This window comes from Aeoliella sp., assembly GCF_965227375.1.
Taxonomy (GTDB): domain Bacteria; phylum Planctomycetota; class Planctomycetia; order Pirellulales; family Lacipirellulaceae; genus Aeoliella.
In genome coordinates this window covers 173,015-230,685 of the sequence record NZ_CBDDFX010000001.1, presented here as the reverse complement: position 1 = coordinate 230,685, position 57,671 = coordinate 173,015, and the positions used below count along the sequence as shown (strand labels likewise).

At 60.1% G+C, this 57,671-nt stretch carries 43 protein-coding genes, 1 tRNA gene and 1 CRISPR repeat array (2 of these 45 running past the window's edge); of the genes, 21 read left to right on the top strand and 23 right to left on the bottom strand.

All coding sequences use genetic code 11. From position 1 onward, the window contains the following. The 6 genes from ACQK2L_RS01075 to ACQK2L_RS01050 all read right to left on the bottom strand — a co-directional run. Positions 1 to 724 carry the 5' portion of a metallophosphoesterase family protein gene (locus ACQK2L_RS01075; RefSeq protein WP_425395084.1) on the bottom strand. 512 nt of this gene lie to the left of the window's left edge, so only the first 724 of its 1,236 coding nucleotides appear in the window; the start codon lies at positions 722 to 724; its stop codon lies off the left edge, out of view. 25 nt (positions 725 to 749) lie between these two features. After that, complete coding sequence (locus ACQK2L_RS01070) at positions 750 to 1,070, bottom strand: winged helix-turn-helix domain-containing protein (RefSeq protein ID WP_425395083.1); 321 nt, start codon at positions 1,068 to 1,070, stop codon at positions 750 to 752. Positions 1,071 to 1,190: 120 nt separating this feature from the next. Continuing rightward, on the bottom strand, positions 1,191 to 2,642 hold the full coding sequence (locus tag ACQK2L_RS01065) for an SDR family oxidoreductase (RefSeq protein ID WP_425395082.1): 1,452 nt from the start codon (positions 2,640 to 2,642) through the stop codon (positions 1,191 to 1,193). A gap of 122 nt (positions 2,643 to 2,764) precedes the next feature. Next, complete coding sequence (locus tag ACQK2L_RS01060; RefSeq protein WP_425395081.1) at positions 2,765 to 3,070, bottom strand: hypothetical protein; 306 nt, start codon at positions 3,068 to 3,070, stop codon at positions 2,765 to 2,767. A 130-nt stretch (positions 3,071 to 3,200) separates the two neighbouring features. Beyond that, positions 3,201 to 3,548, bottom strand: coding sequence for a hypothetical protein (locus tag ACQK2L_RS01055; protein WP_425395080.1), 348 nt, complete (start codon positions 3,546 to 3,548; stop codon positions 3,201 to 3,203). A 604-nt stretch (positions 3,549 to 4,152) separates the two neighbouring features. Next, positions 4,153 to 4,818: a metal-dependent transcriptional regulator gene (locus ACQK2L_RS01050; protein WP_425395079.1), complete on the bottom strand. Its 666-nt coding sequence runs from the start codon at positions 4,816 to 4,818 to the stop codon at positions 4,153 to 4,155. Between the two features lie 115 nt (positions 4,819 to 4,933). Between ACQK2L_RS01050 and ACQK2L_RS01045 the strand changes: the two genes are divergently transcribed. The 4 genes from ACQK2L_RS01045 (at position 4,934) to fliG (ending at position 8,341) form a co-directional block, all read left to right on the top strand. Then, entirely contained in the window at positions 4,934 to 5,833 is a 900-nt protein-coding gene (locus ACQK2L_RS01045) for an alpha/beta fold hydrolase (protein ID WP_425395078.1), read from the top strand. Next, on the top strand, positions 5,830 to 6,708 hold the full coding sequence (locus ACQK2L_RS01040; RefSeq protein ID WP_425395077.1) for a triphosphoribosyl-dephospho-CoA synthase: 879 nt from the start codon (positions 5,830 to 5,832) through the stop codon (positions 6,706 to 6,708). Before ACQK2L_RS01045 ends, ACQK2L_RS01040 begins: the two co-directional genes overlap by 4 nt. 21 nt (positions 6,709 to 6,729) lie before the next feature. Further along, positions 6,730 to 7,215: a 6-pyruvoyl trahydropterin synthase family protein gene (locus ACQK2L_RS01035; RefSeq protein WP_425395076.1), complete on the top strand. Its 486-nt coding sequence runs from the start codon at positions 6,730 to 6,732 to the stop codon at positions 7,213 to 7,215. A gap of 136 nt (positions 7,216 to 7,351) precedes the next feature. Beyond that, positions 7,352 to 8,341 (top strand): flagellar motor switch protein FliG, encoded by a 990-nt coding sequence (gene fliG, locus ACQK2L_RS01030; RefSeq protein ID WP_425395075.1) that lies wholly within the window; start codon positions 7,352 to 7,354, stop codon positions 8,339 to 8,341. 23 nt (positions 8,342 to 8,364) lie between these two features. Here the strand turns inward: fliG and ACQK2L_RS01025 are convergent, their stop codons facing one another. The 3 genes from ACQK2L_RS01025 to bshB1 all read right to left on the bottom strand — a co-directional run bounded on the left by ACQK2L_RS01025 (position 8,365) and on the right by bshB1 (position 10,413). Then, positions 8,365 to 9,024: a hypothetical protein gene (locus ACQK2L_RS01025; RefSeq protein ID WP_425395074.1), complete on the bottom strand. Its 660-nt coding sequence runs from the start codon at positions 9,022 to 9,024 to the stop codon at positions 8,365 to 8,367. A gap of 50 nt (positions 9,025 to 9,074) precedes the next feature. Next, positions 9,075 to 9,530, bottom strand: coding sequence for a hypothetical protein (locus tag ACQK2L_RS01020; protein ID WP_425395073.1), 456 nt, complete (start codon positions 9,528 to 9,530; stop codon positions 9,075 to 9,077). 202 nt (positions 9,531 to 9,732) lie between these two features. After that, positions 9,733 to 10,413 (bottom strand): bacillithiol biosynthesis deacetylase BshB1, encoded by a 681-nt coding sequence (gene bshB1 / locus ACQK2L_RS01015; RefSeq protein ID WP_425395072.1) that lies wholly within the window; start codon positions 10,411 to 10,413, stop codon positions 9,733 to 9,735. Between the two features lie 175 nt (positions 10,414 to 10,588). On the opposite strand from bshB1, the gene ACQK2L_RS01010 reads away from it, so the two are divergent. The 3 genes from ACQK2L_RS01010 to ACQK2L_RS01000 all read left to right on the top strand — a co-directional run bounded on the left by ACQK2L_RS01010 (position 10,589) and on the right by ACQK2L_RS01000 (position 14,448). Continuing rightward, a complete protein-coding gene (locus tag ACQK2L_RS01010; protein ID WP_425395071.1) occupies positions 10,589 to 10,762 on the top strand; it encodes a hypothetical protein in 174 nt (57 codons plus the stop codon). Positions 10,763 to 10,905: 143 nt separating this feature from the next. Further along, entirely contained in the window at positions 10,906 to 12,417 is a 1,512-nt protein-coding gene (locus tag ACQK2L_RS01005; protein WP_425395070.1) for a carboxypeptidase M32, read from the top strand. Positions 12,418 to 12,534: 117 nt separating this feature from the next. Further along, entirely contained in the window at positions 12,535 to 14,448 is a 1,914-nt protein-coding gene (locus ACQK2L_RS01000; RefSeq protein WP_425395069.1) for a hypothetical protein, read from the top strand. On the opposite strand, the gene ACQK2L_RS00995 is transcribed toward ACQK2L_RS01000, so the two are convergent. Continuing rightward, entirely contained in the window at positions 14,431 to 15,282 is an 852-nt protein-coding gene (locus tag ACQK2L_RS00995) for a PEP-CTERM sorting domain-containing protein (RefSeq protein ID WP_425395068.1), read from the bottom strand. The genes ACQK2L_RS01000 and ACQK2L_RS00995 overlap by 18 nt on opposite strands. A 419-nt stretch (positions 15,283 to 15,701) precedes the next feature. On the opposite strand from ACQK2L_RS00995, the gene ACQK2L_RS00990 reads away from it, so the two are divergent. Next, positions 15,702 to 16,583, top strand: a complete 882-nt coding sequence (locus ACQK2L_RS00990) for a transporter (protein WP_425395067.1) — start codon at positions 15,702 to 15,704, stop codon at positions 16,581 to 16,583. A gap of 36 nt (positions 16,584 to 16,619) precedes the next feature. On the opposite strand, the gene ACQK2L_RS00985 is transcribed toward ACQK2L_RS00990, so the two are convergent. Then, complete coding sequence (locus ACQK2L_RS00985; protein ID WP_425395066.1) at positions 16,620 to 17,633, bottom strand: DUF1214 domain-containing protein; 1,014 nt, start codon at positions 17,631 to 17,633, stop codon at positions 16,620 to 16,622. 195 nt (positions 17,634 to 17,828) lie between these two features. On the opposite strand from ACQK2L_RS00985, the gene ACQK2L_RS00980 reads away from it, so the two are divergent. Continuing rightward, on the top strand, positions 17,829 to 19,124 hold the full coding sequence (locus ACQK2L_RS00980; RefSeq protein WP_425395065.1) for a hypothetical protein: 1,296 nt from the start codon (positions 17,829 to 17,831) through the stop codon (positions 19,122 to 19,124). Here ACQK2L_RS00980 and eutB read toward each other — a convergent pair. Both eutB and ACQK2L_RS00970 read right to left on the bottom strand, forming a co-directional pair. Then, entirely contained in the window at positions 19,099 to 21,426 is a 2,328-nt protein-coding gene (gene eutB, locus ACQK2L_RS00975; protein WP_425395064.1) for an ethanolamine ammonia-lyase subunit EutB, read from the bottom strand. The two genes, ACQK2L_RS00980 and eutB, sit on opposite strands and share 26 nt — an antisense overlap. Before the next feature lie 93 nt (positions 21,427 to 21,519). Continuing rightward, entirely contained in the window at positions 21,520 to 23,733 is a 2,214-nt protein-coding gene (locus tag ACQK2L_RS00970; protein WP_425395063.1) for a carboxypeptidase regulatory-like domain-containing protein, read from the bottom strand. A 608-nt stretch (positions 23,734 to 24,341) separates the two neighbouring features. Between ACQK2L_RS00970 and ACQK2L_RS00965 the strand changes: the two genes are divergently transcribed. Next, positions 24,342 to 25,517: a DUF819 domain-containing protein gene (locus tag ACQK2L_RS00965; RefSeq protein ID WP_425395062.1), complete on the top strand. Its 1,176-nt coding sequence runs from the start codon at positions 24,342 to 24,344 to the stop codon at positions 25,515 to 25,517. A gap of 2 nt (positions 25,518 to 25,519) precedes the next feature. Here ACQK2L_RS00965 and ACQK2L_RS00960 read toward each other — a convergent pair whose 3' ends face one another. The 5 genes from ACQK2L_RS00960 to ACQK2L_RS00940 all read right to left on the bottom strand — a co-directional run bounded on the left by ACQK2L_RS00960 (position 25,520) and on the right by ACQK2L_RS00940 (position 32,206). Then, positions 25,520 to 26,680 (bottom strand): NlpC/P60 family protein, encoded by a 1,161-nt coding sequence (locus tag ACQK2L_RS00960; RefSeq protein WP_425395061.1) that lies wholly within the window; start codon positions 26,678 to 26,680, stop codon positions 25,520 to 25,522. A gap of 95 nt (positions 26,681 to 26,775) precedes the next feature. Beyond that, entirely contained in the window at positions 26,776 to 28,347 is a 1,572-nt protein-coding gene (locus tag ACQK2L_RS00955; RefSeq protein WP_425395060.1) for a glycoside hydrolase family 3 protein, read from the bottom strand. Beyond that, positions 28,344 to 29,252, bottom strand: a complete 909-nt coding sequence (locus ACQK2L_RS00950) for a GNAT family N-acetyltransferase (RefSeq protein ID WP_425395059.1) — start codon at positions 29,250 to 29,252, stop codon at positions 28,344 to 28,346. The genes ACQK2L_RS00955 and ACQK2L_RS00950 overlap by 4 nt, the downstream gene beginning before the upstream one ends. Positions 29,253 to 29,259: 7 nt before the next feature. After that, positions 29,260 to 30,678: an MFS transporter gene (locus ACQK2L_RS00945; RefSeq protein WP_425395058.1), complete on the bottom strand. Its 1,419-nt coding sequence runs from the start codon at positions 30,676 to 30,678 to the stop codon at positions 29,260 to 29,262. Positions 30,679 to 30,685: 7 nt separating this feature from the next. Beyond that, a complete protein-coding gene (locus tag ACQK2L_RS00940; protein ID WP_425395057.1) occupies positions 30,686 to 32,206 on the bottom strand; it encodes a glycoside hydrolase family 10 protein in 1,521 nt (506 codons plus the stop codon). Positions 32,207 to 32,647: 441 nt separating this feature from the next. Here ACQK2L_RS00940 and ACQK2L_RS00935 point away from each other — a divergent pair, with 441 nt between their 5' ends. The 4 genes from ACQK2L_RS00935 to ACQK2L_RS00920 all read left to right on the top strand — a co-directional run bounded on the left by ACQK2L_RS00935 (position 32,648) and on the right by ACQK2L_RS00920 (position 41,535). Then, entirely contained in the window at positions 32,648 to 34,132 is a 1,485-nt protein-coding gene (locus ACQK2L_RS00935; RefSeq protein WP_425395056.1) for an HlyD family efflux transporter periplasmic adaptor subunit, read from the top strand. 55 nt (positions 34,133 to 34,187) lie between these two features. Beyond that, a complete protein-coding gene (locus ACQK2L_RS00930) occupies positions 34,188 to 35,405 on the top strand; it encodes a hypothetical protein (protein ID WP_425395055.1) in 1,218 nt (405 codons plus the stop codon). Positions 35,406 to 35,872: 467 nt separating this feature from the next. Further along, positions 35,873 to 37,594 (top strand): tetratricopeptide repeat protein, encoded by a 1,722-nt coding sequence (locus ACQK2L_RS00925; RefSeq protein ID WP_425395054.1) that lies wholly within the window; start codon positions 35,873 to 35,875, stop codon positions 37,592 to 37,594. 791 nt (positions 37,595 to 38,385) lie between these two features. Further along, the gene (locus tag ACQK2L_RS00920) at positions 38,386 to 41,535 is read left to right on the top strand and encodes a DUF7453 family protein (RefSeq protein WP_425395053.1); all 3,150 of its coding nucleotides are present in this window, start codon (positions 38,386 to 38,388) and stop codon (positions 41,533 to 41,535) included. A gap of 510 nt (positions 41,536 to 42,045) precedes the next feature. Here the strand turns inward: ACQK2L_RS00920 and glmS are convergent. Then, positions 42,046 to 43,920 (bottom strand): glutamine--fructose-6-phosphate transaminase (isomerizing), encoded by a 1,875-nt coding sequence (gene glmS / locus ACQK2L_RS00915; RefSeq protein ID WP_425395052.1) that lies wholly within the window; start codon positions 43,918 to 43,920, stop codon positions 42,046 to 42,048. Positions 43,921 to 44,091: 171 nt separating this feature from the next. Between glmS and kdsB the strand changes: the two genes are divergently transcribed. The 6 genes from kdsB (at position 44,092) to ACQK2L_RS00885 (ending at position 48,565) form a co-directional block, all read left to right on the top strand. Then, positions 44,092 to 44,868: a 3-deoxy-manno-octulosonate cytidylyltransferase gene (gene kdsB, locus ACQK2L_RS00910; RefSeq protein ID WP_425395051.1), complete on the top strand. Its 777-nt coding sequence runs from the start codon at positions 44,092 to 44,094 to the stop codon at positions 44,866 to 44,868. A 90-nt stretch (positions 44,869 to 44,958) separates the two neighbouring features. After that, positions 44,959 to 45,966 (top strand): SDR family oxidoreductase, encoded by a 1,008-nt coding sequence (locus tag ACQK2L_RS00905; RefSeq protein WP_425395050.1) that lies wholly within the window; start codon positions 44,959 to 44,961, stop codon positions 45,964 to 45,966. A gap of 71 nt (positions 45,967 to 46,037) precedes the next feature. Continuing rightward, the gene (locus ACQK2L_RS00900) at positions 46,038 to 46,550 is read left to right on the top strand and encodes a hypothetical protein (protein WP_425395049.1); all 513 of its coding nucleotides are present in this window, start codon (positions 46,038 to 46,040) and stop codon (positions 46,548 to 46,550) included. Between the two features lie 59 nt (positions 46,551 to 46,609). Beyond that, positions 46,610 to 47,314, top strand: a complete 705-nt coding sequence (locus ACQK2L_RS00895; protein ID WP_425395048.1) for a GDSL-type esterase/lipase family protein — start codon at positions 46,610 to 46,612, stop codon at positions 47,312 to 47,314. An 81-nt stretch (positions 47,315 to 47,395) separates the two neighbouring features. Then, positions 47,396 to 47,467 (top strand) — tRNA-Gly (locus ACQK2L_RS00890). A 96-nt stretch (positions 47,468 to 47,563) separates the two neighbouring features. After that, on the top strand, positions 47,564 to 48,565 hold the full coding sequence (locus ACQK2L_RS00885) for a tyrosine-type recombinase/integrase (protein ID WP_425395047.1): 1,002 nt from the start codon (positions 47,564 to 47,566) through the stop codon (positions 48,563 to 48,565). Between the two features lie 18 nt (positions 48,566 to 48,583). Here the strand turns inward: ACQK2L_RS00885 and ACQK2L_RS00880 are convergent, their stop codons facing one another. After that, on the bottom strand, positions 48,584 to 48,739 hold the full coding sequence (locus ACQK2L_RS00880) for a hypothetical protein (RefSeq protein ID WP_425395046.1): 156 nt from the start codon (positions 48,737 to 48,739) through the stop codon (positions 48,584 to 48,586). A gap of 992 nt (positions 48,740 to 49,731) precedes the next feature. Then, positions 49,732 to 50,892, bottom strand: coding sequence for a hypothetical protein (locus ACQK2L_RS00875; protein ID WP_425395045.1), 1,161 nt, complete (start codon positions 50,890 to 50,892; stop codon positions 49,732 to 49,734). 531 nt (positions 50,893 to 51,423) lie between these two features. Here ACQK2L_RS00875 and ACQK2L_RS00870 point away from each other — a divergent pair. Further along, positions 51,424 to 51,600, top strand: a complete 177-nt coding sequence (locus ACQK2L_RS00870; RefSeq protein WP_425395044.1) for a hypothetical protein — start codon at positions 51,424 to 51,426, stop codon at positions 51,598 to 51,600. A 455-nt stretch (positions 51,601 to 52,055) separates the two neighbouring features. Continuing rightward, positions 52,056 to 56,389: a CRISPR direct-repeat array (repeat unit 31 nt; unit sequence GTTTCAATCCGCGCCCCCGTGAGGGGGCGAT). A gap of 211 nt (positions 56,390 to 56,600) precedes the next feature. Here the strand turns inward: ACQK2L_RS00870 and cas2 are convergent. Together cas2 and cas1c are read right to left on the bottom strand one after the other, a co-directional pair. Beyond that, positions 56,601 to 56,891: a CRISPR-associated endonuclease Cas2 gene (gene cas2, locus ACQK2L_RS00865; RefSeq protein WP_425395043.1), complete on the bottom strand. Its 291-nt coding sequence runs from the start codon at positions 56,889 to 56,891 to the stop codon at positions 56,601 to 56,603. A gap of 11 nt (positions 56,892 to 56,902) precedes the next feature. Next, a protein-coding gene (cas1c, locus tag ACQK2L_RS00860; RefSeq protein ID WP_425395042.1) for a type I-C CRISPR-associated endonuclease Cas1c crosses the window boundary here: on the bottom strand, positions 56,903 to 57,671 show its 3' portion. Its footprint extends 263 nt past the window's final position; the window shows 769 of its 1,032 coding nt (coding positions 264-1,032); its start codon lies beyond the right edge, outside the window; its stop codon occupies positions 56,903 to 56,905.

Genomic DNA, 57,671 nt, shown 5'->3' with positions numbered 1-57,671 from the left:
GCAATTCCGTTTGGTTGGGCCAGCCGGGCAGACAGTCGCGCAGCTCGCGGGCGCGCTGGCCCCTCACATCGTGATTGCCCGGCGCAAACAGCAACGGCCAGCGACTTGCCCAACCGCTGTCCTGCGGACCGACGGGCGCCAGAGTCACTAACTCGGGGCGATCGCCCGCGTCGAAGTCGTTGCAAGTATCGCCGCACCACAGCAGGGCGTCTGGCTCGAGTTGGTCGAGCCGCTGGTGCAACTTCGACAAGGTCTCGGCGTTTTCATGCGTGTCGTTCACCATCGCCAGCACGAACGACTCGGCGGCCGGATCGGGCAGCCTCAATCGCTGCACCGCGCCGAATTCGGGCTCGCTTCGCGTCAACTCGTAGGCATTGCGATACGCTAAACGCTGCGCGGCAACGCGGTAGTAGATCTGCTGGTCGGGGGAATTCGGCTCGTCGAATTCCACGCGGACCACCAGGCTGCGATCGCTGGCGTCGATCAAACCGCAGCGACTGGGCAACGCAGTGTGGTCGAGTTCGTCGGGCGCAAGCCCCCACTCGACCCAGCCAGTCGCCAGACCACTGACGGCAAACGACACGGAAAACCCGCGGGCATCGGGATGCTGCACCACCGGTGGTCCGGCCAGCAGTGGACCTTCCGCCGGCGCGGCGGCCGCATCGGCGGAGCGGAGCGCCAGCGCGGATAGCGGCACCGTACCCAGAAACACTCGACGATCCATAACAGCACTCCCCTTCGCAGCGGGTTTACTTCAGCGAGATCTTCACGGTGCGCCCCGACGTGTCGAAGTCGAGCTTCTCCTCCCGCGCCAGCCAGCCGATGGCGGCCATGGCCATGTCGCCCGATACTTCGACGTTCTTTTTCAGCGTCGTAGCGGTCTGGCCAGGCGTGTCGGCCAGCGCGGCCCACACCTGTCCAGCGGCGTGGCCAATCTCTTCGGCAGTGAGCGCCGGGGCCGACTTGGCCACGGCTTTCTTGGGAGCACTCTTTTTGGCAGCAGCCTTCTTCGGAGCGGTCTTCTTGGGGGCAGTCGAACTGGAGGCGGAGGCAGCTTTCTTCTTAGCCACGGCAGGATCCTCTCTCAAACGGTGGTGCAATGACGGGACACCTGTAGGCGGGGCGGCCGGAGCCGCGCGACGAGGTGTATGGTCGTTCGCTTTGCCCCAGAATGCAAGCGGGTGGAATGCCTATTTCGCGCTGGCCGACGAATCTCGCTCGGCCGCACGGGCGATGTTTCGCAACATGCCAGCGAACACCAGATTGTGCAGCGGATACAGGACATACCAGTACGCGAGCCCCAGAAAGCCGTGAGGGTCGAACACGGCGGTTTGGCGGATGATGCTCCCCCCGTTCTCCGGCTGCGTATCGACATCGAACTCCAGCCATGCTCGCCCAGGCACTTTCATTTCGGCCTTGAGCCGCAGCAATCGGTCCTGTTCGAAGCGTTCAACACGCCAGAAATCGAGGGCGTCGCCCACGCGTATGTCCACTGGATGTCGACGTCCACGGCGCACGCCGATGCCTCCGACCAACAGGTCGAGAAAGCCCCTTACTCGCCACAACCAACTGCCGTAATACCACCCCTGCTGTCCGCCGATACGCTGAATGGGAGCAAACGCCTGGGCCGCCGAAACCTCCACCGTGGCGGTGCGGGAATCGACGATGCGAGAACCGAACACCGCGCCGCCCCACTCTTGGGGCTCGCCACTGGAGCCGAGTGCATCGCTCCATCTGGTTAGTGCGAATTTGCGATCCTCGTTCGCCAAAGCTCGAGAGATCGCTGCTGGCAAATCCCGCGGCTCAATGTCAAACGCTTGGCCAGCGGAGTCGTCGGTGACCACGGTTGGATTCCGCAAACTGGAAACGAGCTTCTTGCCCACGCGAGCGTAGATTGGTGTCACCAACCCGAGCCATAAACTCGACAGGTAAGGCGTCAGCACCGGCACCGGAATCATCCACCGCCGAAGCCCGCGCTGCCGCGCGTATTCGCGCATGATGTCGCCGTACGAGACTTGCTGGGGACCGCCAATTTCGAAGACTCGCGATCCATCCGTCTCGACGGAAATGGCCGCGAGCAGGTACTCCAGAAGGTCTTCGATGGCGATCGGCTGCGCGCGGGCGCGCACCCACTTGGGGCAAATCATGATGGGCAGTCGCTCCACCAAGGCACGCACCAGTTCGTAGGACAAACTGCCGGAGCCGATGACAATCGACGCTCGTAGCTCGATCACTTCGGCCGACGAGCGGCACAAAATGCGTCCCACTTCTTGCCGACTGCGAAGATGCTTCGAGAGGTCGGGAGTCTCCTCCCCTAGCCCGCCCAGGTAGACGATGCGGCGCACCCCCGCGGCCGTGGCGGCCGCAGCAAAAATCTCTGCCGCCTGACGGTCTTCGGCTTCAAAGTCGCCCGAGGCACCCATCGAGTGGACGAGATAGATGGCCGTGTCGACGCCGCGCATCGGCTCGTCGAGCGATTCGCGGTCGAGCACATCGCCTGCAGCGATCTCGACACCGGAAGCCTCCTGCTCCGCCATCGCTTCCGGGCGACGGGTGAGGCAGCGGACGCGGTAACCTTGCTCGACGAGCCGCGGCAACAATCGGCCGCCGACGTAGCCGGTGGCTCCAGTGAGCAAGATCAAGGGAGAGGAGGCAGTTGAGTGCAAGCTGGCGGTCCCGAAGTTCGTTTCGCGTACGACCCCCCGCTATGTTGAGTCATCGAAACGCTAGGAACCACCCAAAAAAGTGACCAGCGAGCCAGATATTAAGCCTCTTCGATGGCTTCCTTCACCGGTTGCACGAAGTGCGGCGACTTGCCGCTGGCGCTGAGTTCCTTGGCCTTCTTTTCCGCCTCTTTTTTCTGGTTGAACTCGTAGAGTGCTACCCGCCGCAACGACTGGTTGAAGACTCCCCAGAACGCCTTGAGGCGCACCTCTTTGGCGGCTTTCGCACGGCTCTTCCGCTTGGTGGCCTTCTTCTTTTTCTTCTTGGTAGTATCCGCAGCCTCGGCCGCCTCAGCAGCTTCGATTTCGGCTCGTTTGTCTTTGCGGCTTACAACTTTACGCGCCATGGCGATTGCTTTCGATCGACGGAAGGGTGATTTGGCCCCGGGAAACCCTAATTTTAGCGGCCCGGGGCGCGAATGCCTACCGGGCTCGCCCGCAGGCGGCAACGAGAGGCCGAGCCGCACAAACCGCCCCTTAGATGCGGATTCCCAGCCGCGCCGCACGCGCTACCAGAGCGGGGCGGAAGTACACCATGGGATTGTTGTACAGCCGGCGACTCCGCTCGGCCTTCTGGCGTGCCCAGAAGTAGGTCGAGTCGACCAGCCTCAGCGGCAACTTTCCCTGCTCGACCAGTTCGACCACGTGGTGAATGAACGCCCGATCGGCGTCGGTCTTCACCCGCAGACCGACCAGCAGTCGCTCTTCGAGCACCGGCCCGCGCGGCACTGCGGCCTCCGATGGCCCAGCCGCTAGTATCGCCAGCGTCGCACCAATCATTGCCAATGTGCAGCCAGCACCAGCCAGGAGACGTCGTCGTGGCATTTTATCCAGGGCGTTCATTCGTACGCTTTTATTCGAAGAGGAGGGGAGCAAAGAAAACGCGGTACTTCTCGGCGAGAATTTGGCGTGTGACGCGTTTACCGCATGTCGCCCGAGGAGGCAAGATCAATCCCCGCACGGGGGAGCGGCACAAAGTTTGCTTCGATGCGTGATATCCCAATTCCCGACGAAATCGTTGGCGACCGTCCTTTTCCGAACTATGATTTTCCAGTAGGCTTCCACTCCCTCAGGTTGGTTGAATTCGACGCTGCGAGCGAAGAATTCATTTGACTGGGAAAGCGAACTCGCTAGAGTGCACCAGTGCCATTTAAGTTGATTGGCACCTGTGCCCGATAACCTTAGCTGCGATAAAACATCGACTGCCAGCGTGCAGTCGAATACCGAATCAAACTTTCCGGTCGACATTCCGTCGGGAGGACCTAAAATTTCGATTGACCCGAATCGATTACATGGCTGTGCGCAGCACCGTCCGATTCGCGTCTGTCTTCGAGCGACTCCACTCCGTCGCAATTGACCGGAAGTTTGTTATACGCCGCTTGCGGCCTCGTCCATCGGGCGAAGCCGCAGGCGGTTTTTTCGTGGCGCGTCACTCGACCCGATCGACGCACACGTTAGCCGCGACGCGGTGGTCGATCTGATGCGGGGCGCCGTCGAACTCCACGGTGCGGGCGCCATCGTCGTGCGACTTGGAGACCGAGCCCGACACGCCGATGGCGATGCCTGACTCGCTCAGCTCGCGCAAGAACGCTGGCGATTGGTCGAGCACGCGGACCACGCGAAAGTGTTGCCCTTCTGGCAGTTCGGCCAGGGGCACCGCGTCGGGGCGCTGGATGGCGCCATCGGCCGTGGGGATGGGATCGCCGTGCGGGTCGACCGTCGGGTGTCCCAAGTGCTCTTCGATGCGGTCCACCAGCCAGTCGCTCACCGCGTGCTCCATGTTCTCCGCTTCGTCGTGCACCTCGTCCCAGCTGAGCTCCAGCGTGCGGACCAGGAACAGTTCGATCAAGCGATGCCGCCGGATCACCCGCAGTGCGAGCGCCCGACCTGCCGGCGTGAGTTCCACTCCTTCGTAGGGGCGGTAGGTCGCCAGGCTTGCTTCGGCCAGGGTCTTCAACATGCTGGTCACCGTGCCGGGTGAAACGCCGAGCGCTTCGGCAATCTGGCCCGTGCTGACGGTTTTCCCACGGTCGGCGTCGGAGAGCTGAAAGATGGCTTTCAGATAGTTTTCGACGGTTAACGTCAAACTCGACACGGCGCGGCTCCTCGGTTGAACCCCCGGAACAATGGGCCGCCTTGTGATACGTGCCCTGGGAAAGGATAGTGTAACAGATTGGCTCGACGCCACGTGAACCGAGAAACATCGAAGAATGCAGCCCAATTCGCAGCCCTGGCGTGAGCTCTACCCGTTCGCATCGCACTGGTTTGGTGTGCCGAAGGGCCGCGTGCACTACGTGGACGAAGGCCCGCGAGACGCGCCGCCGCTGTTGTTCGTGCACGGCAACCCCACCTGGTCGTTTCATTGGCGGGCACTTATCGGGCCGCTGCAGCACAAGTATCGCACCGTGGCGATCGATCACCTGGGATGCGGCCTGAGCGACAAGCCGCAGGAGGCGATTCGCTTGGCGGATCACATCTCGCACCTGGTCGACCTGGTGGAGCACCTCGACCTGAAGGGCGTCACGCTGGTGGCCCAGGACTGGGGCGGCGCGATTGGCCTGGGAGCGATGCAACGCATGCCCGAGCGACTCGCGCGGATTGTGCTGTTCAACACCGGCGCGTTTCCCCCTTGGTACATTCCGCGGCGGATCGCATTGTGCCGAGTGCCGTTGTTCGGCCGGCTGGCAGTGCAGGGACTCAACGTGTTCACATTGGCCGCGCTGCGCATGACGCTTGCCCGACGCACCGTGCTCGAAACGCAAGTGGAGAATGGCTACCTCGACACCACTCGTGGCTGGCGCAACCGGCGGCAAACGTACGAGTTCGTAGCCGACATTCCCATGAAGACGAGCCATCCCACGTGGGAAACGCTGGCAAAGATCGATCGCCGATTGCCCCCCATGGCCGATCACCCGACGATGCTGGTGTGGGGAATGAAAGACTGGTGCTTCCGGCCCGATTGCCTCGAAAGGTTCGTAGACGCCTGGCCCGATGCCGAGGTGCATCGCCTGGACGATGTGGGCCATTGGGTGGTGGAAGACGCGCCGGACGACGCGTTGCGACTCACGGAAGCATTCCTCACGCGTACCGATTCGGAGAAACTCTGGTGACTCGCCCAACTCTCGAGCGACCAACGTCCCTGGGCGGCTGCGCGACGCTCGCCTGCCTGTGGGAAGCTACCGCATCGAAGCCGGGCAACGTCCACCGCGGTGCTGATTTTGAGGACATGACCTTCGTCGACTTTCTCGCCAGCGCCGCGGTCATCGGTCCAGTGATCGATCGTTGCCACGATTTGGGCCTCGGCGGCACCGTGCTCGAGGCGGTACAAGCGACGCGGCAGACGGTCGCCACCAACACCAATCTCGGCACACTGCTACTGATCGCGCCGCTGGCGCTCAGCAGTGGCGATTTGGGTGCGGCTTCTGAGATCATTCGCGACGCCACCGAGGACGATACAGGACAGATCTACCAAGCCATCCGCACCGCCCTGCCTGGTGGGATGGGCAAGGTGGACGAGGGCGATGTGTCCGCCGAGCCGGTGCACTCGCTGCTCGAGGCAATGCAACTAGCGGCCGAGCGCGACTTGGTGGCTCGGCAATACACCAACGGATTCGCCGAAGTCGCCGATGCGGTGGAGCACCTGCAGCACCACTTCGAATACAACGTGCCGCTGAACGACGCGATTGTCCTGACGCAACTGTTTCTGCTTTCGCGGCATGGCGACAGTCTCATCGCGCGGAAGCTGGGCGTCGAAGCCTCTCAGGACATCGCCAACCGTGCATCCAGCGTGCTGGCGGCTTACCAGCAGCATCGCGAGGACTATTTCCGGGCGGTGGCCGACTTCGACTTTTGGCTTCGCGCCGACGGGCATCGCCGCAACCCGGGCACCACGGCCGACCTGCTGGCGGCCGCGTTGTTTGTATTGTTGGTGCAGGATCGCCTAGACTGGCCGGTAACGTTTTACGGATCTCCCCCGTCCGAGTAGCGAACCAAAAAAAACCTTCACATGGACAACACCTATCGCGTCCGGCTCGACAAGAACGAATTCACGTTCTGCGCTGCGCACTTCATCACGTACGCAGGCGACATCTGCGAACCGCTGCACGGGCACAACTATGGCGTGAGCGCCGAGATCGTGGGTCCGTTGGACGAGAACCAGTACGTGGTCGACTTTATCGCCGCCCGCGATGCGCTACTCACGATCACCCGAGCGCTCGATCACCGCGTAATCTTGCCAACCAGCCATCCGACGATCCAAGTGAGACAGAGCGACGGCGAGATAACCGCCCACTTCGAGGAGCGACGTTGGGTGTTTCCGGCGAGCGACTGCGTGCTGCTGCCGGTGGCCAACACCACGGCCGAATTGTTGGCCCACTACATAGGCCAGCAGTTGCTAGCAAAGCTGGCGGAGCAGGGATTCACTCCTACGTCGCTGGAAGTGGCCGTGGACGAATGCCAGGGCCAACAGGGCGTCTGCCGCTGGGGTAGCTAACAATCGCCCACGGGCTGCAAATCCCGCCTAACCGGCAAATCCTCTCAAGCTGCCCGCGTTTTGGGGCCGATGTCACCACTATCGCGCGCCCTGCTGCGCGCTGGTCGCCAAGTGTTTCCCCCCGAGACCGTCCGCGATGTCCGACGTTCGCAAAGCTGCTGTAGTGTTGATGACCCTCCCGGAAGAGGAGGCAGCCGTCGTGTTGAGCAAGCTCAGCGCGAAGGAGGTGGAGCAGGTCTCGATTGAGATCGCCCGCACCAAACGCATCACGCCCATGGAGCAGGACGCGACGATACGCGAGTTCGCGAACACCAGCCCCACCTCCTCGACCGAAGGTGGTAGCCTCGACCTGGCGAAGAACCTGGTGAAGAAGGCGCTGGGCAGCGATGCGGGTCAGGCGCTCGACAACATCCGCCAAACCATCGAGGCGTTGCCGTTTGGCTTCTTGCGTACGGTCGATAGTCAAAACGTGCTGACCTACGTGATCGACGAACACCCGCAGACGATCGCGCTGATCATGTCGTACCTGCCGGCCACTTACGGCTCGGAAATCCTGGCCGGCTTGCCGCCCGATCGGCAGTTGCAGGTGGTTCGTCGGATGGCAACCATGAGCCAGACCAATCCCGAGATCATCCGCGAGGTGGAAAAAGGCCTCGAAGGGCGGATGTCGAACGTCGTGAGCCAAAGCTTCCAAAACGCTGGCGGTGTCGAGTCGGTGGCCGAGATGCTGAACGTGTCCGAACGGTCGACCGAACGAACCATCCTCGAGCAGTTGGCCGAGGAGGATCCCAACCTGGTCGAAGAGATCCGCCGACTGATGTTCGTGTTCGAGGACATCGCCAAGTTCTCGGGCAAGGACATCCAGACCATGCTCAAGCACATCGAAACTTCGCAATGGGCGCTGGCGCTCAAGGGCGCAAGCGAGGAGCTCAAGGACAAGGTGCTCAGCAACCTGTCGCAGCGCGCCGGCGACATGCTCCGCGAGGAAATGGAGTACATGGGCGCGGTGAAGATCTCGGCCGTCGAAGCCGAACAGCAACGCATCGTCGACATCGTCCGCAGTCTGGAAGACGCGGGCGAGATCGAGATCAATGCCACCGACGAAGAAGAGCAGTTGGTGCAGTAACCTCGGCGGTCTTGCGACTTCGGCTACTGCTTGGCCAGGGCCTGGTCGACGATTGCCTTCACCCGAGCCGTGACGTTGATTGGTTCGACGGACTCGGGAATGCCGGCCTCGTCTGCTGCGGTGGCCATGGCATGGAGCAGTCCCTGCAGTTCGTCGAATGGCAGTTGCTCGCGAAAGTGGCGCTGGCCCTGGTCGTCGACCTCAACCGTGAGGTTCTCGATGGCCTCGGCCGTTTGCTCGTCTACCTTGCCATGGATAAATGCGGCGGCGTATCGGCGGAGGGCCTGTTCGGCAGCGGCTTTGCCCTCCTCGGGCAATGACTTCTGCGTCGTGAATTTCTGCACCAACCCCCGAGTGAGAGAAGCCTCGAACATCACATCTCGCACGCGCTGAATCGCCTCCTCGCATTCTGCATAGTCGATCGACCTCTCCTGCGCCGCCGTGGCGAGTCGTCGAAGCTCGGCCTTCACGGCAACTCGCTCGGCCACGTGCAGTTGCTTGGAGTTCGCCTGGCTGTCGGCCGATTCGAAAGCATCGCGAAGATCCTTCGGCAGATACGGCAGCAAGAAGAACGAGGTGGCAAAGGCCGCGAGCAGCAGCGTAACCACCGGTATCACCGTCGCCCACAACCGGGGATTACTACGCAAGAGCCAGAAGAAGCCGCGTGGTTGTTCAGACTGCATGACCGAACGTCCGTGACAGGGGATCAGAGTGAATCAGCCAGCCTGGTTGCCTAGTCGCAACCTTGCTCTTTGAGCCAATGGGCGTCTGCAATGTCCTTGGGTCTCCCTGCTGATTCCTTGTTCTCGATCAGATGCTCCCTACCGATTACGTTCACATCACATCCATCGAAGTCGGATTTGCGTCTGTGCTCCCAAGCGGTCTCAAACTCCACGCCACTTATAGAGGTGATGATATCGATACGATTCGGCGGAACGCCGATCTGGTAAACAGTGTCGGGCAACGCGAAATCGGACTCCTTCAACATCCGCCGAGGAGCACCGAAAGCGACGATGGCATTCCAAACGCGTTTGGCGTTATCTGGCGTTGGACGCACCCAGATATCGATATCACCCGTCGCGCGAGGATTGCCATAGGCTGCCAAGGCGTAAGCGCCGACGATCATGTACTCAGCTTCCGCGTCGGATAACGCGGACAACATGTCTTTGTAGTCGTCGTTCAGATACATCTTCGCCCTTCATCGCCCAAGCGCGAACAGTAAGTGGCCACACCATGCCCATCAATTCGGCCATGGAGTAGCCTTTGAGATCGTCGTCGCTACCTTGCTGGGCGAGAGTCGTCTTGCGGACAGGATAGTCGCTGCGGTCTTTCATACCTCCATTATAGCCCATCGAAGCAACTAACTGAATGCGATCTTTCGCCCCGCCCGATCACACCAGCCCTCCCATCGACTGCAGGCCGATTGGCTCGCGGCAATGGAATGGCTCGCCGTACGCGACGCCGATGGTCTTGCCCCAGTAGCTGGCTTCGTCGCGGAGCTTCTCGATGAACGAGCCGTCGCGTCCGGTGATGAACTGGCTGTGATACGCGCGGATGCTGGCGAGCTTGGTCTCCCACTCGCTGGAGATGTCGAGCACGAAAGCAGGCTGAGCGGCCATTTTCAGGTGCACGCAGTAGTAGTTGTAAACTCGCTGCGGGTGATGGGGCTCGCCGGGGAGGTCGGTCTTGGTGAGCTTGGCCCAGAATCGTGCGTCGTCGACCAGCTTGGTGGCGGCCGTGTGATCGGGGTGAGCGTCGACCCAGTAGGGAGCAAACAACCATCGCGGCCGCGTATGACGAATCACGCCAGCCAGTCGCGCGCGATTCTCCAGCGTGGGCTCCAGGCTGCGATTCGGCAGGCCCAGGTTCTCGCGCCACTGGAGCCCCAGAATCTTGGTGGCCTCGGCCGTTTCGCGAGCGCGGATCTCAAGCGAGCCATGCGGCGTTGGTTCGCCGCTGGTGAGGTCGAGCACGCCGACGCGGTGGCCTTCAGCCTGCAGTCTCAGAATGGCCCCGCCCATACCGAGCTCGGCGTCGTCGGGGTGGGGGGCGATGACGAGAATGTCGAGCATGGTGGCGGAGTGACAGGCGGCGAGTGGCAACTGGTGGCTAAGCAAGCTAGCACTGGCCACTAGCCTGCCACTACGCCCATCTTCGCCGGGTTGGTGGGCAAAAGCAACTGCTCTGGACGCGCGTGGGCCGTTCTGGCAAACTCCCGCACCGCCCCAGTTTCACCCCCGATCTATCATGTTCCGAAAACGCCTAGTTCGACTCTCGGTGGCCGTGTGCTTGCTGCTCGCGAGCGGCTGTACATCGTGGAAGGTGCCGAAGCTCGACATGAATCGCCTGCGCGACCCGCGCGCGGTGGACATCGACAATCGCCTGACGGGTCCCGCAAACGTGGACTTCAAGGCAGAATAGGCCCGGCGGTCGTTTGCCTCTCGGCAGCTTGCACTCACTCCGCGTGCGACCTACAACCAGTGGTGCGCTGCTTCAGCTGGCCGCAAATTTCTTCACCGGATCAGGCAACTGGGACCCGACGAGCACCACTCGGGATTTGGAACATGGATTCTCAAGAGACCTATCAGCAGCTTTGCACCTACGTTCGCGAGTCGGCATTGCTCTCTTCGGCGGCCTCGGTGTTGGAATGGGAAGAGCAAACCTACATGCCACCGGCGGCAGGCGAGTACCGTGCCGAGCAGCTTTCGCTACTGGCGACCCTGACGCACGAACGCGAGACCGCGCCGCAAATGGGCGAGTGGCTCGACACACTGAGCGGGAGCGACCTGGCCACCGACACGACCCAACCCGCCTCGGCGGTGATTCGCGAGCTGCGTCGTAGCTACGACCGTCAGACAAAGCTCTCCAAGGAACTAGTCGCCGCGCTCGCCCGTGCAACCAGTCGCGGTCAGCAAGTGTGGACCGAAGCGCGGAAGGAGAACGACTTTGCCAAGTTCGCTCCCTACCTGGCGGAGATCATCAAGCTCAAACGCGAAGAAGCCGACGCGGTCGGTTACGACGACTGCCGATACGACGCGTTGTTGGACGACTACGAACCGCACGCCACCGCGGCCGAGGTGGGCCCAGTGCTCAAGTCGCTGGGCGAGGCGCTGGTGCCGATCGTGGCAGCCATTGGCGACAGCACGCATCAACCGAATACGGAGATCTTAGATCGCGACTACCCGATCGACGTCCAGACTGCTTTTGGCGAAGCGGCCGCCAAGCAGATGGGCTTCGACTTCCGCTCCGGGCGGATCGATGTCACCGCGCATCCCTTCTGCACGACGCTCGGCCCGCATGATGTTCGCCTCACAACACGGTTCGACAAGAGCGACATCCGCCCCGGCTTCTTGAGCATCCTGCACGAAGCAGGGCACGGGCTGTACGAGCAAGGTTTGCCTTCGGAAGAGTTCGGCCTGCCAAGCGCCCACTCGGTGTCGCTTGGTATTCACGAATCGCAGTCGCGGATGTGGGAGATCCTGGTGGGGCTCAGCCGCCCGTTCTGGAATCACTTCTATCCCAAACTGCAAGCGGCGTTTCCGCAGTCGCTCGCGGAAACACCGCTCGACGATTTCTACTTCGCGATGAACGAATCGAAGCCTTCGCTCATTCGCGTCGAAGCCGACGAAGCAACCTACAACCTGCACATCCTGATTCGTTTCGAGCTGGAGATGGCACTGTTGGCCGACGAGTTGGAGGTCGACGCACTGCCAGCCGCGTGGAACGAAAAGTACGAGCAGTACCTGGGCATCACTCCGCCGAGCGACGCGCTAGGTGTGATGCAGGACGTGCACTGGAGTGCGGGGCTGGTGGGCTACTTCCCCACCTACGCATTGGGCAACCTGTACGCGGCCCAGTTCTTCGCGCAAGCCCGCCAGGACCTGGGCGACTTGGACGCACAAATTGGTCGCGGCGAGTTCGCACCACTTCTGGATTGGCTGCGTACAAACATTCACCAGCACGGCCAGCGGTACACAGCCGCCGAGTTGGTAGAGCGGATAACCGGTCAGCCGCTATCGTCCGACGCGTTGCTAAGGCACCTTAAGGACAAGTTTGGCGGACTTTACCGGTTATAACGGCAACGAAATTGCCGAACCGTCGTTTTGCCGTGCCGCACAGAATGGTACACTCCCATGATGGGAGATTCCGAGCGCAGCAGCGATGCTGCGCCTTTGTGATCGGATCCCACGAGTATGGAGATTGCTGCCGCCATGGCCAAGTTGGCTCGATGCCCCGCCTGCTACACCGAATTGGAATTGCCCGCCGAAGTGGCTGATGGCGATAGCGCCGACGCGTGGGCGAAGTGCCCTGCGTGCGAGGAGTCGTTCCAGGTGGCCGACGCCAAACCGCGAGTGGTGAAGCAAGCACAACTTTCGAGCGGCCCCGTCGAGGCCAGGGACGAAGCCAAGACCGCGCCGACCGAGCCAGCAACCACAGAAACCGTCGCCGGCGGGTTAAACGAGTCGCTGCTCGACTCGTTCCTGCGAGACGGGCCCACGAGTGCGACGCAGCCAGACATACCCAAGCAGGACACCGAAGCCGAGGCGGACGCCACGAGCCTGCCAAGCTTGGGCGAACTGAAAAGCCTGGAAGACTTGTTTCGAGGCGGCAAGGAGCCAGCCGAATCGACAGCCACCGAAGAAACCGAAGCAGCGGAGAGCGATTTCGGTACCAAGGAGACCGTCGAGCTGGGGGAACCTTCGCCGGTCGATGATCGACGCCCCACGCTGGGACAGATGTTCGACGAGTCGAAAACTGAAACCAGCACCGCCGACTCGGGCAGCTACGACAGCGTGGAAGAAGCAGCCGAAGCGGCGCTCAAGGAACCAGAGACGTTAGAGCCAGAATCCGCAGAAGGTGCCGAGCAGGAAAACAAGAAGACCACCGGCGAGTTCGACGGGATGACGCTGCAGGACTTCGCTGCGCCGCAATTCGACGACGCTTCGACTGCCCCGGAAGAAGTCGCCGCCACGACAGACGACGCTCCGTCGTTCGATCAATTTACGGAGTCCTCTTTCGGCGAGCCGGCTGACCACTTGGACGAGTCGAAGAGCCTACGAGCCTCGATGGGTTTTCCAGCCACGGACGATCCACTGGAGGTGCAGGACGAACAGCGCGAACGGGTGGGCATTACTTTCGACGACGACGACGATCACGGCGAGTTGAGCTTCGCCCAAGTCGATGCGCCGCGCGGAGTGGTAGCGTCGCGGAAGAAAAAGTCGTCGTTCTCCTTGTTGCGCACAATGATCGGCGTCGTACTGGGTGGGATGTTTGGCCTGTACGCTGGTTACCTGGTTATCTTGTGGATCAAGGTGGACGATCCGCTGGATGCAGCGAGGCTGTACCCCGACGTGGTTAAACCACAAGCCCTGCGGAGCGCCGGCGCGGACGGTTCAGAAGTGTCGCTCGCCCAAGGCCCAGAGTTCTCCGAGGAAGAATCGACAGCTGTCGAAGATTCGGGCGGCATCGATCCGGTAACATACCAAGAGCCCGTCGATGAGCCGATGCCGTGGGAACAGCAACCTGCCGCGCCGGTGGCGCAAGAGACCGTGGCGCCGGTAATCCTCGATGCACCGCAATACACGGCTGCCCAGTTGCAGCAGTACACGGCGGCTGCCGAAGCAGCCGGACCGGCGCTGATCGCCGGTGGCGATATCGATCGCGCCAAAGGTAGTAGCTACGCAACCATCGCCAAACTGGCCGAAGCGCTGACGTTCGGCGAGGGCGCGGCGGACGCCAGTTGGAACTATTCCGCGCGGCAGGTGTTCCCGCCGCTGTTCGCGACCCAGCAGGCGCAAGGGCAGATCTCGCAGATCGCCGGGTTCTGGCTCACGTCGCCCAAACGCAGGCACGGCGGCATCTTTTTCTGCGGCACACCCGACGCTGGACGTCAGGCAGGTTCGGTGGCCGAGTACCAGTTCACCCTGCCCGGCGGGCAGTCGCTCACTGTGCTCACTCCCGAAACGCTGGCAGACAATGTCACCGGCGCGCGGACCGTGGCCGTGATAGGCAGCGTCGTCTACAAGCCAGCCGAACGCATCGAAGGCTACACCGGCGACGAAGCCGTGGTGATCTGGTCAGAGAACCTGCTACCTGCGGGCAACTAGCAACTTTGTTGGCCATCGTCTCCGCCAGCGCCACAGTCCCAGCACCGCAGCACCAGCCAGGAACATGGTCGAGGGCTCCGGCACAATCAGTTCGCCGCCGGTTGAGACCAGGGCGTACAACTTGCCGTCCTCCGCCTGCGTGCCGGCCACTTGCATCGTGCCCGTGAACAGGTCGGTCAGTGTGTTGTAGATGCCGGTGTTGCCTTCGCTGGTCCATCCCGCGAGTCCCAGCTCGAAACTCGGATTTTCCAGCGACGGTATCAAATTGCCTTGCAGGTCGCGCGCACGAATGTAATCGACCGCTAAACTACTGATCGCGCCCCGATCGACCGAGTCGGCGACCAGTATCTCCAGAGCGTACGTCTGCCCCCCTTGGGGAATCGAGAGGAACCCCGTTCGCCAACCAGTTCCGCCATGCAGGTGGTATCCATCGTACATCAGACCGATTCCACCGGCTGGGGCTTGGGAGAGGTCCGTGATACCAAACGACGCGGCGTCGAGCGGAATGAAGTCGCCCATGTAGCCATCAGGCGTGGGATCGACCGCCCAGCCTTGCTCGTCCACGATCGAGTTATCGGTGGGGTCGAGCAGCCGCACGGCGAACACGTCCTCGGCAGCGCCCAGAAACTCGCTGGTAAACGCCTGCCAGCGAAACTCGATCCGCCCGCCACTGGTCGGACCTGTGAATTCCTGTCGAATGGCGGAGTACTCGGTCTCGTCCGCGTCGCTGTTATCGAGATTGGTCCCCGGCGGCAGCAACACGGGTCGTCCGGCAAACGCGGTTTGACAGCAAAGCAGCGCAGCGGCAAGCGCAATCAGATTCGTAAATCGCACGTTCAATACCTCCCCAGATGGCTGTAGCGCGCACAAGAAAGCCGTCCAGAAGAGACCGCAGGCGACGTTAATTCGTCGAACCCGGTTTCTACGAGACGGCTTTCAGTAGCGACACCCTGTTAGAATTGCTCAAGCTTCATCGAGTGTAAGGGGATTTTGAATATCGTGCAAGTAAATCGCGACCACCCGAAACCGTTGGTGTGGCGAGTGCAATCAGCGCGTCTAGACAGCAAGCTTGCGTCGACCGGGCCCTCGTTCTTTGTTCCGCGACGGCATTGTAGCGGTCGCAAGGATTGCGTGGCTTGTGCCGTGCTCGGCTGCTGTAGGCTCCCGCAACAGCCGATACTAGAGTGCGGACCGTCGGCGGGTGGAGATGCGCGGCGGTACGCCCATTTCTCACCTCATACAACGGTCGCGGCATGGAACGCCATCTGACATTCAATCGTGGTTTCGTACTGGCGGTCGTCCTTTTCGCCAGCCCATCAGCGTGCCTTGGCCAGTTGTTTGAGTTCTGCGACGACTTCACCAAGCCCTACTGCTGTCAGCGCGATCCCTTTGAGGAGCGAATCGAGACGGAGCGTCACGACTTCACCCAGTCGGCCGTGACCGTCGGCCGCGGAATCCTGCAAGTAGAAGCGGGATACTCGTACTTTTACCACGACACCGAGGAAGAGACTGAATCCGCTCATACCACGCCGGAGTTGATGCTTCGCTGGGGCATCACAGAAGACATTGAGTTTCGCGTTCGGTGGAACCACGTGTGGGTGTTTGCCGAGGACGAAGACGACCGCATTGGTTCCGAGGACATTCGGTACGCACTGAAACTCCAGATGACCCGGCAGACGTGTGACGGGCTGCTGCCAACCAGTGCCCTGGAGGTCCGAGGCTCCGCGCCCACAGGCGGCGAGGCATTCACGACTGGCAGAGCCGAATTCGATATCGACTACATCTACCAGTGGGAACTCCGCGAAGGGCTGACGATTGCCGGGTCGACGGGGATTGGCTCCGATGGATTCGGCGACTTCGGACTCATTCCCGATGAACCGACGAACGAGTATTTCATCATGCTCACTCAGTCAGCGGTTCTGGGTGTCGAGCTCACCGAAGAGAACACCATGTACGCGGAGTGGTATGGTATCTTCTCCGACGGTCTGGCGGACGAGTTCGTGATCTCCGTCTTCAACATCGGCATCGACCACTACATCAACGACGACTTCGTCGTCGACTTCCGTATCGGCGTAGGTCTCTCGGAAGACTCCGACGACTTCTTCACCGGCGTTGGCGGCGGCTATCGATTCTAGGGGGGCGCGCGGTGCTCGCCATGCTTTGGGTGGAGCTCACTCCGCCGGCTTGGCCGCGGGCGGCGTCCAATTCCCTTCAATGATTTCCCAGCCCGGTAGGTAGCAGCGGACCAGATAATTCCAGCCGTCGGTGATCGGCAGGTAATTGTCTGAGTTCGGGTCGCCGCCGAAGTGGATAGTCACGCTGCCGTCGGGATTGGGCTTGGAAGTGATGCTATTGAACGAGTAGGCGTTGAGGTCGTTGGGCGTGAAGAAGCCGTCTTTGTTGTAGACCGTGACCGACCAGAACGCCTCAACTGGCACGCCCTTGGGCATGGTGAGCGTGTAGGCAGTTTTGCCGTCATTCTTCTCGGGCGTGATGGCAAAGTACATCGCGCCGCGCTGCGGATTGCCTCCCCAGCCGGCCGCGCAGCCCATCAGGTGCTGGATGGGATCGACCTCGCCGCGACGACCAAAAGCGTTGCCGAAGTCGCCCATCGCCATGGCAAGCGCGCCAAGTTGCTTTCGTGTTTCGACCAGCGACTCCTGGTCCCAGTCAGGCAGCTCCAGCTTGCCTGGCGAAGCCTGCTTCACTACGATTGCGTCTTGCAACGCATGTGCCTTCTTCATGTCTTCCGGGCTGTTCGGATCGGCAAACGTCCGCACCAGCACCATGGCATAGCGTGTGCCAATCGAGTCGATGGAGAGCGTTACCTCGCCCGATCCGTTCTTGAGGACCGGATTGTATTCGTCCTGGTCGATGATCAGCAACGACTGGAACCTGCCTTCGCGTTCTGGCATCGTGATCGTCACTGGAGACACCAGGTCGTACACACCCATCGAGTAAAGCGTATCGCGATTGCCACGGATCGTCGTCTGATGCTCCACAGAATAAGGCTCGCGCATGTGCGCGAGTTTGCCGATGCCGCCGGCTTTGGTAGCGTAGTCATTGAACTGCCGGTCGGTCTCCGCCCGCATGTAGTTCAACACATTGACCGGCTCACCACCCTGAGCGGCAGTTGGCAAGAAGCAAAGAACCAATGTTGCAGCTACTCGGGACGAGGTGTTCATGAGAGGCTCCATGTTAAGCACGGTTTTTTGAAGACGAGACACTTGATCTGGTAGTATAGCATGAGCCCCGGTAAAGCCGAGACCTACAGCCCCTAGAGGGAACCTGATGGACGGCAGCGCTGCTGCCAGGATAGAATCGGGGCTTGCCACGCTAGAATCTCTCCCTGATCAACTTCCGTACGCAAGGCAACGCTAATGAGGTCCCCACGATTTGCTCCCTTCGCGTTTGCCTGTGCAGCGCTCGTCTTTTATCCCGCAGCGACGAAGGCCCTGGAACCACCAAATGGCGAAACAGTTGTTATTGGCTCCGCGGGCGAGGTAATTCGTCTGCGTTCGGACTTCATCGCTCCGGGCGACCAACGCTCGTTTCCTTCAATCGTGGGCACGCTTGAGAACGAATTGCTGTTCTCCGCTCGGAACTATGGCTCGGCAATCGACCCGTCGCTTTGGACCGTCACGGGCGATGTCGTATCGCCAGTCGCCATTGCCAATAATCAACCGCTTGAGCCGATCGTCTACCAGCCTTCGGCAGCATACGCTGGCAAACTCTACTTCAACTCGGGTAGTCGTCTCAGCACTCGACAGGCGTGGCAATACGATGGCAGTGTGGCCGAGCCCGCAACTGATCTGGGGCTCTCCTGGTTCCAGGACACGATCGAGTTCCAAGGCAAGCTTTACCTCGAACGATACTACACGTCTCAGGAGGTATTGGTCTTCGACGGCTCCCAAGCCCAAGGCATCACACTGCCAGCAGGACTGCGAGAGGTTGAGTTTCTCTATGCCGACGATCAGAGGATGCTCTTGTCGGCACGCGATTCAACCTACGGCAACGAACTTTGGCAATACGACGGCGACCAGTTCGAGCACCTACTTGACCTGAATCCCGGCACCGACTCGGCGTACTACAGCGATATCGTCGCCTTCGACGGCGCGCTCTATTTCACCGCTTCGGTGGATGGAATCCCAAACCTGTGGCGACTGGAACAGGACGGGGCTACCCAACTTTCTCCGACGGGTGTTAGCGCGACGTCGCTCACCGTTTACGACGGGGAGTTGTACTTTGTGAGTGGAATCGAATCAGGCACTTCGCTCTGGCGTTTGGATGGGGATTCGGTCGAAGAAGTCTGGCGTGCCCATGCCGAAGGCTTCGGGTTCGTCAGCAATCTCACCGTGTTCAACGGGCTACTTTACTCCTTGAGCAACGATGCTGTGCACGGCGAAGAGATCTGGGCGTGGGACGGTCAAGCGGCCCGACTGGTTGCCGATCTGAACGCTGGACCTGCAGGCATCATGGGGGGCGACCCTTTTGACCTGCAGATGACACAACTCGGCAATCAGTTGTTTTTCATTCCTGGCACCGGAGCCGTGGGAGGGGAGCTTTGGTCGCTGACGCCCGTGCCGGAGCCAAGTGCGGTGTGGCTGGGGATCTTAGGACTGACCGCGGCAGTTGCCGGCCGCCAAGGTATCAAGCAAGCGGGGCAAGCTGCTTGAGGATTTCGACCGAATCGTCGGCCGCCTTGGCCGGCGTGAGGGCCGTGTCGGCGATGCCGGAGACCACCTTCGTGATGTTGTGGTCGGTCTCGCCCGGTTGGGCCCAGGTGCTCACCGACGCGGCGGTGATGTAGACCGAGAACGCATGGTGCCCCGAGCCGGGCCGCTCGCCAATCACGTGCAACACCGCCCGACGGCTATCGGCCTGTGGCAGCGCCCCGAACAGTTCCTCGCCAACCCGGTACCCCAGCCGCACGCGCCCGCTACGCGCCACCACGTGCTCCGGCGCGACCTTGTAGCCAGCTTCCGCCAGCGCGCCGCGGACACTCTCGAGGTAGGGCGCAAGATGCCCCTCGTCGGTGATCGCCAGCGCGTTCAGCCCATCCGACACCACGATCTGCACGTCGTACGCGCCAGCGTGCAAATCGCGTAGTTGCTGAATCTTCTGTAGCGAGACTTCGTCCAGCACCTCGCCGGTGGGCGGATGCAGAATGTAGTCCCGACGGTCCTCGGACTGCGAGCAGACGCTCACCGCGTGCGCTACGGCAAACGCCTTCGGCAGTTCGGCCCAGATACACTGCTTCGAGTCCTGGTACAGCTGGCGTAGGCGGCGATCGAGTTGTGGCTCGAGATCCCAAGGATTCGCGCCATGGCCTACGGCTAGCGGCACACCGCGGGCGCGGACTTCGTCCATCTGACCACGGGCTTCGGTGAGGATCTCGCCGTCGGAGCGCGTGTCACCTTTCCGGCGCCGGTACTGCAAGTAGACCCACGCGGGTTGGCCAAAGTGTTCGGTCGGTTGCCCCTGGTCGTCAATCACGCCGAGTTGCTGGAAGAACTGCCACATTGCGTCGTTCACCTTGTAGCCGAACTTCTCGCGGACGCGAACGTGGTCCTGAAATCCGGTGGTCAGGTAGCTGAGCATCGGATCGTTCTTGGTCGGCAGCGCCATCAGATAGGCGGGGCAGGCGGGCATGATCTGGTCGATGCACCAATCGAGGTCGTCGAGGTCGACCTCCATGTGCAGCGTCGAGCAGACATCGAGCCCGATCGTCAGCCCGTGCAGTTTGCCCATCACGATGTCTTCCAGGCAGCAGCGGACGAGTTGCTCGCGGTTGCGGAAGATCTCCGGACCGATGAACCCCGCCACGTCGTTCACATGCACCCAAGGCTCTGGCGCCCGACCAGCGGTTTGCTGCGCGCGGGCGACTTCGCGCTTCAGGGCACGTGCGAAGCCGTACTTGCGCGACTCGTGCATCACCATGTCGAATCCCTTGCCGTGCCCGTTCGTGGCATCGGCGCCTTGGCCGGTTTCGAAGTACATGCCGTACTTGCCGGTGCGCGCCCGTGCGTGCCGCACCATCTTCTCGACGCTGATGTCGAAGATGTGGTTGGCGTCCTCCACGCCGGCTAAGCTTTGGAACCACTCGCCGGTGGTGCCGGGCAGTTGCTCTTCGACTGCCGCCTGCACGTCGACGTGAGCCAACACGCAGTGCGGCAGCACGTCCTCGAGCCCAAACGTCTGCAGGATGTCGGCGAGCGTCTGCTCGACCGCGGCGACCGACTGCACTTCGCTCGAGACGGGGTTCGTGCCGAGCACGACGTCGCCGACCGCAAACGAGAACCCGTTCAGCACCTGCCAGCGAATGTCGTCCACGTTGTCGGTGGGTGAGTTCGGCTGAATCCGCGCGCCCATGTACCCGCGAGCGCCGATCTGCGTGCCGGGCAGCGGGTTGAACACCTTCGCACCGACTTCGATCAGCTCTTCACCCGTCATCAGCTTCACCACGCAGGCGATGGTGTCGCTCGACAAGCCGGGCATGATCCGCTTGATGTCTGCTTCGTCGGACTGCAGCAAAAAGGCGCGCAGTTGACCTACGGTCCAGTCGGCCACCTGTCGTGCAGCATCCGTGTCGACCGACTGCCCGATGTACTTGTACAGATCATCCTCGAACACGGGATGCGACTCGAGGTCGGCGATGCGGGTGTTCGCCAATAGCGCTCTGGCGCTGGTGCGCGACGCCTGGTCGGCGGCCGAGATGCCTAGCGACTCGTCGCCCTCCTTGAATTCGTTGCACGCGCCGAGCAATTGCCGGTAGAGCGTGGCGTCGAACTCCCCGCCGGTGCGCTCGATGTATGCGAACAGGTCTTCGGTGTCGGACCCCAAATCGACCTCAACACCGTTGGGAACTGTGGCAGCAATCACCTTCTTGCCTCCTCTACCAAACACCAGGGCCAACGTTCCACCGAGCGTACCGATCAGACAACTCCGCCGCGAGACCGTTACTGGCTTCGGGAGCATAAGACAAGACCTTGTGGAGAATAGCCAGTGCACCAATCCTGTAACCCGAATTGTACACTCGGGGCTTGGTGGGTCACAACAGTTGCGCGGCTGTCATCTTGCAATGCTATGGTAGTTGAATCGAACTCCGCGGTGGAATCCTACCCCCTTGGGTGCACCAAGCCTGCCAGTAATGTCTTCCGCCTTCGTCACCATGTCAGTGACTGTGATGATCCCAAGCCCTTGTTCTCGAGTCACGTAGAGGAAGCTTGAGCCAATCTTGGGTTTGCTCGTTTTCGACGCCGGGTCGAAATGCAGCAGATAGGGCTGCTTCAGCGGCTCTCCTTTGGGCAGCTCGCCTTGAACCAGAAACTGCTCTATGTTCTTCGCATCAAACGGGTCGATTTCCCAAAGCTGCAGATCGATACCCAAGAGCACGTAGCTCTTTGGATCATCTTTCAGGGGCGTACAAAGCAAATCCACATTATGACTTGCCGCCCATTCTTGTGCCTTGCTGACAACCGGCTCCGACGAGTCTGCAGCTGGCAGATCTTCGTGCGGCCACTTTTTTCCCTGCCCTGCGTCGAGATCGAAGAAGAAAGTAGCCCCGATGTCGGCATCCCCGACTGGCGTTAGCACCATTCCGATCAGGCCATCGGTCTTCTCGGCGTTCTTTGTGATTGCCAGCCCTTTGGGATAGTCGGACAGATCGCGCGCAACGAACGGCGACAAGTCGACTTGGCTGTATTCTTGACCGACTCCAAGCGATTCCCAATTCGATTCATACCAGGCCGCCCAGTCTTCGGCTGCTTCATAATAGAGTTTTTCTTGCTTGGCAAGAGCGCGACGATCTTTGCTCTTCGATATGCTGACAAAATCATCGGCGACTTTATGGCCCGTTAGTGTCTCGAGAGCTGAAGTCACTTCGCGAACCGGTCTGCCGAAGCTGAAGTAGTTGCCTCTATCGCGCCCGCGGCGAATCTGGTGTTTCCGCATAAACGCGGCCAGCTCGCCATTCTCAACGATGAGACCATAATCGCTCATTGGGGGCTGTAATGTCTTGGGCAAAACACGAATCAATGCCGGTACTGCGCGGCGGTCGCCGATGGCTCGCAAGGCGAACGCGATTCGTCGCATCATCCGCTGCTCGCTTGTTGCTTCTAACTCTGCGCACAGAGGCGGCACCGCCGGCTCGCCGATGTTCACGAGTTCCCGCATCAGCAAACACCAAACTTCACACTCGTCCACGGTGTGATTCAGCTTGCGAAACTCGTCGATGATTCCAGCGACGCGTGCATCGGTTTCACTCGGAAGTGCGTCCAGCACCTGCTGGGCGTTTGCCATCTTCTCGGCCGGCGTCGACTCAGGCGTGTAGGCAATGTCGCAGCGTGTTTCCTGCCCTGCCCGGACAACTACTGCCGGTTGCTCCATCGTCGTAAACGTGTTTCGGGAGCAACGCATGTTGCACACGTAGGGAAAGTTTTCACCCGGAAAGGCCCGCATGCGAAAGAAACCATCGTTGTCCACCTCCGCTAGGTACTCGGTGTAAATCAGATTTCCACGGGGACGATTTGGACCGAATAGACCGACGCTGACGCGAAGGTTGGCGACTCTTGCATCGACGCTGTATACCACTGGCTTGTTTGTCTTGGTATTCACAACTCGCCCCACGATCCAACCACCTTTCTGCGCTTCGAAGGGTGGCAGTTCGTAGGGCTCTTTCTGTGCACGGCAGAGAATCACCTGCGCTTCGGCAACTAGTTGCATGTCGTCGTCGAGCACGACTTTATACTTGCCTTGTGGCACTTTCAATTCGTAGTTGCCGTTCTCGTCCGATTTTACATGCGCAGCTCGTACACCATCGCCGGACTCAAAGGGAATCGCTGAGACAACTGCGCTGGGAACTGGCTGCGAGGATTCCGCATCAACCACGCGGCCGCGAATGGTGCAATCTGCCTTCTTCAACGTGATTACCGGACGATTCACCAGGTCGCATTCGAAGATCCGATCGCTATACTCCGGATGACGGATCCTAAGGTACACGCTTCCCAACTCACCATCCCTTCCAATGTGCACAGACGCACCTTGCAAGGCGAATTCCCCATTTTGATCCGTCTTTGCCATGGTTGCACCCACATCCTCGGCATTGATCTGGCTGCTCATCTGCACAATGGCGCCCACAATGGGATTCCCGTTTTCGTCCACTACCTTTCCGGGAACGATCACTGGGCCAAAGTTCATCCAGATATTCTGAGGTCGATCCAAGCCTTGGCTCGGGAAGATCGGATTCACGAACGAATGGGGGAGTCTCTCGGCAAACGCGATCATGGCGTACTGCCTCCTATCGAAGCGGTGGTCCGACATCGGCCTCAGGTTCTTGAACTCAAAATTGCCTTCCTGGTCCGATTTCGTTTCTGCTACCTTCGAAACTTCTTCGAGTACGCCCCGTAGTTCGTATAGCACGATGAATGCGCCCGCCACTGGTGATTGGTCCTTGGCGCGCAGGCACTTTCCTCTGATTGTTTGACCATTCGCAGCGTTGGCAGAAATGCTCGTGTTGGCAGGCGAGGCCTCATCGGCTTTCGCGGCCAGCGAATTGAACTCTGGAACTGCGCCCGTCAACCCAACCACGCTGAGGAAGAGTATCACCGTGACAATCATCCCATTGCCAAACGGCGATTGCCGATGAAGTTCGGCGACTCGTCCCACCCGAAAATTCGTTTCGCTCGAGCAATTGGGCTTGGGGAGCATGGGTCAAGACCTTATGTAGAATTGATTTCGCTGATCCCGAGTCCCACGAATTGTACACCCGGTGCTTGGTGGGTCACAACAGTTGCGTAGTACACCCGTCTGTGTACGCACATTTCACATGTGGTAGCATGTGCCTGCGCCCTTGGCCAAACGTTATCGACTACCGACATCGAAAGTATCGCGACATGGAATCGCTGCCAATTAGCAGTACCCCCGGCATCCTGGCGGCGCTCAGCGGCATCTGCGCCTTTTTCTTCTGGCTGGAGCGGCGGACTAGGTGGCCGCTGTTTCGCTATTTGCCGCCGCTGATCTTCATCTATCTCACGCCGGTCATCCTGTCGAACACGGGCGTGCTGCCGAGCAGTTCGCCGGTTTACGGCCAGATGAAAGAACTCATCCTGCCGATGATGCTGGTGCTTTTGTTGCTGAAGGTGAACGTCGGCGGCGCGGTGCGGGTGTTGGGGCGAGGGGTCGGCGTGATGCTGTTCGGAACGCTTGGCGTGATGGTCGGCGCTCCGATCAGCTACTTGCTCGTCAAGTCGCAGTTGGAGCCCGACGCCTGGAAGGCGTTCGGGGTGCTCGCCGGCAGTTGGATTGGCGGCACCGGCAACATGGCTGCGGTGAGCGAGATGATCGACGCCAGCGGCACCGAGTTCGGCCTGGCGGTACTCGCCGACTCGACCATCTACATCATCTGGCTCCCCATCTTGTTGGGGTCCAAGCGACTCGCCGATCGATTCTCCCGATTCACCGGCGTGGAGTCCGATCGGCTCGACCGCATGAAAGCGGCCGCAGCGGCCGAGCAAGTGGAAACTAGACCACCCACCACGCCCGACATCTTGTCGCTGCTGGCGATCGCGTTTGTCGCCATGTGGGTGGCCAATCTCATCGCAGAACAACTACCCGTGATCGATCCCTACCTCGACGCGAGCACATGGCGGATTCTATTGATCACCACGATCGGCATCGGACTGTCGTTCACACCGATGAGCAAGATTCCCGGTAGTCACGAATTGGGCATGGCGCTGGTCTACCTGTTCGTTGCACGGATGGGGGCGGTTGCCGAAATCGACCGAGCCGCCATGCAGGCGGTGCCATTTCTGTTTGCATCCACCGTGTGGATCTTCATCCACGGCGCGTTCTGCCTGCTGGGCGCGAAGCTCTTGAAGGTCGATGTCCACACCGCTGCGATCGCCAGCGCGGCGAACATAGGCGGAGCCGCCTCGGCAACGGTCGTCGCGTCGCACCACCAGGAAAGTCTGGTGCCCGCGAGCATCCTGATGGCCCTGATTGGCTACGCCATCGGCAACTTCGCGGCCTACGCCACGGCGCTCATGTGTTGGTACGTCTCTACCATCTGACGCTACTGCAACAACCGTTTCCCGAAGGCGAAATTCGCCGCTCGTTTGGCGTCGTACTCCGCATGCTCGGGATTGAAGCTGTTGATCGTGGCTCTGGGCATCACCGCGTGCATGAATCGGTCGTCGCCCAAATAGATGGCCGTGTGGCGTATCCGTCCGTACTCGCCGAGGAAGTAGAGCGTATCGCCCCGCCGCAAACCATCGCGATTCCACCGCGTCGCCACGAGTTGGCCTGAGAGGAACTGCTGGTTCGAATCGCGTGGCAAATGCAGCCCCGTAGCCGCGTAGGAAACCTGCACCAGCCCGGAACAATCGATGCCCGCGGAAGTCTTGCCTCCCCAATGATACGGGGTGCCCAATAACTGCTTGCCCACGGCGATGGCCTTTTCCACTTCATCCGGCGCTGAATTCGCAGGTTGGCACACGTTGGAAGGAATATCAGCCGTCGCCCCGCCAGGCAGCGCGACGCGTGTGGTTCCCTCGTCACTCGGCAACTTCTTCAACAGCGCACCCATCGGCAGGACCATGCCATCGTCGAGCGTGTGATTGGTAGTCATTCGCACCGCACTAGTGCTTGGGTAATCGGCGAACGACTTCGCGTTGACTCGCTCGACGTCGGCGGCCGACACGTAGCCCAGGTAACCCTCGCCGCTGTGCGCCAGATAGTGGTCTCCTTCTTTCCGCAGCAGGAAAAGTGGTTCGCCGAGAAGGCAGTCGGTCACCACCTCGCGGGGCTCGTCGGGCTGGTCGTAACTGAGCGTGTGCGAGGCCTTCACCAGCCCAAACGCTTTATCAACCAGACTCGCCGACGGCAACGTCTCCAGTTGGTCATCGGTTACCTCAAATCCCAGTACTTCCAAGAACCCCACCAGCCCGCTGCGCGTTTGGGGAAACTCGACGTAGCCCTCGAGGCTCACCTTCCCTGGCTGCGTTTCAGCAGCGGTCACATCGAAAGCAAACAGCCGCGTGTCGTTGGCCAGTTGCGAGCGAAAGGACTCGACGTACTGCGGCAACCGCTCGCTCTTACCCACCAGGTCGGGCTCTATCTGCCGCGCGAGCTTCACCAGGCGGTTCGGACGGCTGGGCGGAGCGACGACATTCACTTGGGCCGTCGCAGAACCGACGACAAGTAGCGAAAGAACGAAGGCGGCGATGCGAAGCATGGGGAAACTCTCCTGCGAGTTGCGGGCGCTCGTTGGTTGCGAAGCTGGACTGCTGATTGGAGTATAACTGTGGCGCAGCGGCCGGGCAGCGAATTCTACGTGCCTTCCGCAAGATACCGAACTACCGCGCGCTGGGAGACGGCCACATCGCTGAACGTGCAGAGCTTGCTGGCCGCGTCTGGGAACTGGGCGAGGATTTCGGATACGCCGAGCGAGATGATCACCGCGCCCGGCTTCGTTGCCAGCTCCTGGAACAGTGCGAGTTGATACTCCAGCAAGCCAAACTGATGCCAGGCGGCCGGTTTGACGATCATGGCGAGGATTAGTTGCTTGCTTTGCTCGGCTGCCTTGCGCGCAGCGCTCTGCTGGTCTGGCGTGCTGCTTGGCGAGAGTTCGAAGTACTCCGCGGCGGCGAACGTCTCGCGGAGCGCGGCGGCCAAGGGTTGCTCAGGAGGATCGAGCGGTGTCTCGAAAGGTTTGGCCAGTAGGCAAGTCACCGGCGCGTCGGGCGTGAGCGGAGTGGCCTCGGCGCCAAACGAAGTAATCGCCTGCGAGGCCACGCGTTCTGCGAGTTGTTGTGGCTGGCAACTTTGTGCTTCGGCGCTCGTTGCTTCAATCGGTTGCAAGCAAACGCGCTGCTTGAGCGCGGCGATCCGCTGCACCGACTGGTCGATCCGCGCTTCGTCCAATCGCCCTTCCGCCACGCAACCGGCCAGGTAGTCGATCACCCGCAGCGGATCGTCGACATCCAGCAGCCAATCCACGCCAGCCAGTATCGCGGCAAGGCACATCTCGCCTTCGCTGTCGAACCGGTCGCGCACACCCGACATCAGCAGGCTGTCGCTGCAAATCACTCCGTGGAAACCGAGCTGCTCGCGAAGCAAGTCCTGCAGAATGGCCGAAGAAAGCGTCGCGGGTAGACCGCCGGGGTCCAACGCCGGGTAGGCGACGTGGGCGGTCATGATCATCGAACACTTGGCTGCCACCGCGCTTTGGAAGGGTGGCAACTCGGTGGCGGCGATGGACGCGGCGTCGCGGCTCACGAGCGGCAGCGAGTCATGCGAATCTTGTTCGGTATCGCCATGCCCAGGAAAGTGCTTCGCCGCGGTGGCGACGTTCTGAGCTTCGCAGCCCTTTACGAAACCGGCCACCATGTCACTGACCTTGGCTGTGGTGCTGCCGAAGGAACGGATGGCGATGATCGGGTTGCGGGGGTTGGTGTTCGTGTCCGCCACCGGGGCAAAGGCCACGTGGATGCCCGCCGTGCGGGCTTCGATGGCGGTTGCCTCGCCAAACTGATAGGCCAACTCTTCGGGCGACGTTTGCGCCCGATCGCTGGCGGCGCCGAACGCGCCCGCGTGGGGCAGCACGCTCATGCCGTGCATTTGCTGGCCGCAGCCACGTTCGATGTCGGAGCCGACCAACAGCGGGATGCTGGCGGCCGCCTGTAACTGCTGGAGCACCTCGCGGGTCGATGGCCAACGCCCGTTGAACAGCGTGAGTCCGCCGATAGGACAGCGGTCGATGAGTTCGGCGATGCGCTCCGCGTCTTCGTCCACGGTGCGCAAGGGAGGTAGGTTCGAACCAATCCTCACGTTGATCAATTGGCCGATCTTCTCCTCGAGGGCCGAGGGCAGATAGTCGGTTAGGTTGTTGTTGGAACTCATGTCAGTTGCTTTGAAAGTCGAACGAATGTACGGTCCACCTCGGCACCGCAGTGTTTGCGATAGAACTCCACGGGGGCAACCCAGGGGATGGTAGCAGATACATAACCTTGCTGGCGCATGTCGTCCAGGCAGTGCGCCAGCAATCGGCGCCCGATGCCGCGCCCTTGCTGGTCGGGGCAAGTGCCCATGGGGCCAAACCAGCCGGTACCACGATTATTGGCATCGTGCGCCGCGAATCCAATCACCCGTCCTGCGTCCACCGTGACGAACAAGCTGACGGGATCGTTCGCCAGCGCATTGGAAACTTCCGTCCACCACGGCGGCCAGTGGCGGGTGACGAACTGGTGAATCGCCGCTTCCAGCGCCGGCGTCGCGCGCTGGACGTTGTAGCCTTCGGGATGCTCGCCGCCAAAGGTATCACTGCGATACGAACTTTCCCACTGCTTGAGGTCGACGGTCATGTTCGTCGCCTGGCCAACTGCCGAGTAGCCTTGCTTGGCAAAGAACCCGAGCGCCGCTTCGCATCGCTCGTCCACGCCGGGCTGCAGGTAGTTGGGGGCCGACTCGGCGACACGCATTTCCAGAGCGCCAAGCTCGTGGCAACGCGTTTCGAGTTGCCGGTAGATCGACGAACCAATGCCCGCGCGCTGCGATTCGGGAGCCACGGCGAGCAGCTTCACAAAGCCGGTTATGCGGTCTTCTCGAGGGCGGCAGACGGCTACACCGATGCCGAGTAACTGCTGCTGGTCTCTGCTGACTACGGCCAACTCGGGGCGAAAGTCGGCGTCGCCCCACACTTTCTCGTGCAAGAGTTGCGCATTCAAGCGATCGAACGGAGCCGCCGAGTTCCATAGCCGCTCGACCGCCTGTGAGTCCGACTCCTGCAAGGGATGCATTTCGGGCATGCTGCGGTTACTCCGCTTCGCTCACGTTGCGCCCGAAGTCGGGATCGACTTTCACCAGCCAGGTCACAATGAAGCTCGGTATGGTGGCCACCATCACCCACACGAAGAACCACTGGTAACCGAGTTGCTCTTGAATCCACCCGGAGATCATCCCCGGCAGCATCATGCCCAGCGCCATGATGCCGGTGCAGATGGCGTAGTGGGCCGTTTGATGCGATCCCTGCGCAAGATAGAGCATGTACAGCATGTAGCCGGCGAAGCCAAACCCGTAGCCAAATTGCTCGATTGCCACGCAGGTAGTGATCACCCAGGTTTGAGTCGGCATCATAAACGCCATGAGGACGTACACCAAATTCGGCACGTTGATGGCCACCGCCATCCACAACATCCACCGTCCCAATCCTTGCCGGGCGACAACGAGTCCTCCCAGAATGCCACCCAGGACCAACATCAGGACTCCGGCCGTACCGTAGATGATACCGAAGTCGGTTTCGGATATCCCCAGTCCACCAGCCGAAGGATCATTGAGCAAGAACAACGGAGCGATCTTCGCAAGCTGGCCTTCGGCAAATCGATAGAAGAGAATATAGACAACCCCCAGCAGCACACCCTGCTTGTCGATAAACGTGGTGATTGTGTTGCCAACTTCTTGCGCCAATTCGCTTGCGGACTTATTGGAGGTCGACTTCTCTCGCCGCGGCAGCATCAATGCATGGTAAATGGCAATCGCCAAAAATACCGTGGCCGCCAGTAAGAATGCCCTCGACCAAGCAGTACCGGTGGGCAATGAGGCATTGATCATCAGCCCTGCCAGCATCACCAACAAGCCCTTGCAAGCGATGCTGCCAAGTCGATAGAACGAGCTGCGAATACCGACAAAGAATGCTTGCTGATGGGAATCCATGCCGATCATGTAGAAGCCATCAGCAGCGACATCGTGCGTGGCCGAGGCGAAGGCCATCACCCAGAAGCAACCAAGCGTCAATACAAAGAACGCGCTGCTCGGGATACAAAGCGCGACGCCCAACATACAGGCGGCGAGCACAAACTGCATGGCCAGTATCCAGAACCGCTTGGTCAGCAACACATCGACAAACGGACTCCACAGGGGTTTGATTACCCAAGGCAAGTAGAGCATGCCGGTATACAAGGCGATTTTCGTGTTCGAAACACCCATGCCCTCGTAGAGAATCACCGCGACGGTCATCACCAGTTCGTACGGCACCGACTCGGCGAAGTACAGACTGGGCACCCAGCTCCACGCCGAGCGCTTCTGCTTCTCGGGCGGGGGCGTTTCCTCTTGCGGATCAGCGGCAACGGGAGACTGAAAGGGATTGTTGGGCGAGCCCTTGGATCCAGATGCTGAGTCGCTGCGGCCGGGGTCCTCTGGCTCCGAGGGATCTGGCGATGGTTGTGAGTGATTCACAGGTTTCTTACTTGCTCTCGATGCTCAAGGGGCCAGTGGCGTCGCCCATGCGGTTCAGGCGGTCGATCGGGCGGACGACCACCTCGTCGACGTTGTTGACCACGCCCTGGAAGACGCAATCGGACTTCGCGCCGGGCACGACCTGCGTCGTCCAGCCATCGCCAATATGACATTGCACCAGCCACAGCCAAGGGGCCGACCCGCTTTCGGTTCGAAGCTCCACGCGAGTTGTCGAGTCGTCCACCACCGCGCGAACGGAGTGCTCGCCGGTTGCAGAGTCCGGTAGCTCGCACCAATCGGTGGCGGGAGGGATGGCCGGCTCGGTGTAGACCTCTTCACGCAGCAGATCCTGAATGCCACTGCGGTTTTGTTGAATCGCCTTGATGCTGAAGTGAATGTGGCCGGGCGCAGGGACCGCTGTTCGCACCACATCGATTTGCTGGCCGATCTCGGCCGGCTTCCACCCTTTGCCGTCCGCCAGAATCTTCGACGTGAACAGCCCGGGCCAGAGATGCCGCTGGTGGGTGTTTTGCTGGTCCCACCACTCCAGTAGTACAGGGAAGCTTTGCGCCTTCTGCTCGATGGGCCAATAGAGTTGCGGGCTGAAGTAATCGACCGTGCCATCGGCGAGCCACTTCTTGGCGTCGGCGTATAGTTTGTCGTAGGCGTCGAATCCTGCGATCGATGGCGGCTGCCCCGGGCGGTAGATGCCGAAGGGACTGATGCCGAATCGCACCCACGGTTTGGCCTCTTTGACTTCGCTGGCCACTCGCTCAAGGAACCGGTTAACATTGTCGCGGCGCCAATCGTCGCGCGAGAGTCGTTCAGCACGGGGTGATTGCGCCAGGTACTTGGCCCAACTCTCATCGTCGGGGAAGGGGACTTCCTTCTTGTTCTCCACCACCGGATAGGGATAGAAGTAGTCGTCGAAGTGCACCGCGTCGATATCGTACCGGCGGACCACGTCGAGGATCACCTGAACGCTGTGCTCGGCCGCCGCTGGCTCACCAGGATCGAGCCACAGATACTTGCCGTACCGCTTCACGATTTCGGGCTGCGTCTTGCTGATGTGCCCCGGCGGCACCTCGCTCTTGGCCGACGCATGCCACGCCCGATAGGGATTGAACCACGCGTGCAGTTCCAAACCGCGCTCGTGCGCCGCCTCGACGGCAAACTCGAGCGGGTCGAAGTCGTCATCGGGCGCCTGGCCAGCCGTGCCGGTCAAGTACTCCGACCAAGGTTCCAGCTCCGAGCGATACATCGCGTCGCAGCCCGGGCGGACCTGAAACACGACCGCGTTCATGCGCAGGTCGCGCGCCACGTCGAGTAGCGTGATCATCTCCTGTCGCTGCACCTCGGGCGCGAGTCCCGCTCGGCTCGGCCAATCGATGTTGGCCACCGTGGCGATCCACGCGGCGCGGAACTCCCGATTGACTTCCGGCGGTTGCGCCTCTGCGGCGTGAACCGGCGGCTGCAAGAATGCCGCCAAGAGCAACTCCACTAACAACCAGCTTGCAGCCTTGGTCACAATCACCACCCGCTTTCAATTCAGTATTCCAGCGGGCGGCAATCCGTCGCCCGCGCGGCTTGTTAGTCCCCCTTTGGATTGAAGCTGGGCGACTAAACCTAAATGGTAACAATCGCGGCTGCGACAATCATTTTTGGTCCGCGCAAATCTCTCTTCCGTCTGCGCAAGCGTGGTGCGTGATGCCACATCGCAGTGTGTTGCGACTACGTCGAACGATGCGCCGGACGCCAATCAGGCGGGGAGTACTCACCAGCCGATCCACATTAGAAATCCATGACTAGTTGTCGGCGACGAGTTTCCAGTCGGTATCCGGCGGAAAAGCAGGGCATTGGCGTGGGTTGCAACTGGCGTGCGCAGCAATGAAAATTGGGGGTTGAGAGAGCCTTTGCTTTCGCTGTCCTAACGCTCCATTGATACCGCTTGTTCTGACGAGGTGTGGTGATGCTACAACGTACTTTATTGAGTCTGCTGCTTTCGCCCTTATTTCTGCTCGCCACAGCCGCTGCCCAGGAGGAGGCATCGCCCAGCGACAAGGCCCCTGAGAACTCCGCGGAGAAAAACTCGGCCACTACCGCCGTTGTCGAAGCGGTACCGCTGCGGATCACCACCGATGTAGAAGGGTTGTTTGTCGCCCGCGAAGCGGATGAGGTTATCCTGCGACCCGAAGAGTGGAAGGAGTTCAAGATCGCCGAGATCGTGCCTCATGGCTCGACCGTCAGCAAGGGGGAAGTGCTGGTGAGGTTCGAGAGCAAAGCTCTCGACGAACAAATCGAGGACCTCGAGCTCGAGTTGCGACTTAGCGAACTTGCTCTGTTGAAGGCGGAGCAAGAACTGCCCCGAGCGACGGAGGAGATCGAGAAGCAACACGAGCAGGCGCAGCGCGCTTTTGAAGAAGCCAAGGCCGACTATCAGCGATATCGCGAAGTCGAACGTGAAATGTCCCTCCGATCCGCCAAGATGAGACTCAAGAACACCGAGCAGAGCGTTGAAAGCGCGCGGGAGGAGCTGGCTCAGTTGGAGAAGATGTACGAAGCCGACGATCTGACCGAAGAGACCGAAGAAATCGTTCTCAAGCGGCAGCGCCACGTTGTCGAGCAGGCGGAGTTCCGGCTCGAAGGGGCCAAGCAGAATTACGAAGTGACGGTCAACATCGACATTCCACGCAATGACATTAGTCGCAAAGAACGCCTCGACCAAGTCGAACTGGCGCTCAAGCGTGCTGAGACTGCGCTCGAAACCGATCGCGCACGCACCAAGTACGAACTCCAGCAGAAACGGCAATCGCGGTTAGACGCGATCCAGCGGCACGCCAATCTGGTGCAGGATCGGGCGCTGATGGAGGTTCGGTCGCCAGCCGATGGGGTGGTTTACTACGGCGGCGCCACCGACGGCAAATGGGGCGACACCTCAAAACTAATCGGCAGCATGCGACCTTTTGGCACCGCGCCAACCGACTCGGTGATGATGACTATCGTCAAGCTGAAACCGCTGTACGTCGTTGGCAGCGTGGAGGAGAGCGCGCGGCCGAGTATCAAGATCGGACAACCGGCCACCATCGAGACAGCCGCCGAAGATGGCCCGAAGCTCTCGGGCAAGCTCGAAAAGATCTCGAGCATTCCGCAGGGCGATAAGAAGTATCGAGTGGAGTTGTCCGTCGAGTCCGATGACATTCCCGACTGGGTAGTCCCCGGTCTGACGGCCAAGGCCAAGGTTACCACCTATGAGAACGCCGACGCCCTGATGATTCCCAAGTCGGCCGTGAAGGCCGATGAGAAAGATCCGGACGCCAAGTACGTGATGGTCGTGTCGCCTGAGATCGACAAGCCACAGAAGAAGTCCGTGAAGGTTGGCAAGAGCAAGGACGACAAGGTGGAGATCGTCGAAGGGCTGAAAGCAGGCGACAAGGTTCTGCTCAACAAGGACTAGCGACCCGCCTCCGAAGCGACTGGCCTAACGAATGTCCGAATCACGCGAGGATCTCATGCCGAAGCTACGTCTCGCTCTTGTTGCGGTGCTGCTGACCGTGCCAATGCAATTGTTGGCGCAGGAGGCAACCGAAGAAGTTGCACTTTCGCCACTGGCCACCGAGGGGCCCAAACCGGCGCCGATTACTCCTCCCAAACAGTCGGAGGTGAAGGCATCCATCGCTCGCGGCGTGCGATTCTTGCTGGACGACCAACGTCCCGAGGGGGCATGGGGCAGCGCCGAACAGACGAAAGACCTGAACATCTACGCGCCCGTTCCCGGAGCTCACCAGGCGTTCAAGACGGCCGTCACGGGGCTGGTCGTGATGGCGCTGGTCGATGCGCACGGGTCGCTCGACGAAGCGATGCAGCAGGAGGTCGACGCCGCGCTGGCGAGCGCCCAAACTTGGATGCTCGAGAATGCGAGCAACGTTCGCCGAGCGGAAATGGACGCGGTCTACAACACGTGGGGACACAGCTACGGACTTCAGGGTCTGGTGCGGCTCTACACTCATACGCCGAAAGAGGACACCGAGACTCGCGCGCAGTTGTTCGAAGCGATGCAGAATCAGGTCGAGAAGCTCGATCGCTATGAGTTCCTCAACGGCGGTTGGGGTTACTACGATTTCGACGCGCATACCCAAGTGCCCGGAAGTAGCCCAAATAGTTTCACCACGGCCACAGCGTTGGTGGCACTGAAAGAAGCGCAGGACCTCGGCGTCGAGATTCCCCAAACGATGATCGACAAGGCCCTGGCCTCGGTCGAGCGGCAGCGCAATCCAGACTTCACCTACGCCTACGGCGAGTATCTAAGAATGCAGCCCAGGCGGTTGATCAATCGCCCCGGAGGCAGCCTCGGCCGCTCGCAGGCGTGCAACTATGCCCTTGCGGTTTGGGATCAGCCCGAAGTCACCGACGAGGTAATCAAGACCTGGCTCAACCGCCTGTACGCCCGCAATGGCTGGCTAAGCATCGGCCGGAAGCGGCCGGTGCCACACGAGTCGTACTTTCAAGTCGCCGGCTACTTTTACTACTACGGTCACTTCTATGCGGCCCTGTCGATCGATCGCTTGCCCGAAGACGAGCGGCCCTACTTCCAAGATCATCTGGCCCACATCCTATTGCCGCTTCAAGAAAAAGACGGCAGCTGGTGGGACTACCCGTTCTACAATTACCACCAGCAATACGGCACAGCAATGACCGTCGTGGCGCTAACGCGTTGCCTGCACGAATAGCAATCGCGGCTGCGACAGTTATTCATGGTCCGCATAATTCAATGTTCCGTCTGCGCAGGTTGGGTGCTTACTGCCACTGGGTGTGGCATTGGATGATGTGGCGGGGGTAGTTTCGATGGTTTGCAGCACGCTGAGGTAAACTGCAGCGACGGCGACTGGCCAAAGCCGAGACGGGGCGCGACACACTTCAGATTCGGGCTGGTTCGACGTGCTGAGGTCTTCACAAACGATACGCTGAAGCGAGTTGGCCAACTGAGCGAAGACGATGCACCCTCAGCGGAGATTCTCAGCCGTTAGTGCCCCCATATGCAGTTGCGAATAGACCCAACGAACAGCCGTGAGCGTCTAAATTCATGGCTGCTGAGCACCTTTCCTGCTAGAATGCAGGCATGTAGAGGGCCGGTGAGTTCGATCTCGGGGTGCCCTCGTCGGCCAGAGGCGCCATCGAAGTAGCCGTGTTGTCTGCCATGCACAAAGATAGCGACTTTGAAGACGAACTCAGCGAAGCGAGCGGTTTCGGCTCGGAAAGCGCGGCGGACTACGCCGAACGCGGTATCCGACTGGCCGAGCAGGGCGAGTACGCCAACGCCGTTGCGAAATACAGCGAAGCAATCCGTCTCGATCCAAAGGACGCCGCGTTTTACATCTACCGCGGCAACTGTCTCGAACGGATGGGGGAGTTGGACAAAGCAATCGCGGACTACACGACGGCGATCGGAATCGATCCGAGCGACGCCGTGCCGTATTTCTACCGCGGATCGGTTTGGTCAAGACGAAACGATTATGACAAAGCGTTCAGCGACTTTACCGACGCGATCGACCGGGATTCTCGTCATTCGGAGGCCCTCCGTAGCTGCGGGCACATTTGGGTGCACAAAGGCGATTGGGACAATGCTCTGGCTGACTTCGATGCTGCGATCGATGTCGATCCGCAAAACGTACTCGCGTACTTCAGTCGGGGTTGGGCCTGGTCCCGGAAAGGCGAGAACGACAAAGCGAAAGCCGACTACATTGCCATGGGGGAGCTTGATCTTCTCGAGGCCTCGGCCTTCTGCCGCCGCGGCTGGGCCTGGTCGCAAATAGGGGAGTGGGACCAGGCGATCGCCGACTACGACCAAGCGATTGACCTTGGCACACGCAACATCGAGGCTTACCGCGGGCGGGGCTACGCGTGGTTCGAGAAGCGTGCGTGGTCCGAGGCGATCGCTGACTACACCAAAGCGATCGATTCTGGCACTCCGACGCCCAAAGACTACCGCTACCGCGGTCACGCGTGGCTTGGAAGTGGTGAGTGGGAAAATGCGGTCGCTGACTACACTGAAGCGATCCGGCTCGATCCCTGCGATGTCAACGCCTACACAAAGCGAGGCAGTGCTCAACTAAAGCGGGGAGAATGCGATCTTGCAATCGCCGACTATTCCCAAGCATTGCAGGTGGCCTCGCAAGAGAACCGGCGAGAGATAATCTACTACGGCTTGGCCATGGCGTGGGCTGAGAAAGGCGACCACGATCGGGCAGCTCGTGACTGGTCGGAAGCATTCAGATGCAACCCGCATTACACGACCGGGTACATTGCCCGCGGCCTCTACTTGGCCAGGCTGGGGAAGTACGAGGAAGCGATCGCGGACTACGACCGAGCCCTAAGCCTGAACCCTGACTCCGCAGATGCATACAACAACCGAGGAAACGCACGAGTGAAGTTGGGCGATTATTACCAGGCGATCGCCGACTTTACAGAATCGATCCGAATCGATCCGGACGACTCTACCGCCTACAACAATCGCGGTTTTGCACGGGAGAGCAACCAAGAGTTTGAGCACGCGATCGCGGACTACTGCGAGGCATTGCGGCGCGATCCGGAGAACTGGGTGCGTCATGCCAGGCTCGCCGACCTCCTCGCGACCTGCCCAGACGAACGCTACCGCGATGGCGTCCGAGCAATCGAGCTGGCTGAGACCGCCTGCCACCTCACCGACTTCGGTGACGCGTACTCGCTCGCCGTTCTCGCCTCGGCCCACGCCGAAGCGGCAAACTTCGACGAGGCGGCTGACTGGCAGTCCAAAGCAATCGACCTCGCGGACGATGACGACAAGCCTGACATGGAGAGCTGGTTGGAACTGTATCGGTCAGGTCAAGCTCATCCTAAGCAGCGTCGCGGCCTTCGGCGTTTTCTACGATTCCTGAATTGAGTGTGACCAATCACGAAAAGCTCCCGCGCGACGAGACACGCAGCGGTGCCGTTCACCTCAGCGATGTCTGACCGACCGGCCGCACTTGAAAAAGACCTCGGGCTTGCTCTGGTCCTGTTGCAAACCTGCAGAGGAGGCTTCTTCCTGAGCGCCTTCGGGCGAATTGCGAATTGCATTCGGTTGGAGCAGTTTCGGCGGCCTATAGCTTGTCGCGCAACTCGCATCGGAATACATCACCTCGGCAACCTACGCACAGAATCTTTGGGTACGTCCACAATGTCACCACTTCCCAGAAAACCACTGGTGTAAAAGAATCGCCATTGAATTCGCACACCCGTCTGTTCCAATGGTGTGGGGGGAACTTGTGTATTCGGGTGAGTAGGTCTAAAAGCCGAAGACCTACGTGTCGTCGGAAATGTGCCTCATAGTGATGCTGCGCGCTGATTCTCGGAGCGAACGGCCACCATGGGTTTTGCCCCAATGAGAAACAAGCGGGGAACAACGTGGTGGGTTTTGTCGCACCCCCCGAATGGTTTCGTCGAGAAAAACAGGGGTTTGCCAACGGAGAGGGGACCAAAATGCTTGGGGTTTTGGGCCAATGGATCGTGTGTTGGGGCAAAACCGGTTTTTGGGTCAATGCATCGTGTTGGTGGGAATTCGTTCCAAAGTCGATAGGGCGATGTTGAGAATAGAATAGGATAGAATGCCGCGGACCTTTTCAAGCTGCATTCCAGCCGACCAATACGGGCTCACTTCGGAGCTATCTTATGTACTCCAATGGTGTCGGATCCATGCAAAGTACTGGCAGGTATTTCTTTGCCGCTTGCATTGGTGTGACGAAGCTGCTGGTCATTGCACTGACAAGTTGCGCTACCAGTCCTGCTCCTGGTCAGACTGTCGAATTGGTTGCCGCTACTGGCGACCAGGCGCCTGGCACGCCGGAAGGCGCTGTGTTCGGCGCGTTGGTCAGCCCTGCCTTCGGCGCTCCTGTTCTCGACGACTACGGCAATGTCGCATTCGCCGCGACACTGCTGCCACTTCAAGGAGGTGTCGACTTTACAAACGACCTGGGGATCTGGCACCGTGATGCGCTGGTAACGCGCACCGGATCGCAGGCCCCGGATACTCCGCCCGCAACGGTCTTTGGTGGGCTCGATCTTCATACATTCAATGGTGGAGGCGCGACCGCGTACATTGGATTCTTGAATCACGGCGTGGGCGGCGTCGACGCATCGAACGACCGTGGCATTTGGCAAGGTTCAACACTTCTCGCTCGGAGTGGCAGTCGAGCACACGGCTTGCCAGCGAATGTGCCGTTCGAGGGATTCTTCAACCCGAGGGTCAGCTATTTGGATCATGTTGCTTACGCTGCTTCCCTGCGAGAGTCCGCTACGAACATGGTGACGCCAGCCAACGATCGCGGCATCTGGGTCGACTATGCCTTGATAGCGCGAGAAGGATCGCAGGCCCCGGGCCTGCCTAGTGGAGTCAACTTTAAGCAGTTGACCGATCTTCCCGTCGTTGATCTCGCCGGTGATGCCTACTTCCGGGGAACACTGCAAACCGATACGCCGCATGTAGGGCTTAACCTCAACGACACCGGCATCTGGACCGAGTCGACCTTGCTGGTGCGGACCAGTGACCAAGCGCCCGGCACGCCTGCAGGAGTCGCGTTCTCCGGGCTGAGCGATCCCTCCGTTGGCTACGGGCGATACGCGTTCCTCGGCGCACTGCGGAATAACACAGGCCCCGCGGAGTTCACTAGCACCAGCGGGATCTGGGTCAATGATCAGGCGCTGGTTTTGCAGGGCACGCAAGCGCCGGGCACCCCCGATGGTGTTGTGTACCAGTACTTCAATCCGCCGGTGGTGAGTGCGTACTACACCGGCTTCACGGGTTTTCTGGTTCACGACACAGCGCATGGCGTCGACTCGACGAATGACAGTGGCATTTGGCGAGAATCTCTCAACGGACTATCTCTAGTGGCACGTGAGGGTTCACCTGCGCCAGGCACCGACGGCGCCAATTTCGACGAGATGCTACCGTTCGACATGGGGGCGCTTGGGCAGGTCGCCTTCCTGGGAGCATTGCAGCACGGAGGCGACGTCGATTTCTCTAACGACAGTGGCATCTGGGCCCAAGATCAAAGTGGCGAGTTAAGGCTGATTGCGCGCGAGGGAGACCCCCTCGACGTGGGTGGCGGCGAGGTGCGGATTGTTAAGGAGCTACGTTTTGCCACGGACACAGGCCTCGCCTTCTTGCCCGGTTCGGGAGGTGTCGACGGCCGCCGGACCGGTTTCAACAGCCGGGGCCAAGTTGCTTTTGCAGCGTCGTTCACGGACAACACGCACGGAATTTTTGTCGTAACGCCCGAGCCGCCTGCGGAGGGAGAGGATTTCGTGTGGAGCGGCGGATGTGGTAACTCCAACTGGCATTCGCCCTGTCTCGGGTCCAACTGGGTCGACTCCATCAGCAATCCAACCAACATGCCGCCTGGAGACGTGCCTGGCACCGAGAACGTTTTCATTAACGACGCTGCGGTCACGCTAACGGACCGACCCGCCGATGTTCGAATGCTCCAGGCTACCGGCGAACTGCTAGTCAACGAGCGGCTCTTTGTCCGAGAAGACTCGTCGATCGAGAATCTCACTGTAGGTCCCACTCTGATGGCGGCCCAGTCGTCACTCTCCCTCAGTGGCGATTCCATGGTCGGAGCCATACTAAGCCAGGGCATGTTGAGCGTTGCCAACAAGCTCGACCTGCGCGACGGGAGTCTCCAGATCAGTGGCGGAAGCACTGTGAGCGCGGGTACACTTCAGGTGGCCAGCGGCACCACGGCGGACGTGAACGGTAGTATCCACGTCGCTGCAGGGAGTACGCTCGTTGTCGCCACTCAACTTCATCTTGGCGCTGGCGCGGCAAACAACGTGATGAGCTCGATCACCGTTGACGGCGGTCGGCTAATCGTGGGCGGCGACATCCACATCGCCGACGGCGCTGGAGCAAACCAACATGCGTCGATTACCCTCACCAATGGCGCTGAATTCGATACTGCGGGGCCGGTGGACAGAGTCTTTGTGGGCGGCATGACGGCCGGTAATTCAGGCCACCTTAACATTCAAGGAGGCACCATGGGCTATACGGATGAGTTGCATGTAAATGCCACCGGTGAGGTTAATCTCGTCCTCGGCTCAATGAGAACCGAGTTCATTTTTCTTAGAACTGGCGGCAAGTTCAACTTCACTGGCGGCACGCTCACCTTCTGGGAATTCGATGGCGATCTGACCCAGCAAAACGGCACACTAACAGAGAACAACCATTTCGTGTCCACTTACATCGGTGGGACGTACAACGTTCAGGGCGGCAATGTGGCCATCGAGATCGATAGCCCGGGGCAAGGTATTGGCCGCGACCACGTGATCGCCCAAGACGTAGTTATCCAGTCAGGGGTGACCCTCGACATAACGCTCGGCGGTGGATTCGTGCCAGTTGCTGGTGATGTGTTCAAGCCAGTCGATTCGATGAACGGTCTCGTTGGAGAATTTGACACAGTCAATCTGCCCTCGCTAGATCCAGGGCTGTTTTGGTTGGTCAACTACGACAGCAACAGCATCATTCTGGAGGTCATCGCCAACACGCAAGGCCTACCGGGCGACTTCAACGACGATGGGATTGTCAATGTGGCGGACTACGTGGTGTGGCGCAACAATCTTGGCGCAGCAGACGAGTCGGCAATTGCCAACAACGGCGATGGCGTCAATGGCGTCAACGCCAATGACTACCAGATTTGGCGAGACAATTTTGGCGCGATGGTGGTGAGTTCGGCGTCACAACCGAATGCGCCGGTACCCGAACCGAGCGGACTGGGGCTGATCCTAGTCGCGTTGATTGTCGGGATTTCTCGCGGGCACTGCGATGCTCGACTGCGCTCTCGAGCGTAGATCCGGACAACCACTGTCAAGCGCATCTTGGCACCCTCGCATCGATTCCCACAAAGTCGCTGGTGTAAAAGAATCGCGGTTGGAATCGCGCGGGGGTGTGATCTAATGATTCTTGCAGTAGCTGCCGTCGCCAGACGGCGGAGGTCTTGCCGCTAACCGCGGATGATGCGGAGGTGATTCAGGCCCCCACCCTAGCCCTCCCCCAAACGATTTGGCGGGAAGAAACTGATTGGCCGGGGAACGTTCTCCGCGCCAAATCGCCCGGGGGAGGGGACCTGCGCTCGTTCGGCGGAGCGAACGGCCACTATCGGTTTTGCCCCAACGAGAAACATGCGGGGAACAACGTGGAGAGTTTTGTCGCACCCCCCGAATGGTTTGGTCGAGAAAAACAGGGGTTTGCCAACGGAGAGGGGACCAAAACGCTTGGGGTTTTGGGCCAATGGATCGTGTGTTGGGGCAAAACCCCCGACCAAGCTTCAACGGAGCTGCTAATGGAGCAGCCTTGCGCAGCTATTCCACCGTGACGCTCTTTGCCAGGTTGCGTGGTTTGTCGACGTCGCAGCCGCGGAGCACTGCGATGTGGTAGGCCAAGAGCTGCAGTGGTACCGCGGTGACGATCGGTTGGGCGAAGTCGGCCACTGCGGGCACATGGATGACGTCGTCGGCGATTTCGGCCGCTTCGTTGTCGCCAGAGTTGACGATGGCGATCACCGGGCCGCCGCGCGCTTTGATCTCCTCCATGTTGGCAATCACTTTTTCGTACACTCCGCCGCGAGGAACAATGAACACACTCGGCGTGTTCTCGTCGACCAGGGCGATGGGGCCATGCTTCATTTCGGCCGCGGGGTAACCCTCGGCGTGGATGTAACTGATTTCCTTCAGCTTCAAGGCTCCTTCCAAGGCGGCCGGGAAGTTGTACTGGCGGCCGAGGTACAGGAAGTTGTCGCAGCCAGAGTACTTGGCGGCGATCTGGCGGACCTGGCTGTTGGTGGAGAGCGCTTCCTCGACCTGGTCGGGTAGCGCCATGAGTTCGTCGATCACTCGCAAACCCGCTTCATAGCTAAGATGACGCAAACGACCGAAGTACAACGCCAAGAGAGCAAGCACCACGCACTGCGAGGTGAACGCCTTGGTGCTGGCGACGCCGATCTCCGGGCCGGCGTGCAGGTAGATGCCGCCGTCGGACTCGCGAGCGATGGTGCTGCCGACCACGTTGCAGATGGAGAGCACCGCATGCCCCTTGCGCTTCACTTCGCGCATGGCGGCCAGCGTGTCGATGGTCTCGCCCGATTGCGTGATGGCGAACAGCAACGTGTTGCTCGACAGCGGCGGATTGCGATAGCGAAGCTCGCTGGCGTACTCCACTTCGACCGGCACGCGGGCGAACGCTTCGAGCATGTACTCGCCCACCAGCCCCGCGTGCCAACTAGTGCCGCAGGCGGTGAGCACCATGCGATCGACCGCGCGCAACTGCTGAGCGGTAAGGTTCAATCCGCCGAACACGGCAGTCGCCTGATCGTTATCGAGTCGGCCGCGCATGGCGTTGCGAACGGTCTCGGGCTGCTCGAAGATCTCTTTGAGCATGTAGTGAGGATAGCCATCGAGTTCGACGTGCGCTTCGTCGACTTCCAGCAGCTTCACGTCGTGCGGCACGTCGTCGGCGTCGCGGTTCACCACGCGAATCGAATTGGCCGTGACCACGGCCAGTTCGTGATCGGCCAGAAAGACAATCTTGTCGGCGTGGCCGACCAAGGGAGATTGGTCGCTAGCGATGAAGTGCTCGCCGTCGCCGATGCCGATGACCAGCGGGCTGCCAAGTCGCGCGGCCACGATCACGTCGGGCCACTGGCGAAACACCACGGCCAGCCCGTAGGTGCCGCGCAACTGGCTGAGCGTCGCCTGCACAGCGCGCACGAGCACGTGGTAAGGATCGGTGACTTGGGTTTCCTCATCTTCGACCTCCATGCAGCGCTGGAGTTCGTAGTCGAGCAGTTGAGCGATCACCTCGGTGTCGGTGGCGGTACCGAACGTGTAACCCTTCTCGGTGAGCTTTTGCTTGAGGACGCGGAAGTTCTCGATCACGCCGTTGTGCACCAGCGCCAGCACGCGCTGGCCGCCAATGTGCGGGTGGGCGTTCTCGTCGGTTGCCGGGCCGTGCGTCGCCCAGCGGGTGTGGCCCAGGCCGATGCTGCCGGGTGCAGGATGCTGCTTGAGGGCGCTGGCCAGTTGGTCGATGCGGCCGGCCGTCTTGGTAACCGCCAGGTCCCCATTGTTGATGGTCGCCACGCCGGAGCTGTCGTAGCCGCGATACTCGAGCCGGCGGAGGCCTTCGAGCAAGAAATCGGTCGCTTCGCCGGGGCCCACGTAACCAACAATTCCACACATCGGACGACATCTCCAGGACTGAAAAACGAAGGAGCTAGCACTCGGAGGAACAAATCGGTCCGGCTCCAGACGGCTACCCACATTCTACGGCCCTGCTCGAAATGCTCCAACGTTAGTTGCGGCCCTGAATTGAGCTACCGCGGGATCGGGAAACAAAGTACATACCGCTTCATGAACACTTCATCCTCCAGTTCGCTGCGCAGTTACGTCGTGATCCCCGCCCGACTCGGCTCCACCCGGCTGAGCCGCAAGATGCTGCTGGCGGAGACCGGCCGCACCCTGATTGAGCACACTTACGCAGCCGCTTGCGGCGCCAAGAAGCCCCGCGGCGTGATCGTGGCGACCGACAGTCCGATCATCTCTGAGATCATCCAACAAACGGGTGGCAACGCGATGATGACCAGCCCTGAATGCGCCAGCGGCACCGACCGGGTAGCCGAAGTGGCCGCCGCCCTGCCCGAGGCGGACATTTTGGTAAACCTGCAGGGCGACGAGCCCGAGATGGCCGCTTCGGCCGTCGACCAGGTGATCGAATTGTTGGAGCAGAACCCGCACATGCCGATGGCCACGTTGGCCACCCCGCTGCGTAGCGCCGAGCAGCTGGCGAACCCCGCGTGCGTGAAGGTGGTGTTCGACGAAGCGGGCCGCGCGCTGTACTTCAGCCGCAGCCAGATCCCGTTCATCCGCGAAGCGGAAGACCTGGACCTCGAGGCCGAGCCCCCGCTGTTCTACCAACACCTGGGTATCTACGCGTACCGCCGCGACTTCCTGCTGGAGCTGGCCAGTTGGCCGCCGTCGCGCATGGAGTTGGCCGAGCGTCTGGAGCAACTCCGCGTGTTGGAGCGCGGACACGCGATCGCTGTGGGAGTCACCGCCCACAACAGCAGCGGCATCGACACGCCGGAAGACTATGCGGAGTTCGTCAACCGCTGGCGCCGGGCGGCGTAGGACGATCGGGCACCGCGCCGACGAAAACGACGGCCGTTTCGGTTAGAATCAGGTTCACCGTTCTAACCACCTGCCCGTCACGCGCCTGCTATGTTCACGCTTCCGCCAGATCGATTGCCGCTGTTGGTTACCGGCGTGGCGGGTGTCACCGGGTACAACGCGCTGGACTACTTTCACCGCCGGTACCCGGGGCAGGTGATTGGCATACGGCAACAAGACAACTGGCGACTCGCGGGGCCGCACATTGTGGCTTGCGACGCCGAAGACCATGTGGAGCTGGGGCGGTTGTTCGACGAGCACCAGTTCCGCTCGGTGCTGAACTGCGCCGGCAACTGCGCGCTCAAGGCGTGCGAACTCGATTCGCGGCTGGCGTGGAGGACGAATGTCGAAGGCTTACAGAACTTGCTCTCGCACGTGGTCGAGCGCGGCGCGCGAATGGTGCATACGTCAATCGACCTGGTGTTCTCAGGCGACGACGCACAGCGCAACGGTCATGTCGAGACCGATCGGCCCGACCCGGTGACCGTGTATGGCAAGACGATGGTCGCCGGCGAGCAACTGATCGACGACTGGTACCCACAGACATGCGTGCTGCGCATCTCGTTGCCGATGGGCATCAGCTTCAACGGGCACGCCGGGGCGATCGATTGGATTCAGTCGCGGTTCGCCAAGGACCGCCCAGCGACGTTGTACTTCGACGAGATCCGCACACCGACCTACACCGACTGTTTGAATTTGCTGTTCGAGGAGCTGCTGGCGAGCGACTTCGCCGGGTTGTATCACTCGGGCGGGCCGCGACGGTTGAGCCTGTACGAGATCGCCCAGGTGGTGAATCGCGTGGGCGGGTACGATCCCGACCTGCTACAAGGCTGTCCGCGACTCGACGCCGGGCCGATCCCGCCGCGAGCCGGGAACGTGGCGATGCGGTCGGCGAAGCTCACCGAACACTTGGGCCGCGAGCCGTTCGACCCCTGGCCGCTCGACGAGAAATGGGTGCCCACCGACAGGGATTGGCACTACAACCGCAGCGGCGAGGCCGGTTCGGCGGAATTGCTGGCCGAGGTGCTCTACCGCAATCCTCGGAGGACTGGAATTTGACAGCCGACCTGCCAGCGAACTTAATGGAGGGTGGTTCTACCACACAATTTGCTCCCTGATCGCAAGCCGCTATGCCTATCAAGTTTCATTGCTCCCACTGCCAGGCGCCGATCAAGGCTCCCGACACCCACGCGGGTCATACGCTCCCCTGCCCCAAGTGTGGCGAGCCGGTGTTAGTAGCCCCCGAGGCTCCCGCACCGCCAACGCCCCCCGCGCCGCCGGAGCCGGCGCCACTTGAGCCTGTGTTGCCAACTCCGCCTGAGCCGAGCGAGGAGAGTGTTCCCGAGATCGTCACGCACGATCCGCGTCAACCAACCTCTGCCCCGCCGGTAGCGACACCGCCTCCGGAGATCACCAGCTTCGAACCGCCACCGACTCCCACCGGTGGTGTGGTCCGCGATGTGAGCCTGACAGACGTGCGGGTGGTCGATCTGAAGTTGCCATTTGGCAGCGTGTTCAAGTTCGCCGTGCAGTTCTTTTTGTGCAACTTGCTGCTGAGCCTGGTGGTCGGCTTGGCCGTGATGCTGCTTGCCGCGCTGCTGGGAGCGATTGGACTCAGTTTGGTTGGCAGCATTCTGCAATGACATGGACTGGAGAGAGAGCAACCGACACGGCCCGGGTGGTTAACAAAGGAATGGTACTGATGATGGTTCTCGCTGCCAGCCACGCCGGAGCCCAGACTGTAGTGAACAGTGGAGTCCCAGGTCGCAACAGCAGCGAAGGCCTGCGCGACTTGCCCAAGGCGCTTCAGTCGCCAGCGGACCACCTGGTGATCCTGTTCGGCATGAACGACGCGCTCAACTCGGCCAAGCTGGTCGAGCCCAAGAAGTTCCGCCAGAACCTGCAGAAGATGATCGACTTGTCGCGCAAGCAGGGCGCCAAGACCGTCACTCTGATCACGCTGCATCCGGTGAACGAGTCGTACCTGCAGGAGCGGCATCCCAAGCACCCGGCCTTCGATCGATTGCAGGAGCACGTTCAAGAGTACAACCAGACAATCCAACAAGTCGCCAAGGAGTCCGATTGTCTGTTAGTCGACTGGCGGGCTGTGCTGCTGAAAAAGAGCCCAGGCGAGACGGTGGAAGACGCCGTGGCCGATCGCCAGGAGAGCCTCCTACGCGGCACCGCGAACAGCGACGATCGCGACGGGCTGCACCTCACGGCCAAGGGCTACCAACTACTAGCAGTGGCGGTCGAACAGAAGCTGCGTGAGCACGTGGACCCGGACGACAAGATCGTGTGCTTTGGCGACAGCCTTACTTTTGGCAGTCACATGCGCGGCGAAGGCACCACCCACGGCGACACCTACCCCGCCGCGCTCCAGCGACTGCTAAAGCCGGAGGAATGAGCCACGAGCTCCCGGCCAGTTCGTGTTTTTGCCCCCAGGTAGTTGCGTCCCGCCCGGCGGCTGGACTACGATAAACACCATGCGGGAGTAACTCAGTGGTAGAGTGCTAGCTTCCCAAGCTGGACGTCGCGGGTTCGAATCCCGTCTCCCGCTCTCTTTTTTTTCCGAGAGTTTCTTGCCTTTCTAGACTTGGCTCCAACCATTGAAACGTCACATGCACGTTTCGATGCACGAATTGGAGACCAAGCCATGCCACGGCAGCCCAAGCCGTACCTCCGTAAGCAGACCAATAGCTGGTATTGCTCCATCGGCGGACGCCAAATCTCGCTCGGCAAGAACCGCGAAGCGGCGTTTGAGAAGTTCCATGCCTTGATGGCGGATAGGGACGAGATCAAATGCGAGTCTACCACTTTGTATGCATTGTCCCAGGTATACCTGGACTGGTGCCAGGCTCATCGCAAGCCAGGGACATACAACTTGCATCGGCACTACCTAAAACTGTTCATTGAGTACATCGGTAGGACTCGCCGTCCATCCAAGCTCAAGACTGGAAACGTAACTGCCTGGCTTGACGGCATGGAGATGACATCGACGGCCAAGAACGGAGCGCTAGCGGTAGTACAGAGGATGCTCAATTGGGCAGTCGAACAGGAGTACTTGAACCGCAATCCGATCAAAGGCATGAAAAGGCCGAAGTCCAAACGTCGCGATATCATTTACACTGATGCCCAATGGGAGAAGATCAAACAACACGCTGATGAGCCACTGGCCCAGCTACTTGATTTTCTGTGCTTGACTGGTTGTCGCCCGTTGGAAGCCAGGACACTTGAGGCCAGACACCTTCATGGTGATCTCGTGATCTTTCCCGCGGATGAATCCAAGGGGGAGTTTGAATCACGGGTAATCTATCTCGTTCCTGACGCCAAAAGCATTGTGGAGTCATTGGCAATGGTCAATCCCGAAGGGGCTCTCTTCCGGAATTCGCGAGGGAAACCCTGGACGAAGAATGCCATCAACCTCCGCCTTGAGCGGATTAGCAAGAAGGTTGGTTTCCGTGTGATCGCCTATGGCGCAAGACATACCTTTGCAACCAATGCACTTGCTGCCGGAATTGACTCGGTGTCATTGGCCCACTTAATGGGCCACCGAGATCCAACAATGGTGAGTAAAGTGTATTCGCACCTATCCAAGAACCCACAGTTCCTCCGCCAACAAGCCCAAAACGCAGTAAGGAGTCGGAACGCTTCCTGAATTCCCCAGCACCCGCGCCTATCGCCCAGCTTTGTCTTCGCGGCGTTCCCTGGCAGGAAACACGTTGATTTCAAAGCCCGTCAGGAATTGCCGCTGTGTGATGTAGGTCATCAGATTGTCGAGGCGCTGGTATTGGGCGATGAATTCCATCGCTGCTTTTTCTTGGTCGTCCATGTTAAGGTCTCGTTCTTTGGTGCCGGACGTTAGAAAACCTCCACACGAATGTGCCGTGTGTGAGTCAACCTTGATGACTGAATGGATTGAATACACACCGGCAAGAGAAGCAAAGTTCACGAGGTCGGCAAGAACTCGATGCCACACTTGAGAGGTTTGCAGGCGATACTGATGAGGGGACAGCAGTGATAGCACACAAAATTTCAGAGTAGTACGGGTTTCAATTAATTACTGCGCAGCTAGCATTTCTCATGCCAACTATCTCTGTAGAGTTTCCATGTGCTAGCGACGCGCGGATTTGAATTGAGACGCGTATAAGATATCTCATCTCATCCTATAAAGAAAACTGGCGTTGCGAGCATCGCGGAACCAGGATTCATCAGGTGGGTGTGGGGGGCGACGGCAACACCGAGTTGCCCTTGATCTTTACCATCGAAGCAAGCAACGAAGGACCGCGGGCGACCGAGCGTTTCTGTCTACAACATACGAAAGCTGCTTCAGAAACGAGCGGATGAAGTCGATTTTTCTTGTATCTCAACCCCTAGGGAGGGTACAAGAAGCCATGACTTCACCTCAAAGCAATCAAGAGCTCATCAGCACTTTCAATTTACTCGTGACGGAACTGGAGACCCTCAATGCGAACTGGCGAAGCGGCCTTTCGAACCCGTCCGAATTCCTCAAGACACGAAGGAAACTCGGCAACGTACTGACGAAAACATCACTGGAGCTCTACGAAAGAAGCGTGGCGTCCGAATCACTATTAATGCTTCGGCAGCGACACAAAAAGGCAGCCCACTTGGCCTACATCATCTCGAAGACGATCGATGATGGGTGGTGCGATTCAGCGAAGGACTGGGTCCAAGAGCCTCATCTAAAGCGATCACCAGAATTGCGAGGACTGGTTGGAGGGGATGATCCTAGCCACGTTAGGCGGTGTGCTTTACAGCGAGCGTGGAATGTAGAACGAGAGCGTGTGCTGCGTGCAAGCGTAGCTATGGGCGAGTGGCAGGATTTGGGGTCGTTGCCGATATGCGATTTGTGATCGCAGTTTGCGATGATGGCAAGCTGTCTTGTGCGAGAAGTTCCCGATACTTGTTTATGGTCTGTGTCGTACAAAGCTCCAAAGAAGTTTTTAGCCCATCCACGTCCACGGGGTTTTCGAACAAGCATCGATTTTTTACTTGGAGGTGATTCGTGTTCTCTTCCACGAACTCACCCCAGTGTTCATTAAAGTCTTCCCAATGCCTTTGGTGCCAGAAAATGAGCACCATCCGTGAGCGGCCGTAGATGTTGAGAAACTGATCGCGTTGACCCGTGTCCGGATTGTAGACCGCCATACGAGCGTGGCGGTCGGCATCGATGAGGCTATTGAGTTGCTCTAGCGTTGGCTCGCTGTCAGCACTGAGTCCTCTCAATACTTCTGTGTATCGCTCGAAGCCTTTGCTGAATGTCTTGCGAACCTCTGCGAGCCATGCTATCTCTGCCGTGGAGGGGTTTTCGCCGAGTGCAAGGGCATTGAATGCTTCCATGCCCAATCTCAGCCGCTTTTCTATATCCGTCTTGATGATGTCGGCGGAGGGTAGCTTGCAGTAGAACAATCCCGTTCTCCCTGGACGATCCAGTAGGGGTCGAGGTGGTCTCAACTCGCTCAAGCAGGCTCCATCACCGCGAGCCAGTGAGTCTAAGGCCGCGTGAATTTCAGGAAGGGAAAGACGAAATCTATCGAGTTGAGGGTCCTTCATTTGCCAAATGTAGGCAAGTACATCCGTGAGCTTGCGACAGTGGTAGGGAGGGATCTGACCTTCTTTGATGAGGTCTTGAACTTGCGTCGCGAACGCAAGGATATTTCCTTCGAGCGGAACGTCTGCTTCAGGGTGGCAGAAGTCGTCGATAGAGCAGCCAAGTCGCTTTGCCGACAGCAGCAACTTCTTGATACCGACCGTCAATCCTTTCTCAACCTTCTTATTCCAAGTATCTTTAGCAAACTCCTCTGGGATTTTGGGTTCACCGTTACTCTGTGTCTTTACGAAAACCTGCTCCTTCGACAGGCCAGCAGCACTGCAGAGGTTGCCAAATGCCACCTTGTCAATCACTCGACTGCCGACATTCCGTTTTTGCCTAACGGCGTTCGTTTTTTTGGGCTTGCTCGGCACCTGGGGGCATCCAGCCACGATCGAAGGGGAAGATAAGGGAAGCTAACGAGATAACTTCCCGAAATTTTCCTTCGAAGTCAAGCCGGTACTTAGCAGGGAAGCGTCAGCAGAGTAGGGAAAAAAGCTTAGCTTCCCTTAGCTTCCCTCGCGATTATTTCCGTGTAGACGGCACGCTATGCCTGTTTCAGAATACAAGATAGGCGGGGACAGAAGCGATTGGTAGTACGACAACCGCTTTGGTCGTCCGTCGGTCCGGAACTCCGGGCTTAGTTTCAGGAAGCACAGACCTGGAAGGTGACTACCCCAAGTTACTTTTCAATTCCGGTACCGTGCCACCTTGCACCATACCAGTAGGTTCTCTACGCGAGTAGGACTCGCGTCGGGAACCGGCCTCCACCGAAGGCCTTCGTGAGGCAATTCCGATTCGGTTGGAGGCGTTGTTGTGGCCGTGCGAGGCGTTGCAGCGCCTCGCACGGTTATTTGGAATTGCCTCAAGCTGAACGTGCACCGTCTAGCCCTAAGGTATTCCAAATGTTCTATTCGAAGTTTCAGTTTTTCTTTTCGAAGCCGTTGTTCCCGTGGGGCATCGCCATTCTTACAGTGGCTGGTTATGGCCTCCTCTGTGCCGAGCACCGCGATCTTGCTCACTATCTGTTGCTATTTGCCGGGGCTGGCCATCTCTTTGAAGCCTACAGGCATCATAAGTAAACGCAGTACATCGTGATACGGGGGAATCGCCTAATTTAGTCTCGCCTAAGGCCAGATCACACCCCCTGAAAGGGTGGTATAGCATCTGAAGTCTCGGGCGAGACTACGTGATTTTGTACCGTTTGCACGATTCTGCGGGGTTAGGAAAATCTGCCAAAAAATACCAGCTGGTACCGGTCTCCTGGGGGGCAGGTAATGGATCTTGCTGCGGACCCCGGTATTCCACTACGCAGCCCACGCATTGAAAGTTTAGCACGCGAACAAACATTTGACGGTCGAATTTCGCTCGTCGATTTTTGGAAGAATCGTACTGTTCGTCCCTTGGACCGCAGACTATCACGCTGTCATCAGTCCGCCTAAGGTCCTGACGCCGCGTCTGCAAAGTAGTACAGCCTGGCCACCGGCTCCAGTGAGGGGGCGATAACAAAGAAACTCACAAAGGCATCGGTGGTGAGGTTTCAATCCGCGCCCCCGTGAGGGGGCGATGGCACGACACATCTGCAACCACACCGTTGTGGCTGTTTCAATCCGCGCCCCCGTGAGGGGGCGATCATGGTGAGTTTCGAGAGTGATGGTTGCGGTTGGGGTTTCAATCCGCGCCCCCGTGAGGGGGCGATGAATCGGACAACGACGGCGACGGCTTGGAGCCTGTTTCAATCCGCGCCCCCGTGAGGGGGCGATCTTGTTTTTGACTTTTTCCCGACTTGTTGACGGATGTTTCAATCCGCGCCCCCGTGAGGGGGCGATTCAGTTGGCTCACAATCGGCTTCGTTGATTGTGCAGTTTCAATCCGCGCCCCCGTGAGGGGGCGATGTCACGCTGGTCGTGTAGTAGCCGTCGGTATTCGATGTTTCAATCCGCGCCCCCGTGAGGGGGCGATGTCCATCATCGCGCCCCACATCCGGTGGGTGGCGTTTCAATCCGCGCCCCCGTGAGGGGGCGATGGTGCCTTGCCGCGCTGTCATCCGGGCGGCAAAGTTTCAATCCGCGCCCCCGTGAGGGGGCGATACCTCGACTGGTTGTTGGTGACCAAACGGCCCGAGTTTCAATCCGCGCCCCCGTGAGGGGGCGATCTCGGCGTAGGCTGACCAGTCGGTCACGACCATGTTTCAATCCGCGCCCCCGTGAGGGGGCGATCTCGGCTTGCGTTACGACGAATTCGATCTGGCTATGTTTCAATCCGCGCCCCCGTGAGGGGGCGATGCGCGTCTGGCTGGATCGCTTGATCACGCGAACGTGTTTCAATCCGCGCCCCCGTGAGGGGGCGATGAAAGCCGGGTTCTCTCGCGTTGCTCGCACGGGACTGTTTCAATCCGCGCCCCCGTGAGGGGGCGATCGTAGCGATTCACCTGGTTGGTTGTGGGTCGGAAGTGTTTCAATCCGCGCCCCCGTGAGGGGGCGATCCCTGCCAACGAGTGGTACGATCTCACTGCGGATCGTTTCAATCCGCGCCCCCGTGAGGGGGCGATCCCAGGGAGATCAATGCTACTACGACGCGAACGGGTTTCAATCCGCGCCCCCGTGAGGGGGCGATCGGTTGCCACCACACGATCCACGCCATCGACGAGTTTCAATCCGCGCCCCCGTGAGGGGGCGATTTCGACTGGGAACCTCGAGCGGCGTGGCTCAAGTGTTTCAATCCGCGCCCCCGTGAGGGGGCGATCCGTCACGAGAATGACGGTCGACGACCGCCCCAAGTTTCAATCCGCGCCCCCGTGAGGGGGCGATAGTTGTGGGGGCGAGCGATGGGCCCCCACCGTTTCTGTTTCAATCCGCGCCCCCGTGAGGGGGCGATGACCAGCACCGTGCGCGATATTGCGAAGCTGCTGTTTCAATCCGCGCCCCCGTGAGGGGGCGATATCCAGCAGTTCGCCACCGTTACGGTCGAACACAAGTTTCAATCCGCGCCCCCGTGAGGGGGCGATAATATAGCGAACGGAGAGGGGTGCCCGGCTTCCGGTTTCAATCCGCGCCCCCGTGAGGGGGCGATCGCGATGCAGCAGCAACTCCTACTATCTCGAGAGTTTCAATCCGCGCCCCCGTGAGGGGGCGATGTAGCGTATCCATCAAGTGCAGCAGGTGGTACGCGTTTCAATCCGCGCCCCCGTGAGGGGGCGATCGGCAGAAGTTCCACGCCCGCCGCACCGATCGCCAGTTTCAATCCGCGCCCCCGTGAGGGGGCGATTCAGGACGTGACTCAGGTCGACGTGTTCCACCGCAGTTTCAATCCGCGCCCCCGTGAGGGGGCGATGCGCTGACCGAAACCTTGCCGTATGTTGTGCCCGTTTCAATCCGCGCCCCCGTGAGGGGGCGATAGGAGTCGACTCAGGTCGACTACGACGCCGAAGGTTTCAATCCGCGCCCCCGTGAGGGGGCGATATTTGCAGCGAATGGAAGGGCACGGCCAAAACCGTTTCAATCCGCGCCCCCGTGAGGGGGCGATTTGATCTCCGCAGAGCAATTCGTCCGCGGGCATTTGTTTCAATCCGCGCCCCCGTGAGGGGGCGATCGGGTGGCGGCTGCCAGTTCCGCGTGGACTTCATCGTTTCAATCCGCGCCCCCGTGAGGGGGCGATGCTAATTCGCTTTGGCACCGTGGCGGTTAGCTTGGGTTTCAATCCGCGCCCCCGTGAGGGGGCGATTCCATGACGAGCATCGCTGTGAACGGAAGGACTGGTTTCAATCCGCGCCCCCGTGAGGGGGCGATGCGATCCCGCGACGGGACAGGCGAGGTTCGAAGGTGGTTTCAATCCGCGCCCCCGTGAGGGGGCGATGTCGGTCGACGGCAACCATTCGCCCCACTGCTTGTTTCAATCCGCGCCCCCGTGAGGGGGCGATTTGGGTGTTTTCTTTTGCCACTTCGCTAGTCTCGTTTCAATCCGCGCCCCCGTGAGGGGGCGATGCAGTTGCGATTTGTAAGCACCGCTGTCTTCGTCGTTTCAATCCGCGCCCCCGTGAGGGGGCGATGCCGGCAGCATCGGTGCCCGCGGCGGTATCTCCTGGTTTCAATCCGCGCCCCCGTGAGGGGGCGATCAGGGGGTCCGGCGGCGGGTGGGTTTCGATGATGTTTCAATCCGCGCCCCCGTGAGGGGGCGATTATCTCCAAAAAAACCCGTAGTTTCAGTACAGTGTTTCAATCCGCGCCCCCGTGAGGGGGCGATACCGTTGTGCCGACCCGTAGGCCATGCGACGGAGGTTTCAATCCGCGCCCCCGTGAGGGGGCGATAGGCCGGGTCGAAGTTGGTCATTCGCTTGCGAACGTTTCAATCCGCGCCCCCGTGAGGGGGCGATTCGGCTGTCGGCGATCCACATAACTCACTCCTTGTTTCAATCCGCGCCCCCGTGAGGGGGCGATACCAAGCCCCACGCAGATCGCCGAGCGGATGGCGGGTTTCAATCCGCGCCCCCGTGAGGGGGCGATGCCAGCACCTATTCAAGAGGGAATCCCTCGCTACTGTTTCAATCCGCGCCCCCGTGAGGGGGCGATTTCCAGTTCGAGCACGTGTGATCTCCGCTGCATCCGTTTCAATCCGCGCCCCCGTGAGGGGGCGATGCGTTCGGATCGTATTTGCCCGACAGCAGGGCCTTGTTTCAATCCGCGCCCCCGTGAGGGGGCGATGCAGTGCATGATGAGTTGAGGGCCGCCCGTGCTGTTTCAATCCGCGCCCCCGTGAGGGGGCGATGTGCCCGCTTCCGGATCGTATTCGACCCACCAACAGTTTCAATCCGCGCCCCCGTGAGGGGGCGATATTATGAAACCCAACGAAGTTCCGAGGATACCGGTTTCAATCCGCGCCCCCGTGAGGGGGCGATCCTCCCCACAACCGGAGAACCGGGAGGTGCGCGCAGTTTCAATCCGCGCCCCCGTGAGGGGGCGATGTCCCATTCGTTCGTAACGCCCGACGTCTTGCCACTGTTTCAATCCGCGCCCCCGTGAGGGGGCGATGATCGTAACGGCAATTGCCCTGGGTGCCAATCTGTTTCAATCCGCGCCCCCGTGAGGGGGCGATTGGCCAGCGCATCGTCATCGGCCAATACATCGAGTTTCAATCCGCGCCCCCGTGAGGGGGCGATCTCCATTGCTTCGAAAGGGGACAGTTTTTCAATGTTTCAATCCGCGCCCCCGTGAGGGGGCGATGAGCACTGCTGAACGAACCTGCGAGGGCTGTGACATGTTTCAATCCGCGCCCCCGTGAGGGGGCGATGGTGCACCGATAGATCCCATCGTCGCCGATGTCGTTTCAATCCGCGCCCCCGTGAGGGGGCGATGACGACTTTGCTTGTGTTGCCTGACTTGAGGTAGAGTTTCAATCCGCGCCCCCGTGAGGGGGCGATGGTGTCTCGTTCGGAGGCGTCGGACGGCTTGAAACAGTTTCAATCCGCGCCCCCGTGAGGGGGCGATCGACCAGCACCGTGCGCGATATTGCGAAGCTGCTGTTTCAATCCGCGCCCCCGTGAGGGGGCGATCAGCAGTTTCCCGGCCGCGGGAACAACTGACTGTGTTTCAATCCGCGCCCCCGTGAGGGGGCGATACGGACATGATCGTCGCCTCGACCAGCTTTGTTGTTTCAATCCGCGCCCCCGTGAGGGGGCGATCGTTTGGCGTCCTCCTCGGTACGGTCGAGGGTTTGTTTCAATCCGCGCCCCCGTGAGGGGGCGATTTGGCCACCCACAGCGGCGATGCATGGCGGTAGTGTTTCAATCCGCGCCCCCGTGAGGGGGCGATTCGGGTAAATTCCAATCCGCCCCACGATGCAGAGTTTCAATCCGCGCCCCCGTGAGGGGGCGATCCCGCCATCTTAACCACTTGCTGGCCTTGGAGTAAGAATCGCATTTTCGCGAACCGGTCGGATAGCACGAGATGCTTGCAGAGGCAGGGCATGAGGCTGTAGCTAAGTCGTATGGTAGACGGCAGTTAGAATGATCGCGAACCTCCTAGGCAAGATGCGCGCACTTTGGGTTCGCGATGAATTCAATTCATACCCTAACGCTCTGTAGCGATCAAGCAATCAGTGGACCATCCACGTCGTAAGTAGGCTTTGCACCGACATGTTCGACGCGGTGTTTCCAGTTGCTGCCGAGATAGTAGAAACGCAATGAGTCTACCGACTCGTCGATGGATTCCAATAGCCGGGACTTGCAGGTAGTCCATTGGGCCGGATCGACCTTCATCTCGAAAACGGAGTTCTGCACTCGCTGTCCAAAGTCGAGGCACACCTTCGCCACCCGAGATAGTCGCTTTCTTCCCTCAGGGGTCTTCGTGCTGACATCGTAAGTTACCAGAACATACACTCCGCACTCTCCTACTTCCAGACAAACGGAGGATAGGCATCCAGGTCACCTCGCAGGTGGCGAGCCAGTATCCTGGCTTGCAGGTGGGGCAGCAGACCAACTGTCATGCGGTCGCCGGTAAATGGGTGTTTGATTTCTTCCTGTTTTCTTTCCTGCCACGACACCAAGACTTGTTTGCGAGTTGTGTCGTCCATCACCACACCACCAGTCTCTTGTGTCTGAAAGCCCTTGGGGGAGACTTGCCCTCGATTGATGAGACTGAACACCAGACGGTCTGCAAGGTAGGGGCGAAACTCCTCCATCAGGTCGAGCGCCAAACCCGGGCGGCCGGGACGGTCGCGGTGCAGATAGCCAACTGCAGCATCGAGTCCCGTGGCCTCGCAGGCCGATCGGACGTCGTGCAACAGCAGTGTGTAAACGAAGGACATCAATGCGTTAATGGGATCAGTTGGAGGACGTCGCGTGCGTTTGGTGAACTCAAATCCCGGCGACGGCTGAGTTAACAACTGAGGAAAGGCCGCGAAGTATTGTGTGGCGGCCTCGCCCTCCAAGCCTCGCAGAATGTCAACGGTTTCCGCCTGATTGATTTCGATCAATCGGCCCGCCAGGCGTTTGGCAGCCGCAGTCAGTGCATCTTTGCGGTCTCCTTGAGCGGCGTCGCGGGCTGCACGCAGCAACACGGCCCGGCAATTCACCACTTTGCCCACGACGAAGGCTCGCGCAAGGGACAGCGTCCGCTGGATGTCGTCTGCACGTCGATACTGTTCCCGACGCAATAGC

Coding starts and splice junctions, on each gene's coding strand:
- ACQK2L_RS01060 (WP_425395081.1), bottom strand. CDS start 3,070: ATGGCGCGTAAAGTTGTAAGCCGCAAAGACAAACGAGCCGAAATCGAA.
- ACQK2L_RS01055 (WP_425395080.1), bottom strand. CDS start 3,548: ATGCCACGACGACGTCTCCTGGCTGGTGCTGGCTGCACATTGGCAATG.
- ACQK2L_RS01045 (WP_425395078.1), top strand. CDS start 4,934: ATGCAGCCCAATTCGCAGCCCTGGCGTGAGCTCTACCCGTTCGCATCG.
- ACQK2L_RS01035 (WP_425395076.1), top strand. CDS start 6,730: ATGGACAACACCTATCGCGTCCGGCTCGACAAGAACGAATTCACGTTC.
- fliG (WP_425395075.1), top strand. CDS start 7,352: ATGTCCGACGTTCGCAAAGCTGCTGTAGTGTTGATGACCCTCCCGGAA.
- ACQK2L_RS01025 (WP_425395074.1), bottom strand. CDS start 9,024: ATGCAGTCTGAACAACCACGCGGCTTCTTCTGGCTCTTGCGTAGTAAT.
- ACQK2L_RS01020 (WP_425395073.1), bottom strand. CDS start 9,530: ATGTATCTGAACGACGACTACAAAGACATGTTGTCCGCGTTATCCGAC.
- bshB1 (WP_425395072.1), bottom strand. CDS start 10,413: ATGCTCGACATTCTCGTCATCGCCCCCCACCCCGACGACGCCGAGCTC.
- ACQK2L_RS01010 (WP_425395071.1), top strand. CDS start 10,589: ATGTTCCGAAAACGCCTAGTTCGACTCTCGGTGGCCGTGTGCTTGCTG.
- ACQK2L_RS01005 (WP_425395070.1), top strand. CDS start 10,906: ATGGATTCTCAAGAGACCTATCAGCAGCTTTGCACCTACGTTCGCGAG.
- ACQK2L_RS01000 (WP_425395069.1), top strand. CDS start 12,535: ATGGAGATTGCTGCCGCCATGGCCAAGTTGGCTCGATGCCCCGCCTGC.
- ACQK2L_RS00990 (WP_425395067.1), top strand. CDS start 15,702: ATGGAACGCCATCTGACATTCAATCGTGGTTTCGTACTGGCGGTCGTC.
- ACQK2L_RS00985 (WP_425395066.1), bottom strand. CDS start 17,633: ATGAACACCTCGTCCCGAGTAGCTGCAACATTGGTTCTTTGCTTCTTG.
- ACQK2L_RS00980 (WP_425395065.1), top strand. CDS start 17,829: ATGAGGTCCCCACGATTTGCTCCCTTCGCGTTTGCCTGTGCAGCGCTC.
- eutB (WP_425395064.1), bottom strand. CDS start 21,426: ATGCTCCCGAAGCCAGTAACGGTCTCGCGGCGGAGTTGTCTGATCGGT.
- ACQK2L_RS00970 (WP_425395063.1), bottom strand. CDS start 23,733: ATGATCGCGTTTGCCGAGAGACTCCCCCATTCGTTCGTGAATCCGATC.
- ACQK2L_RS00965 (WP_425395062.1), top strand. CDS start 24,342: ATGGAATCGCTGCCAATTAGCAGTACCCCCGGCATCCTGGCGGCGCTC.
- ACQK2L_RS00960 (WP_425395061.1), bottom strand. CDS start 26,680: ATGCTTCGCATCGCCGCCTTCGTTCTTTCGCTACTTGTCGTCGGTTCT.
- ACQK2L_RS00955 (WP_425395060.1), bottom strand. CDS start 28,347: ATGAGTTCCAACAACAACCTAACCGACTATCTGCCCTCGGCCCTCGAG.
- ACQK2L_RS00950 (WP_425395059.1), bottom strand. CDS start 29,252: ATGCCCGAAATGCATCCCTTGCAGGAGTCGGACTCACAGGCGGTCGAG.
- ACQK2L_RS00935 (WP_425395056.1), top strand. CDS start 32,648: ATGCTACAACGTACTTTATTGAGTCTGCTGCTTTCGCCCTTATTTCTG.
- ACQK2L_RS00930 (WP_425395055.1), top strand. CDS start 34,188: ATGCCGAAGCTACGTCTCGCTCTTGTTGCGGTGCTGCTGACCGTGCCA.
- ACQK2L_RS00925 (WP_425395054.1), top strand. CDS start 35,873: ATGCACAAAGATAGCGACTTTGAAGACGAACTCAGCGAAGCGAGCGGT.
- ACQK2L_RS00920 (WP_425395053.1), top strand. CDS start 38,386: ATGCAAAGTACTGGCAGGTATTTCTTTGCCGCTTGCATTGGTGTGACG.
- glmS (WP_425395052.1), bottom strand. CDS start 43,920: ATGTGTGGAATTGTTGGTTACGTGGGCCCCGGCGAAGCGACCGATTTC.
- kdsB (WP_425395051.1), top strand. CDS start 44,092: ATGAACACTTCATCCTCCAGTTCGCTGCGCAGTTACGTCGTGATCCCC.
- ACQK2L_RS00905 (WP_425395050.1), top strand. CDS start 44,959: ATGTTCACGCTTCCGCCAGATCGATTGCCGCTGTTGGTTACCGGCGTG.
- ACQK2L_RS00900 (WP_425395049.1), top strand. CDS start 46,038: ATGCCTATCAAGTTTCATTGCTCCCACTGCCAGGCGCCGATCAAGGCT.
- ACQK2L_RS00895 (WP_425395048.1), top strand. CDS start 46,610: ATGATGGTTCTCGCTGCCAGCCACGCCGGAGCCCAGACTGTAGTGAAC.
- ACQK2L_RS00885 (WP_425395047.1), top strand. CDS start 47,564: ATGCCACGGCAGCCCAAGCCGTACCTCCGTAAGCAGACCAATAGCTGG.
- ACQK2L_RS00880 (WP_425395046.1), bottom strand. CDS start 48,739: ATGGACGACCAAGAAAAAGCAGCGATGGAATTCATCGCCCAATACCAG.
- ACQK2L_RS00870 (WP_425395044.1), top strand. CDS start 51,424: ATGTTCTATTCGAAGTTTCAGTTTTTCTTTTCGAAGCCGTTGTTCCCG.